This window comes from Parabacteroides hominis, from assembly GCF_014287585.1.
Taxonomy (GTDB): domain Bacteria; phylum Bacteroidota; class Bacteroidia; order Bacteroidales; family Tannerellaceae; genus Parabacteroides; species Parabacteroides hominis.
The window spans coordinates 57672-115342 of sequence record NZ_JACOOJ010000010.1 but is presented as its reverse complement, the minus strand read 5'-3'; the positions used below and the strand labels follow the sequence as shown (position 1 = coordinate 115342).

At 45.7% G+C, this 57671-nt stretch carries 39 protein-coding genes and 1 tRNA gene (2 of these 40 cut by a window edge); 19 read left to right on the top strand and 21 right to left on the bottom strand.

Translation table 11 applies throughout. The features are described from left to right. A protein-coding gene (locus H8S65_RS08170) for a multidrug effflux MFS transporter (RefSeq protein WP_186929494.1) crosses the window boundary here: on the top strand, positions 1-778 show its 3' portion. The gene continues 398 nt to the left of window position 1, outside the view; the window shows 778 of its 1176 coding nt (coding positions 399-1176); the start codon falls outside the window, past its left edge; the stop codon is at positions 776-778. Here H8S65_RS08170 and H8S65_RS08165 read toward each other — a convergent pair. The 5 genes from H8S65_RS08165 to H8S65_RS08145 form a co-directional block, all read right to left on the bottom strand. Beyond that, positions 775-1107, bottom strand: coding sequence for a type II toxin-antitoxin system PemK/MazF family toxin (locus H8S65_RS08165; RefSeq protein ID WP_222616257.1), 333 nt, complete (start codon positions 1105-1107; stop codon positions 775-777). The two genes, H8S65_RS08170 and H8S65_RS08165, sit on opposite strands and share 4 nt — an antisense overlap. Positions 1108-1159: 52 nt before the next feature. Beyond that, positions 1160-1408 carry an AbrB/MazE/SpoVT family DNA-binding domain-containing protein gene (locus H8S65_RS08160; RefSeq protein WP_186929492.1) on the bottom strand — a complete coding sequence of 83 codons (249 nt, stop codon included), beginning with the start codon at positions 1406-1408 and terminating at the stop codon, positions 1160-1162. A gap of 355 nt (positions 1409-1763) precedes the next feature. After that, positions 1764-1837: transfer RNA gene (locus tag H8S65_RS08155), tRNA-Ile, on the bottom strand. Positions 1838-1914: 77 nt separating this feature from the next. After that, positions 1915-3040, bottom strand: a protein-coding gene (prfB, locus tag H8S65_RS08150; protein WP_186929491.1) for a peptide chain release factor 2 whose coding sequence is annotated in 2 segments (ribosomal slippage) — positions 1915-2976 and positions 2978-3040 — 1125 coding nt in all. Because the reading frame shifts where the segments join, the coding sequence is not laid out codon by codon here. 244 nt (positions 3041-3284) lie between these two features. Further along, complete coding sequence (locus tag H8S65_RS08145) at positions 3285-5105, bottom strand: AMP-dependent synthetase/ligase (protein ID WP_186929490.1); 1821 nt, start codon at positions 5103-5105, stop codon at positions 3285-3287. A gap of 186 nt (positions 5106-5291) precedes the next feature. Here H8S65_RS08145 and H8S65_RS08140 point away from each other — a divergent pair, with 186 nt between their 5' ends. Genes H8S65_RS08140 through H8S65_RS08130 form a run of 3 tightly spaced genes read left to right on the top strand, consistent with a single transcriptional unit; the run spans position 5292 to position 7473 of the window. After that, a complete protein-coding gene (locus H8S65_RS08140; protein WP_005635619.1) occupies positions 5292-5618 on the top strand; it encodes a PadR family transcriptional regulator in 327 nt (108 codons plus the stop codon). Between the two features lie 12 nt (positions 5619-5630). Continuing rightward, positions 5631-6722, top strand: coding sequence for a PspC domain-containing protein (locus tag H8S65_RS08135; protein ID WP_186929489.1), 1092 nt, complete (start codon positions 5631-5633; stop codon positions 6720-6722). A 19-nt stretch (positions 6723-6741) separates the two neighbouring features. Beyond that, the gene (locus H8S65_RS08130; protein ID WP_186929488.1) at positions 6742-7473 is read left to right on the top strand and encodes a head GIN domain-containing protein; all 732 of its coding nucleotides are present in this window, start codon (positions 6742-6744) and stop codon (positions 7471-7473) included. Positions 7474-7684: 211 nt separating this feature from the next. Here the strand turns inward: H8S65_RS08130 and H8S65_RS08125 are convergent, their stop codons facing one another. The 3 genes from H8S65_RS08125 to H8S65_RS08115 all read right to left on the bottom strand — a co-directional run bounded on the left by H8S65_RS08125 (position 7685) and on the right by H8S65_RS08115 (position 9914). Continuing rightward, positions 7685-8080 (bottom strand): HIT family protein, encoded by a 396-nt coding sequence (locus H8S65_RS08125; RefSeq protein ID WP_186929487.1) that lies wholly within the window; start codon positions 8078-8080, stop codon positions 7685-7687. Positions 8081-8092: 12 nt separating this feature from the next. Next, the gene (gene greA, locus H8S65_RS08120; protein WP_005645641.1) at positions 8093-8563 is read right to left on the bottom strand and encodes a transcription elongation factor GreA; all 471 of its coding nucleotides are present in this window, start codon (positions 8561-8563) and stop codon (positions 8093-8095) included. 193 nt (positions 8564-8756) lie between these two features. Beyond that, positions 8757-9914: a TlpA disulfide reductase family protein gene (locus H8S65_RS08115; RefSeq protein ID WP_186929512.1), complete on the bottom strand. Its 1158-nt coding sequence runs from the start codon at positions 9912-9914 to the stop codon at positions 8757-8759. A gap of 199 nt (positions 9915-10113) precedes the next feature. Here H8S65_RS08115 and pnp point away from each other — a divergent pair, with 199 nt between their 5' ends. Further along, on the top strand, positions 10114-12345 hold the full coding sequence (gene pnp / locus H8S65_RS08110) for a polyribonucleotide nucleotidyltransferase (protein ID WP_186929486.1): 2232 nt from the start codon (positions 10114-10116) through the stop codon (positions 12343-12345). Positions 12346-13109: 764 nt separating this feature from the next. Here the strand turns inward: pnp and H8S65_RS21240 are convergent. Beyond that, entirely contained in the window at positions 13110-16169 is a 3060-nt protein-coding gene (locus H8S65_RS21240) for a DUF6383 domain-containing protein (protein ID WP_186929485.1), read from the bottom strand. 632 nt (positions 16170-16801) lie between these two features. Next, positions 16802-18442, bottom strand: coding sequence for a fumarate hydratase (locus tag H8S65_RS08100; RefSeq protein ID WP_186929484.1), 1641 nt, complete (start codon positions 18440-18442; stop codon positions 16802-16804). 170 nt (positions 18443-18612) lie between these two features. On the opposite strand from H8S65_RS08100, the gene H8S65_RS08095 reads away from it, so the two are divergent. Next, the gene (locus H8S65_RS08095; RefSeq protein ID WP_186929483.1) at positions 18613-19299 is read left to right on the top strand and encodes a response regulator transcription factor; all 687 of its coding nucleotides are present in this window, start codon (positions 18613-18615) and stop codon (positions 19297-19299) included. Positions 19300-19311: 12 nt separating this feature from the next. Continuing rightward, positions 19312-20580, top strand: coding sequence for a sensor histidine kinase (locus tag H8S65_RS08090; RefSeq protein ID WP_186929482.1), 1269 nt, complete (start codon positions 19312-19314; stop codon positions 20578-20580). Between the two features lie 291 nt (positions 20581-20871). On the opposite strand, the gene H8S65_RS08085 is transcribed toward H8S65_RS08090, so the two are convergent. Together H8S65_RS08085 and H8S65_RS08080 are read right to left on the bottom strand one after the other, a co-directional pair. After that, on the bottom strand, positions 20872-21714 hold the full coding sequence (locus H8S65_RS08085; protein ID WP_186929481.1) for a PepSY-like domain-containing protein: 843 nt from the start codon (positions 21712-21714) through the stop codon (positions 20872-20874). A gap of 27 nt (positions 21715-21741) precedes the next feature. Then, a complete protein-coding gene (locus H8S65_RS08080; RefSeq protein ID WP_186929480.1) occupies positions 21742-22179 on the bottom strand; it encodes a PepSY-like domain-containing protein in 438 nt (145 codons plus the stop codon). 127 nt (positions 22180-22306) lie between these two features. Here H8S65_RS08080 and H8S65_RS08075 point away from each other — a divergent pair, with 127 nt between their 5' ends. The 5 genes from H8S65_RS08075 to H8S65_RS08055 all read left to right on the top strand — a co-directional run bounded on the left by H8S65_RS08075 (position 22307) and on the right by H8S65_RS08055 (position 30821). Beyond that, positions 22307-23959: a trypsin-like peptidase domain-containing protein gene (locus H8S65_RS08075; RefSeq protein WP_186929479.1), complete on the top strand. Its 1653-nt coding sequence runs from the start codon at positions 22307-22309 to the stop codon at positions 23957-23959. Between the two features lie 304 nt (positions 23960-24263). Beyond that, a complete protein-coding gene (locus H8S65_RS08070; RefSeq protein WP_186929478.1) occupies positions 24264-25955 on the top strand; it encodes a tetratricopeptide repeat protein in 1692 nt (563 codons plus the stop codon). Positions 25956-26067: 112 nt separating this feature from the next. Further along, on the top strand, positions 26068-26724 hold the full coding sequence (locus H8S65_RS08065) for a hypothetical protein (protein WP_186929477.1): 657 nt from the start codon (positions 26068-26070) through the stop codon (positions 26722-26724). 108 nt (positions 26725-26832) lie between these two features. Beyond that, positions 26833-29154, top strand: a complete 2322-nt coding sequence (locus H8S65_RS08060; RefSeq protein ID WP_186929476.1) for a GH92 family glycosyl hydrolase — start codon at positions 26833-26835, stop codon at positions 29152-29154. Positions 29155-29168: 14 nt separating this feature from the next. Next, entirely contained in the window at positions 29169-30821 is a 1653-nt protein-coding gene (locus H8S65_RS08055) for a glycoside hydrolase family protein (protein ID WP_186929475.1), read from the top strand. Between the two features lie 690 nt (positions 30822-31511). Here H8S65_RS08055 and H8S65_RS08050 read toward each other — a convergent pair. Genes H8S65_RS08050 through H8S65_RS08035 form a run of 4 tightly spaced genes read right to left on the bottom strand, consistent with a single transcriptional unit; the run spans position 31512 to position 38157 of the window. After that, positions 31512-32981 (bottom strand): glycoside hydrolase family 28 protein, encoded by a 1470-nt coding sequence (locus H8S65_RS08050; RefSeq protein WP_186929474.1) that lies wholly within the window; start codon positions 32979-32981, stop codon positions 31512-31514. Positions 32982-33009: 28 nt separating this feature from the next. Beyond that, a complete protein-coding gene (locus H8S65_RS08045) occupies positions 33010-35892 on the bottom strand; it encodes a glycosyl hydrolase (protein ID WP_186929473.1) in 2883 nt (960 codons plus the stop codon). Positions 35893-35907: 15 nt separating this feature from the next. Next, positions 35908-36660 carry a glycosyl hydrolase family 28 protein gene (locus H8S65_RS08040; RefSeq protein WP_186929472.1) on the bottom strand — a complete coding sequence of 251 codons (753 nt, stop codon included), beginning with the start codon at positions 36658-36660 and terminating at the stop codon, positions 35908-35910. An 18-nt stretch (positions 36661-36678) separates the two neighbouring features. Beyond that, on the bottom strand, positions 36679-38157 hold the full coding sequence (locus H8S65_RS08035) for a glycoside hydrolase family 28 protein (protein WP_186929511.1): 1479 nt from the start codon (positions 38155-38157) through the stop codon (positions 36679-36681). A 178-nt stretch (positions 38158-38335) separates the two neighbouring features. Here H8S65_RS08035 and H8S65_RS08030 point away from each other — a divergent pair, with 178 nt between their 5' ends. Then, positions 38336-40096: a DUF6057 family protein gene (locus H8S65_RS08030; protein WP_186929471.1), complete on the top strand. Its 1761-nt coding sequence runs from the start codon at positions 38336-38338 to the stop codon at positions 40094-40096. Positions 40097-40098: 2 nt separating this feature from the next. After that, entirely contained in the window at positions 40099-41532 is a 1434-nt protein-coding gene (locus H8S65_RS08025) for a TolB family protein (RefSeq protein WP_186929470.1), read from the top strand. Positions 41533-41657: 125 nt separating this feature from the next. Here H8S65_RS08025 and H8S65_RS08020 read toward each other — a convergent pair whose 3' ends face one another. The 3 genes from H8S65_RS08020 to H8S65_RS08010 all read right to left on the bottom strand — a co-directional run bounded on the left by H8S65_RS08020 (position 41658) and on the right by H8S65_RS08010 (position 48202). Continuing rightward, positions 41658-43337, bottom strand: a complete 1680-nt coding sequence (locus H8S65_RS08020) for a RagB/SusD family nutrient uptake outer membrane protein (protein WP_186929469.1) — start codon at positions 43335-43337, stop codon at positions 41658-41660. Between the two features lie 19 nt (positions 43338-43356). Further along, positions 43357-46905, bottom strand: coding sequence for a SusC/RagA family TonB-linked outer membrane protein (locus H8S65_RS08015; protein ID WP_186929468.1), 3549 nt, complete (start codon positions 46903-46905; stop codon positions 43357-43359). A gap of 268 nt (positions 46906-47173) precedes the next feature. Then, on the bottom strand, positions 47174-48202 hold the full coding sequence (locus H8S65_RS08010; RefSeq protein ID WP_255489075.1) for a metallophosphoesterase family protein: 1029 nt from the start codon (positions 48200-48202) through the stop codon (positions 47174-47176). 374 nt (positions 48203-48576) lie between these two features. Between H8S65_RS08010 and H8S65_RS08005 the strand changes: the two genes are divergently transcribed. Both H8S65_RS08005 and H8S65_RS08000 read left to right on the top strand, forming a co-directional pair. Continuing rightward, positions 48577-50121, top strand: a complete 1545-nt coding sequence (locus H8S65_RS08005; protein WP_186929466.1) for an ADP-ribosylglycohydrolase family protein — start codon at positions 48577-48579, stop codon at positions 50119-50121. 277 nt (positions 50122-50398) lie between these two features. Then, positions 50399-51319 (top strand): helix-turn-helix transcriptional regulator, encoded by a 921-nt coding sequence (locus H8S65_RS08000; protein ID WP_186929465.1) that lies wholly within the window; start codon positions 50399-50401, stop codon positions 51317-51319. A gap of 13 nt (positions 51320-51332) precedes the next feature. On the opposite strand, the gene H8S65_RS07995 is transcribed toward H8S65_RS08000, so the two are convergent. Then, on the bottom strand, positions 51333-52943 hold the full coding sequence (locus H8S65_RS07995; RefSeq protein WP_186929510.1) for a dipeptidase: 1611 nt from the start codon (positions 52941-52943) through the stop codon (positions 51333-51335). 455 nt (positions 52944-53398) lie between these two features. Beyond that, a complete protein-coding gene (typA, locus tag H8S65_RS07990) occupies positions 53399-55195 on the bottom strand; it encodes a translational GTPase TypA (protein ID WP_186929464.1) in 1797 nt (598 codons plus the stop codon). A 171-nt stretch (positions 55196-55366) separates the two neighbouring features. Between typA and rpsO the strand changes: the two genes are divergently transcribed. The 3 genes from rpsO to H8S65_RS07975 form a co-directional block, all read left to right on the top strand. Further along, the gene (gene rpsO / locus H8S65_RS07985; RefSeq protein WP_186929463.1) at positions 55367-55636 is read left to right on the top strand and encodes a 30S ribosomal protein S15; all 270 of its coding nucleotides are present in this window, start codon (positions 55367-55369) and stop codon (positions 55634-55636) included. Between the two features lie 158 nt (positions 55637-55794). Then, positions 55795-56379: a helix-turn-helix domain-containing protein gene (locus H8S65_RS07980; protein ID WP_186929462.1), complete on the top strand. Its 585-nt coding sequence runs from the start codon at positions 55795-55797 to the stop codon at positions 56377-56379. Between the two features lie 12 nt (positions 56380-56391). Then, positions 56392-57671: the 5' portion of an AMP-binding protein gene (locus tag H8S65_RS07975; protein ID WP_186929461.1), read on the top strand. It continues 376 nt past the right edge of the window; the window shows 1280 of its 1656 coding nt (coding positions 1-1280); its start codon is at positions 56392-56394; the stop codon falls past the right edge of the window.

Genomic DNA, 57671 nt, shown 5'->3' with positions numbered 1-57671 from the left:
AAAGGAATTAGCAAAGACGCTTGCGATAATCGGGGCTATCAACGGAGTCGCTCCCGTAGCCGCCCCGATCATCGGAGGGGGCTTGACGGAAGGGATCGGCTGGAAAGGTATCTTCTGGGTGCTGCTGGCATTAGGAATCATCCTGTTACTGGGAAGCCGGCTATTCCGGGAATCGCTACCAAAAGAACAACGCAGGGCAACCAAGTGGCGCAACGTGTTTGCCAGTTTCGGTCGGGTATTACGAAACCGGCGTTATATGGCATACGTCCTTCAATTCGGATTTGCACAGGGCGTGTTGTTCACCTATATTGCCTCTTCTCCTTTCATTGTGCAGGAGCATTACGGGTTTTCCGCTTTCGGATTCAGTATCTGTTTCGCGGCCAATGCGGTTGCGATCGGGTTAGCCGCCGGCTTATCCGTTAAATTCCGCCAGCCGGAAAACAGTACGCTCGTCAGCAGTATAGGCATGCTTGTCCTTTCCGTTATCGTATGTATAACCATGAATCAGAATTGCAATTTCTGGATATACGAGGGATTGCTGATCGCCTTGCTTTTCATGATGGGCTTTTCTTTCACCTCGACTACCGCCCTGGCAATGGAATGCGAACGCGAGCATGCCGGCACGGCTTCGGCTTTATTAGGTACGATCGGCTTCGGGTTCGGTGGATTGGTGTCTCCTTTAGTCGGGCTGGGCAATACGATGGTTACGACGGGGATTGTCTTTATGGCATGCGCAGCTTGCTCTTTGGGTTGTACACTTTGGGTGAGAAGAATCTAATACTGATACATTTTACATAAAACATCAGCTATCTCCATAGCTTCAGCTTCGGATATTTTACCAATGAAAGACACACATCTTTGTTTATCAATCGTTTTAAGTTGATCTAAAGCAGCAAAGCTATCAGCTTTTAATCCTGATGCCAAAGCAGATGCTATCTTCACCCTTGAAGGTATATTCCTTTCCTTCGAGGTCAAGGGGACTACTTGAACGGTCAAAAGGTGCGCATTCATCTCATCAGGAGAAACAATTACGCACGGTCTTGTTTTCTTTATTTCGGTCCCAATCGTCGGATCAAGATTCACAGTATAAATTTCAGACCTGTTCATAGACATTTTTTTAATTAGATATAATTTATTGTAGTAACATACCCGCAAAAGATTACAAAAGCATATCAGCTTCAGAGTCGAGAACATCAGGCAGAAATTGTTTGTCTTCGCCTTCCTTTGCATATTGCGCAAACGCTTCATCCCAACCTTCTCGAACTGAGTCCTTCTTCTTAATTATCAGTTCACCTTTTTTTAGTTCAATTTCTATTTTGGAGCCATATTTCAAATCACACTCCTTTACCATAAGTCCAGGAATGATTAGTCCTAATGATGTACCCACTTTAATGATTTTACTTTCCATCTTTCAAACCTCCGTGTGTTAGTTTATTATTACATTTATCATATCACTTTTTACAGGGATATGGTATTACACCGCAAATATACGACTAACTCCGGGAAGAACATAATAATAACATTATAATATTATTATTTTATTATAATGTTCCTACATAAGAGCCTTGGCGTTTTCCCCCTTTTGATAAATCCGATAAGTCGCCATCTTCTTACCTACATTTATGCTAATTACCTACATCCACAACCAATAATTCGTTAAAACACTTATTCCGGAGAACAACATAAACAACTGAACATCTGCAAAATAAAAAAAGGAGACCGCCTGCTATAGGCAATCTCCTTTTGTAAACCATTATTAAAAGTGGTCCCACTTGGGCTTGAACCAAGGACTCCCTGATTATGAGTCAGGTGCTCTAACCAACTGAGCTATAGGACCTGTTCAGAGCGTGGCTCTGAAATCGGGTGCAATATTACGATTTATAATCGAGATATGCAAATGTTAATGTAGAAAACTTACTTTTCAGCAGATTCCTCTGCACCGAACTCCATCAGGTAAGCCTTGATGAAATCATCGATTTTACCATCCATCACACCGTTGACGTCGGATGTCTGATAGTTCGTCCGATGATCTTTCACACGGCGGTCGTCGAACACGTAGCTACGGATCTGGGAACCCCATTCGATCTTCTTCTTCCCGGCTTCCACCTTCGCCTGTTCTTCCATACGATGTTGCAATTCCTTATCGTACAAGATCGAGCGCAACTGTCGCATCGCGTTCTCGCGGTTCTTGGGTTGGTCGCGGGTTTCCGTATTCTCGATCAGGATTTCTTCTTCCTCGCCCGTGTAAGGATCTTTAAACTGATAGCGCAGACGTACGCCGGATTCCACCTTGTTCACATTCTGCCCACCGGCCCCTCCCGAACGGAACGTATCCCAGGAGATGGCAGCCTGATCGATCTTCACCTCGATCGTATCGTCGACCAGCGGGGTTACAAAGACAGAAGCAAATGAAGTCATTCGCTTGCCTTGTGCATTATAAGGAGAGACACGAACCAGACGATGCACGCCGTTTTCGCCCTTCAAATACCCGTAAGCATAGTCGCCCTCGATGTTGAGAGTCGCCGTCTTAATACCGGCCTCATCTCCTTCCTGGTAGTTGGCGACGGAAATCTTATATCCGTTCGACTCCGCCCAACGCGTATACATACGGAGCAACATGGAAGCCCAGTCCTGGCTTTCCGTACCGCCGGCACCGGAGTTGATCTTCAGCACACAACTCATCTGGTCGGCTTCCTGGCGCAACATATTGCGGAATTCCAGGCTTTCCACCAACTGGATGGCTTTGCCATAAGCCTCATCAACTTCTTCTTCGCTGACGATCCCTTCTTTTACATAATCATAAGCCAACTGCAATTCTTCCGCTGCAGCATGAACCTCGTTGTAAAGTTCGATCCACTTTTTCAGTTCTTTTACTTTCTTCATCTGGACTTCTGCCCGTTTGGCATCTTCCCAGAAACCGGGATCATGAGTGCGCAACTCTTCTTCTTCTAACTGGATGGTCTTACCATCTATGTCAAAGATACCCCCTCAGCGCTTGCTCGCGCTCCAACACATTGTGTAGTTGGTCTGATGTGATCATAAAAATTCTTGTTTTTAAATTTGTCCGGCAAAGATACTCAATTTTCCTGACTATCAAAATGTCACTACTACCCCATCTAAATCGGATTTCTACCGCATGTATTCGGAATCAGCCGCAATAGTAATATTTTTTAACGTTTCTATTTGCTCACAAGACTCCTCTTTTTTCTACCGAAATGACAAAAGCCCGACGGGGAGTTTATTTCCCGTCGGGCTTTTGTTATCGCCACGCTTCCCAAGGATGATCAGGAAGGAGTCGAAACTTCTTCATACATCTTTTCGATTGAATCCGCGTATTTCTTCAAAATAACAGAACGGCGGAGCTTGAGCGTATCCGTCAGTTCGCACCCCATCGCAAAAGGTTCAGGCAACAAGGTGAAACGCTTGATCTTCTCATAAGAAGCCAGGTTCTTCTGGTTTTCCTCTATATGTGTCTCGATCAGGCGAAGGATTTCCTTATTCCGGACAAGCTCTTCCCGGCTACCGGCAGATAGTCCCTTTTCTTCGGCATATTTTTCCAGTAACGGATAAGCGGGAACGATCAACGCACTGACAAACTTACGCTGGTCACCGATAACAGCAATCTGTTCGATATATTGGTCACCGCTCATAACCATTTCAATCGCTTGCGGAGCGATGTATTTGCCATTCGACGTTTTATACAAGTCTTTGATACGTTCGGTAAAGAACAACGTGTTCCCTTCCATACGCCCGGCATCTCCCGTGCGGAAGTAGCCGTCTTCTGTAAACGCCTTCTCATTCTCAGCCGGTTTATTATAGTAACCGGACATCACAGTCTTGCCTTTTACCAGGATCTCGCTATTCTCCGGATCGATCCGTACCTGTACATCCGGCATGACTTCCCCGATCGAACCGAACTGAAATCCGATTTCAGGATAGAAACAGACGGTCGCCGTCGTCTCGCTCAAACCGTAACCATACACAATAGGGATATTGACAGACTGCAAAAACTCATTGACCGTATCCGAAAGCGGCGCACCGGCCACCGGGAAAAAACGGCCGCGTTCGATCCCTAACACCCGTTTCAGCAAATTGAAAACGGTCTTATTATACATTCCGAACTTCAGCTTCAACCCGCAAGGAGCCGGGATGCCTTTATTCTTATATTCCAGGTTATACTTGCGTCCGGTTTCGATAGCATCCAAAAATATTTTCTTCATGGCGGGAGACGACGAGTTGATCTTTTCGTGCACACCGGAATATACCTTCTCCCAGAAACGAGGGACGTTGCACATCAATGTAGGATGTACCTCCGGCAATGTCTTCTGGATCATTTTAGGATCTTGATTGATCGCAATCACCACTCCCTTATGCAGGCAATAGTAAGACCACGCCTTTTCAAAAATATGAGTCAGCGGCAGGAAGCACATGGAAAGGTCCTTATCCGTTACCATCGGGAGACGGATGTCATGGATACGCATGGCTTCCAGATAACTGGAATGAGGGAGCATCACCCCTTTCGACTCGCCGGTCGTCCCGGAAGTATATATAATGGTAGCCAGGTCTTCCGGGACCGCTTCGTTCATGCGGATCTTTACCGTTGTCTCGGCATGCGCATTATCGCCCAGCCGCAGGAAATCGTCAAAATAAATCGAAGCCTTGTCTTCCGGGTTCAACTTGACAGCCGGATCAAACACAACCAGGCGCTTCAGGTATTGAGAATCTTTCTGCACCTTGAATGCATTATTATACTGCAACTGTTCGCCGACAAACAAAGTATGTATATGGGCATCATTGATTATATACTCGATCTGTCCCGGAGAATTTGTCGCGTACATCGGAATAGAAACCACACGGTTCGCGTATGCTCCGAAATCCGTATAAAAGCATTGTGGCATATTCTGCGAATAAACCCCGATATTCTCCTGTACTCCTATCCCGAATTCGGCCATTGCCTTAGCCGTAAGCATCACTTTTTCAGAGAATTCCTTCCAAGATATTTTTAACCATTTCCCGGTTGCATTATCACGATGTTTCAATGCAGTACGGGAACCATATTTTTCTGCCTGTCGATGAACCAATTCGGCATAATGGTAGTAAATCATAATTCTTTGTTTTGAATTGATGGTGCAAAAGTACAGTTTTCTATTCTATTTGTCATGAGATTAGCCTATTTTTTACACAAAAACGTCCGATTTGTGCAATATTAATGTTAATTTAGGATAAACATAGTAGTATGTATTGCATAGTACATAGGCAATACATATATTTGTAGCGTAAAACAAAATAAAATGAATGCAGAGAACGTAAAATCACAAATGAGAAAGGGGACATTGGAATATTGTATCCTATTGCTCCTCAAAAAAGAGCCGGCGTATACCTCTGACATTATCCAGAAGTTACAGGAAGCTAAATTGATCGTAGTGGAAGGGACCCTATATCCTCTGTTGACAAGATTAAAGAACAGCGAACTGTTAAGTTACCAGTGGATAGAATCTACTCAAGGACCGCCTCGCAAGTATTACCAGCTCACCCCGAAGGGAGAAGAATTCCTTGGGGAACTGGAAACATCCTGGCAGGAACTGAACGATACAATAAACCACATCAGAAACAATTAAAATCAGAAAACAATGAAGAAGACACTGACAGTTAATTTGGGAGGAACGGTTTTCCACATTGACGAAGATGCATATCAACTGCTCGATAAATATCTGGCAAACCTCCGCATCCACTTCCGCAAAGAAGAGGGTTCGGAAGAAATTATGAACGATTTTGAAATGCGTATCTCCGAACTGTTCAACGAACGGGTTCGGCTGGGCCATGAAGTGATCACGATCGAGCATGTCGAAGAAGTGATCAAGCGCATGGGCAAGCCGGAAGAATTGTTCGAAGGTGAAGAAGAAAAAGAATATAAGGAAGAAGCCAAAACGCACGCCTTCCAGGAAGAAGAAATCCCCAGAGGTCCGAAAAAGCTGATGCGCGATCCGGATAACCGGGTATTGGGAGGTGTAGCCGGCGGTATCGCCGCTTATATGGGATGGGATGTGACGGCCGTACGCCTTGCCATGATTATCCTGCTTTTCATTCCTTATGCACCGATCATCATCCTGTACCTTATATTATGGCTGGTAATGCCATTGGCACGGACCGCAGCCGACAAGCTGATGATGCGCGGACAAAGTGTCACCCTCGAAAACATAGGCAAAACGGTTACGGACGGTTTCGAGAAGGTTAGCAATAATGTAAATGATTATATGAGTTCCGACAAGCCGAGAAGCTTTCTGCAAAAATTAGCAGACTTGTTTGTCGGCGTGGTAGGTTTCATCCTCAAATTCCTGGCCATACTGATCGGGATCATTCTGCTGCCGCCATTATTGCTTGTTGCCTTTATATTGGTTGTCGTCACCTTTGCCCTTATTGCCGGAGGTACAGGCTTCCTATATCAATTGTCGCCATTCGGAGCCGATCTGATAGCGGGAGCGCCTATTCCATTGGCCATCATGGGATGTATCGGTTTCATCCTGCTGATCGGCATCCCTATCTTTGCCCTGGTATATGCAATCTGCATGCAGTTGTTCAAAGCAAAGCCATTGCCCAACACGGCAAAATGGACGCTGCTGATCTTATGGTTAGTATCCGTGGTACTATGCATCATCTACTTCTATCAGACCGGAATAAACGGATGGAGCACATTGCCCTGGTATAATTTTTTCAATATATAATCCATTAAACAGTACGATTATGAAACAGTCATATTCATTTATACTGGCATTCACGCTCATGGCAGGGCTTTTATGCTCCTGCCATATAAACAAAGTTTCCGGAGACGGCAATGTCGTAAGCAAGGAAATCCCGATAGGGGATTACGATGAGATACAAATCGAGGGAGAAAACATCGACCTCAAGTATATGCAATCGGACGACGCCCCCTATTTGAAAGTTGAAACAGACCAGAATATCATGGATATCCTGGAAATCAATTCCAATAGCAAAGAATTGGTCGTTCGCCCCAAAAACAGGCATACCGGCATCAACCCTACCCGCCTTATTGTGACAACCAACTCGACCGCCCTGAAAAAGTTTAAAATGGCAGGCGGAGGCAATTGCGACTTAGGCAAAGGTATCACCGGCGACAAACTGGAAATTAAATTTGCAGGAGGAGGAACCATAAGAGCCGATTCTATCACTATCACTCGCTTAGATTGCGAAATTGCTGGTAGCGGAACGGTCTATCTAAGCGGTAAAACAGAAAATATGAACATGAAAAATGCCGGTAGCTGCAAAATCAAAGCGTTCGACCTGGAAACCGAAAAACTTAATTGCAAGGCCGCCGGCAGTACCCATATCGAGATTACCGTAAATAAAGCAATATCCACCAAAATGGCCGGAAGCGGAACTATCCGGTACAAAGGGAATCCGGAGATAAAGGAAAAGAGCATTGTCGGGAGCGGTTCCATAACCAAAGTAGATTAAGAAATTGCGTATAACGATGATTGTGTGTTTAAAAAAGAAGGCCGTCCTTTCACAAGGAGGGCCTTTCTTCTAAGGTTAACAAATTTATGAGTAAAAACCACTAATGAATCTTTACCAAAAAACCGCTTCTTCCCTCTCAATATTGTCATACAGAGGAAGAAGCGGTTACAAATATACATAAAGTTTTTATATCAAAAAGACTTTACATCATTTATTTAAAGGCATTTCTTATCCGTGCAGCGGTGTCTGCGAGCACGTCCTGGGTAACCTCCATTTTTTTTCCGCCAAAATACATATCCGACTCCTTCCGGATCGGAATTAAATGAATATGCGCATGAGGGACTTCCAGACCCATTACAGCCAAACCGACCCGTTTGCAGGGAATAGCAGCTTCCTGTGCACGAGCCACCCGTTTGGCAAATGCCATCATACGTCCGAGCATAGGATCATCTATGTCGAAAATATAGTCGACCTCTTTTTTCGGTATCACCAGCGTATGGCCGGCAGCTACCGGGTTGATGTCCAGAAAAGCGAAGAACTCTTCGTCTTCCGCAACTTTATGGCAAGGGATCTCACCCGCCACAATCCTACTGAATATAGATGCCATAACGTTATATTATTAAATCGATATATCCATAATTTCAAAGCTCATCATACCGGATGGGACTTTGATTTCCACAATATCGCCTACCTTTTTCCCCATCAGCCCCTGCGCAATCGGAGTGCTGACCGCAATCTTGCCTTCTTTCAGGTTTGCTTCCGAATCTGAGACCAAAGTGTACGTCATGACTGCATTATTCTTGGTGTTCTTGATCTTCACCTTGTTAAGGATCTGAACTTCGTCTGTTTGAACACGAGTTTCGTCTATCAGGCGGGCATTAGAGATCAAGCCCTTCAACTGGGCAAGCTTTGCTTCCATAATACCTTGTGCTTCCTTTGCTGCGTCATACTCAGCATTTTCAGACAAATCTCCTTTGTCACGGGCCTCTGCAATCTGGGCAGATATTTCCGGACGTTTCACGGTTTCCAGATAATTGATTTCAGCTAAAATCTTATCATAACCATCTTTCGTCATATAGCTCACTGCCATACTAAATCCTCCTATTTATTTAAAATGTTATTATTGATTATTGCATAATAAAAAAAGAATCCCGACCAACTGCTTGGCCGGAACTCCTTTTTTCTGTATTTTCAGACTTTGCAAAGATAAACGATCTTTTTAAAACCAGCAACCTTTTCAAAGTGCTTTACAACATATAAATCTGAATGTTAGCAACAGGACATTAAAGTACCTTTTTCACATCCGATTCCAGTTTCTTCACGTCTTCGACACGCTTAACCAGGTTTCCCTTACGGTCAAGGATGAAAATAGCAGGCAGTTGTTTCACATTATACAAACCTGCCACCTGCGAATAAACAGACTGCGGGTCGCGGACAGTAATCCACGGCAAATGGGACGCCCCGTTTCTCCAGAAATGAAAATCACTATCCAGCGATACCTGATAAATCTCAAGTCCCTGGTCATGGTACTTCGTGTACAATTCACCCAATGCCATATTCAAAGCCGGCGACCATTCTGTCTGATAAGCCGTAAAGTTTATCAAAACAGCCTTGCCGGGAGCAACCGTAGACAGTTTTACCACTTCGCCCCGAACATCCGGCAATTCGATATCAAGGAATGAAATCTCCTTTGTCTCCACATTGCTGTAATCGACAGGACGTTGAGCGCGCAAGACCTTCATGGATTGCAGTGTCAGGTTGTACAAATGTTTCGAACGCGGGCTTTCCGGATAAGTATGATCGTAGCTGGTTGCAACCGCCCCGTATGCTTTGACATCATTCCTATCGTACAAATCAAAGAACAACAAACCGTCGATCTGCTGGAACAAAGCAAAATAGGCTGCCGTGGACATCGGCGCCGAATAAATATATTTCCGCGCGACTTCTTTATAAGCGTCGGCAGCAGCCAAAACCTTCGTACGATAGGTCGTATCTGAAATCATCTTATCTTCATACTCCTTTCGCAGGCGGCTGATAGCCTGATTCGCATCCAATTGCGCCAAGGTGATCGTCTTTATCGCTTTTGAGTTTTCAGACCCTTCCACAGAATAGGAAGTTGCGAAAGTACCGGCGTCAGCGACGAAGGAAATAGTTTCGGTCGAATCGACAGCGAAGTTTATCAACTGGTTATTCAGACGCAACCGGTAAAAGTCCGGATACTCAGGACGTTTTTCCGTAAACTTGAACTTCCCGCCGGGAGCCAACTTGATGGAATCGAGTGTCACCACATTCGAGATTCCGACATTTTCTAAATACATAAGCTGACCGTCAGCCCCTGTCACGACTCCCTTCACTGTAAATTCGGAGGAGTTGTTACAAGCTGAGAATAAGAACATACACAGTCCTAAAGCAGTCAACAGTCGTGTGGATATTTGTTTCATCATATCTTTACTTCTTGTTTTAATCCGCTGCAAATATACATTAATTTACAATTGTGGCACTATTATTCGCTAAATCTTCCCGCTATTTTTATAAAAAAGAGCATTTCTCATGTTTTTTATTTTCATTTTCACACGTTTACAGATAAACTTTCATTACATTTGCACCAATTTTTACAGATAGAAAAATAAGAAAAAGATTATGCTTAATCCAATTAACAAGACGATCGAATTGGCTGATGGAAGAACCATCACCATCGAAACCGGGAAATTGGCAAAACAGGCGGACGGTTCAGTTACCGTGCGTATGGGCAACACCGTGTTGCTGGCAACTGTTTGCGCCGCTAAAGATGCAAACCCGGGTGTTGACTTCATGCCGTTACAAGTAGAGTACAAAGAAAAATTCTCGGCATTTGGCCGTTTTCCGGGTGGTTTTACAAAAAGAGAAGGTAAAGCTTCAGACTACGAAATCCTGACTTCCCGTTTGGTTGACCGCGCCCTCCGTCCTCTTTTCCCGGATAATTATCACGCCGAAGTATATGTGAATGTTATATTATTCTCCGCTGACGGTGAAGATATGCCGGATGCGCTGGCCGGATTAGCGGCTTCCGCTGCATTGGCCGTATCGGATATTCCTTTCAACGGACCGATCTCCGAATGCCGTGTCGCACGTATCGATGGCAAGTATGTAGTTAACCCCACGTTCTCTGAATTGGAAAAAGCAGATATTGATATTATGGTGGGTGCTACGCTTGACAACATCATGATGGTGGAAGGCGAAATGGACGAAGTCCAGGAATCGGAAATGCTGGAAGCTATCAAAGTTGCACACGAAGCAATCAAAGTACAGTGCAAGGCCCAGCTCGAACTGTCTGAAGCTTGCGGCAAACTGGTTAAACGCGAATACTGCCACGAAGTAAACGACGACGAATTGCGCAAGGACGTACACGAAAAATGTTATGCCAAGGCCTATGCCGTTGCAACATCCGGCACAGACAAACATCAGCGTGCCGAAGCATTCGAAGCAATCGTTGAAGAATATAAAGCCCAGTTCTCCGAAGAAGAGCTGACGGACGAAAAAGCCGAAATGATCGGCCGCTATTACCACGATGTAGAAAAAGAAGCGATGCGCCGTGCTATCCTGGATGAAGGAAAGCGTCTGGATGGCCGTAAGACTACTGAAATCCGTCCGATCTGGATCGAAACAGACTGTCTGCCCGGTCCTCACGGTTCTGCAATCTTTACACGTGGAGAAACACAGTCACTCTCGACTGTCACTTTAGGTACAAAATCCGATGAAAAGATGATCGACGATGTACTGAACCACGGAAAAGAACGTTTCCTGTTACATTACAACTTCCCTCCGTTCTCTACAGGCGAAGCAAAAGCTTCCCGCGGTGTAGGACGTCGCGAAGTCGGTCACGGAAACCTGGCTCACCGTGCATTGAAACGGATGATCCCGACAGACTATCCTTACGTGGTACGCGTGATCTCCGATATCTTAGAGTCTAACGGTTCCTCTTCAATGGCAACCGTATGTGCCGGCACGCTGGCGTTGAGAGATGCAGGCGTCCCGATGAAGAAGCCGGTATCCGGTATCGCAATGGGTCTGATCTCTGAAAACAAAGGCCAGAACTACGCTATCCTGTCCGATATCTTAGGCGATGAAGACCACTTGGGCGATATGGACTTCAAGGTAACAGGCACAAAAGACGGTATCACTGCCACCCAGATGGACATCAAGGTAGACGGTCTGTCATACGAAATTCTTGAAAACGCATTGGCACAGGCAAAAGAAGGCCGCATGCACATCTTGGGCAAGATCACAGAAGCCCAGCCGGAAGTTCGTTCGGATCTGAAACCTCACGCTCCGAGAATCGAAACAATGACGATCGGTAAAGAATTTATCGGCGCCGTAATCGGTCCGGGCGGTAAGATCATCCAGGGCATCCAGGAAAAAACAGGCGCCGTTATTGCTATCGAGGAAGAAGACGGAGTTGGTAAAATCGAAATCTCCGGAACAAATAAAGCAACAATCGATGCTGCTATCCGCGCCATCAAAGGCATTGTTGCGGTTCCTGAAATCGGCGAAGTTTACGAAGGAAAGATTTCATCTGTCATGCCTTACGGTGCGTTCGTTGAATTTATGCCGGGCAAAGACGGTCTGCTGCATATTTCCGAAATCGACTGGAAACGTCTGGAAACAGTTGAACAGGCCGGTTTGAAAGAAGGTGATACTATCAGCGTCAAGTTGGTAGACATCGACGCCAAGACAGGCAAATTCAAATTATCCCACAAAGTCCTGCTGCCGAAACCGGAAGGTTACGAAGAACGTCCGCCGAGACCCGAACGCGGTCCGAGACCGGAACGTGGAGATCGTGGCCCCCGTCAGGATCGCGGAGACCGTGGTCCTCGCCGCGAACGCCAGGATTAAGAATCAGTAAAAACACATACGTGTATAATTTCCAAACGGCTCCCGCCCCCTATTTTTTGGGACGGGAGCCGTTTTTTTCGGACGGGAGGCAAAAAGGGGTGGACGTGGTGGACGTTATTTTGCGTTTTCAATACTTTATACACAATGGTAATGGTTTTATTCTACCTAATACCAATGACCATTACATATAAAGTTACAAAAGTGCATTTTAACGTCCACCACGTCCACCCCCATAACTCGTAGCACAATGATAACAAAGTCATTAACCTCCGCCGATATTTCTATCCATGCTCCCTCCTGCTGTCCAAAAGTTTGCTCAACTACGCAAAAAAGAGGCTTTTTCCATCGTTTCTTCAGTTCAAATCCCTCCTTTTTTCTGCTATTTCCGACATCATTCACGTCCATTTCGACCACCAATGACCATCGTTGAGACAAATTTCGGCCATTATTTCGCTACTTGACAGAATTTCTATGCGCTTATATGAATGAATGAGATGGAAAAACGAAGCCCCGAAGATGTCGATCACCTCCGGGGCTTGTTTTCTGTATGCTTTCGTCCTTCACAGGGCTACAGGCTACATTGAACTTTTAATTTCAATATACTTTAGTATTATTAATATTAAATCTGACCGCTTGTTCGCCTGTCGCAGGGTAATTGCCGTTTTCACGGTACGCGGCCAAACACTTTAGAATTATTTGATTATAAAATATCTTCCTTTTGCCAGGGGATCAATCCCCCGGCAAGGGAAATTTGTGTGTTTCTTTTATTTTACAATTGCTTTGACAGCTTCTTCGCCTTCGACAGCTACTACGACTACACCCTGGGGAGCAGCGATTACAGCGTTGTCGGAAGTAAGAACCGTGTTAGCTACTACCTGGCCTAAGATGTTGCTTACAACAACCTTCTTGCCGGCAGCGTTAGCGATGGTTACCTGGCCTTCGCCTGCGATAACCGCTACTTCAGATACTTCTACGCCTTCGTTTGCGGTAGGAGCTTCTGTTGCAGCCATATTGAACTGAGCAGCTTCATTGATGCTCGGAACCATTACCAATACATCATTACGAACGGCAACGAATTTGTTTGATTTCTGGTTTTCCAGAGAGATGGAACCGTTTTCGTTAGCAGTGAATGCCCAGTTGGCAATGTTTACATGATTCTTCTTGATAACTACAGTGTCTTTATCAGCAATAGCATGTCCGTTGAACAATGTGATTGTATCGGCTTCAACAACACCTTCCAGGAATCCGACGCGAGGAAGAGTCTCACTTGTGTAACCGTCAATCTTTACAGAATCTTCGAAAGATACCAGATAGTTCATTTCACCCTTAGCCTTGCAGTCGTCAGAGATATTCTGGCCTGTAGCAATGTAGTACAACGGTTTGTTTACATCAGCCATCGTTGCTGTGTCGATATACATCTTCAGGTTATCGATCGTGTAATCAGCTTTCAGTTCCTGGCCTACGCGTTTCAGGGCGGCAAAGTTGTCTGATGTGATTGTCAGAGCCATTGCATTGTCTGTTGACAGCGTGATAGTCTGGTGAGCCGGTTTCTGGATTGTCTTGTCGTAATCAGGAGTACCGTCTTCGATCATAAATACAGTGTTGGATGCTACGTTGTCGTATTCAGTCTGACTAACAGCGCCGTCGGTGATGTTTACAGATACTTTCTGGTCATACAAACCGCTCTGCGTACGAACACCGGCTTCTGTATTTTGAGCAATAGTAAACTTTGTGCCATAAGCACCATCGATAGTAATACCAGAACCTGCAGTCACTTTTGCAGTCGGCGTATAGATCTTTTCCATAACCAAAGAATATTTGTCTTTGCCTACAGCCTGGAAGTAAACAAAAGCAGTATCCGTTTTAGAAGTAGCCAGCACTGCTGTTGCATCTGTTGCATTCGCATTTTCCCATGCTACAGAAGTCATCTTATAAGATTTCAATGCCTTGTCATAAGCCAGATAAGATTTCTTGTCGGCACTCAACAACATATAAGAAGTACGTTTCAAAGAATCATTTTCAGCATCACCAAACTTCATTTCTTTATTCGGTTTCAGGCGGAACATTACTTTCTTGTCTGCATCAACAGTTGCAACGATAGCAGAGTCTTTTGTCGTCAGATAGACAGGATCATTGCTCAAAGCCTGAACCTGAATAGCAAATGTCAGATTGTCAACCTGGGAAGCAGAGAATTTCTTATAACCGACATAGTTGCCTGTAGCTTCCGGGCATTTAACCAAAGTAACAGTCTTAGAACCGATCATATACACTCCATTGGCAGCATCAACATCATAAGCTGTCCCATTAGCACCAGACAGTTCTTTTCCACTTTCGCGGTTAACCAACTTGTAAGAAGTGCCACCATTAGAAACCAAATTCCACTGTGTTGAAGGAACATAAGCAGAAGCAGCAGCAGATTTAGCGTCACCGGCAACCCAATAGTTACCTGTAGCCTTGTTATCTTCATCCATTTCTTTTACGAAATAAGCAACCTTCGTATCAAGGTTCTTAACTGCGGTAGAAGAACCGAAAGTGATGGACATGTTCTTGTAGGCTTCCAATGCTTCAACTGTAGCTTTTGCATCCAAAGTCAGTGCTTTAGCATCTTTCAATACGTTGATGAATGCCAGGTAACCATCTGTGGCAGCCGTTACATCCAAAGCAGTGTTTTCTGCACTAATAGTAGCGGCATAAGTACCTTTCTTTTCAACATCGCCCCAATATTCATTATCTCCAGGAGCTGTAGGTACAACAAGAGGATAGATATCTACATTGCCTTTAGAATAGTTGTAAGAAACCGAGAACATATAAGAAGCCAAGTCACGTCCTTCAGCCGGAACCAAACTCTTTCCATCTGTAGAAATACCGATTGTATCTTCTGTAAATGCGAATTGAGTTGTACCTGCGATATAAGCAGTATCGACAACTGCAAAATACTTAACAGTTTGTTTAGCCCCGTTTGTTACAGTCTTGCCTGTAGCTAAAAAGACAATCTTGTTTGTTGCATCTGTTCCATCAAAAGCGATATCAGCGGATGTGGCTGCAATAGTCAAATTGGCTGTTTTTTCATTATTATCATTGTCTCTTGCATAAGACACACTTGTTCCCGTAACAGACAACGCCTGCAAAGTCTTTCCAGAGAAAATATTATCGTCTGAATTCGGAGTGAATGTCAAATCGAAACCTTTTGCGTTTTTCTTTGCATTCAGGTCTTTTGCAGTCAGATCAACAGGATCGTTGTCGTCAACAAGTTTCAATTGTAATACTGTAGCACCTGTTTCAGCAGCGACAGTTGCACCACTTCCGTTTAATTGTGCAACAGCAACGACTGCACTTGTTACCGCACCACCCCAAAGGTTTTTAACCGTAACCAAACCGTACTCTTTACCATCTTTATAAGCCGTAAATTTTCCCGCGCTTCCCCAAGCAGCAGCAGAACTGTTTACCCATTGATTCAAAACACCATTCGCTTTGATAAGGGCTGCAGCAACATTTCCGGTTTTGCCTGTTTCAGTTGTTCTACCTGGGATAGCCAAAGATAAGACAGCTTTTGTTTCCTTATTTACCAATTTGTAAACATCAGTCGCTGTAGCTGTATTTTCTTTTGTAATTGTCCAAAAGAAACGATCGTCTAATGAAGTTCCTTTTGCAGCTAAAACTAAACTATCGGTTTTCAGAGCATCAACACCTAAAACGTTAGACGACCCATCTTCCAAACGATAATATTTGTCCTTGTCCGGTGTTGTATCAGCTGCCATCACCGTCGAAGACAAACCACCGGCTACCAGAGCGGCAGCCAAAAGAGTAGAAAATCTCTTGTTCATAATCATTAAAAATTAATTGTTAATAAAATAGTGTATAAAAATCCAACAACTAATTTTACGAAGGAGAAAAACAACTCCCCGCGAGGATTATGAACGGGCATAAAAAAAACGCGGGTCAATTGTCTATTATTTATTCGAAGGCATCTGGAAAAGCCCGCTTAGTAATAATAGAACAATAGCCCGCGCCTTATACGACATAATACAATCCCTCCATCTAAGATGGGGAGACACGTTATATACGTAACCAGCGCAAGCATTTACTGTCCATTATTCCACTAAGCTAAAAAATTTTCCAGATTTTTTCGAACAGGAATAATCTTCGTAAAATGCTTACAATATGTAATTGATCCCGCGCTCCGTGGGCCGCTGCCCACTACGGAATCGTTGCAAAGGTAAATAGGTTTTCCGAATCAACAAGAAAAAACACGCATAATTTTCCAAAACATGTGGGTTACAGGACAAAACAAGGTCGTTTATACAACATTCCCCTTAGGTTTTGGGGATAAAAAGGATTTACTACAAAGATCCGTGTTCAATTGGAAAAATCAAATAAGAGACATCGTCCTTCAACAAAAAAGAGGGAATGAATTTTTCCACTCCCTCTCTTTAATTATATGAACGTAAAGTAGGTCTTACTTGCTGCAAGTGCAACGCGGTTTGATCTGTTTGAAGAAATCGTTACCCTTGTTGTCTACCAGGATGAATGCGGGGAAGTCTTCCACTTCGATCTTCCAGATAGCTTCCATGCCCAATTCGGGATATTCGACACATTCGATGCTCTTGATGTTGTTCTGCGCTAAGATAGCAGCCGGGCCACCGATACTTCCTAAATAGAAACCGCCATATTTCTGGCAAGCATCCGTCACCTGCTGGCTACGGTTACCTTTCGCCAACATAACCATGCTGCCGCCGTGGCTCTGGAACAGGCCGACATACGAGTCCATACGACCGGCAGTCGTCGGGCCCATAGAACCGCAAGCCATACCAGCCGGAGTCTTGGCCGGGCCGGCATAATAGATAGGATGATCCTTGATATACTGAGGCAGGTCTTCACCGCGGTCCAGGCGTTCTTTCAGCTTGGCGTGAGCGATGTCGCGGCCTACGATGATCGTACCGTTCAGAGACAGGCGTGTTGCCACCGGATATTTATCCAATTCTTTCAGGATATCGGCCATCGGCTGGTTCAGGTTGATCTTGACAGCATCGCCTTCGCCAGCTTGGCGCAGTTCAGCCGGGATCAGTTCGCCCGGATGGCTGTCCAATTTCTCGATCCAGATACCGTCTTTGTTGATCTTGCATTTCACGTTACGGTCAGCCGAGCAGCTAACGCCCAAACCGACCGGACAGGAAGCGCCGTGGCGCGGCAGGCGGATGATCCGGATATCATGTGCCAGATACTTGCCGCCGAACTGTGCGCCCAAACCGATATTGTGAACTTCAGCCAGCACTTCTTTTTCCAGTTCGATATCCCGGAAAGCACGGCCATACTCGTTACCGGTCGTAGGCAATTCGTCATAATAATGAGTAGAAGCCAGCTTCACCGTCAGCAGGTTCTTCTCGGCAGAAGTACCGCCGATAACCACTGCGATATGATAAGGAGGGCAAGCAGCCGTACCCAATGTCTTGATCTTTTCGATGATGAAGGGGACCAAAGTGCCCGGATTCAGGATCGCCTTTGTTTCCTGGTACAGGTAAGTCTTGTTAGCGGAACCGCCGCCCTTTGTCACGCACAGGAATTTATATTCCATGCCTTCCGTAGCTTCGATGTCGATCTGGGCCGGCAGGTTGCACTTGGTGTTCACTTCGTCGTACATGTTCAGGGGAGCGTTCTGCGAATAGCGCAGGTTTTCTTCCGTATAGGTTTTATAAACACCCAACGAAAGCGCTTCTTCGTCGCAGTAGCCTGTCCACACCTGCTGTCCCTTTTCGCCGTGGATGATAGCCGTACCGGTATCCTGGCAGAAAGGAAGTACACCCTTAGCAGCAACTTCTGCGTTACGCAGGAAAGTCAAGGCTACATATTTATCGTTATCACTTGCTTCCGGATCGCTCAGGATCTTAGCCACCTGTTCGTTGTGCGAACGGCGAAGCATAAAGGAAACATCACGGAAAGCGGCATTAGCCATTGCCGTAAGACCTTCTTTCGCTACTTTCAGAACCGGGGTTCCTTCGAACTCGGAAACCGAAACATAATCTTTTGTAAGCAGATAATACTCTGTCGTATCCGGGCCCAATGGGAACGGAGCCTGATACTTGAAAGGAGTTGTTGCCATAGCGTTTGTATTTTAATTTATAATATTGGTTTTAGAATCGTATCCTTGAACGGACTGGCAAACTTAATTAAAAATCATGAGATTCGACAGTTGTTTGCCTTTTTAAAATGATCATTTCAAGTTTATTTTAAATTCGCTTCGTATCTTTGGATACAGATAAGGCGATATTTATGAAGATTTTAATAGTAGAAGACGAACCTTCGCTCAGGGAACTGATGCAGAAAACACTGGTTAAAGAGCGATATGTAGTGGAGACGGCGGCCACCTTCCGCGAAGCGAGCCTGAAAATAGCAGACTACAGCTACGACTGCATCCTGCTCGACATCATGCTGCCGGACGGGAACGGCTTGAAGCTGTTGGAGATGCTCAAGGAGCAGCAGAAGCGGGAGAGCGTCATCATCATCTCCGCCCGCGACTCCATCGAGGACAAGGTCTTAGGGCTGGAACAGGGAGCGGACGACTACCTCCCGAAGCCCTTCCACCTGGCCGAACTGAACGCCCGGATCAAAAGCGTACTGAGACGACAGCGTGGCGACGGCTCGCGCTCCCTCCGGCTGGGAAACCTGCGGATCGAGCCGGACAGTTTCCGGGTATTCGTCGACGACAAGGAGATGGAACTTCTCAAGAAAGAATACGACATCCTGTTCTATTTCGCCAACCGCCCGAACCATATCATCGACAAAGCCGTACTGGCCGAGGCGGTCTGGGGCGACCATATCGACCAGGCTGACAGTTTCCATTTCGTCTATGCACAGGTCAAGAACCTGCGCCAGCAGCTAAAGAAGGCGGGCGCGACAGTCGAAATCCGCTCCATCTACGGCTTCGGATATAAATTAGTCATCAACGAAGAAGAATAAGGCACGGCAGAGATGAAACTGATTTACCGCATATTGATCCGCCTGTCCCTGGCGTTGCTGGCTGTCCTGACGGTATGGACGGTTTTCTTCTACTTCACCATGATCGACGAGATCAACGACGAGGTAGACGACGCCTTAGAAGATTACTCCGAGACGATCATCATCCGCTCGCTTGCCGGCAAAGAGCTCCCTTCGAAAAACGACGGGACCAACAACAGCTATTCCATCCGTCCCATCAGCCAGGAAGAAGCCGGACAATACCCGGCGATCGAATACTACGACGCCGACATATATATAAAGGAAAAGGAAGAGACCGAACCGGCACGCGTGCTGCGGACCATCTTCACCGACAAGGACGACAATTATTTCCTGTTGGAAGTCTCGACTCCCTCTTTTGAAAAAGAAGATCTACGGGAGGCCGTCGCCAACTGGATCCTCTTTCTCTACATCGTCTTGCTGGTCACCCTGCTTACGGTCTGCATCTGGGTGTTCTACCGGAGCCTGCGCCCGTTGTACGCGCTATTGCACTGGCTGGACAGTTATTTGCCGGGCAAGCAGCACGAACCGGTTCCCAATGACACCACTATCCCGGAATTCCGCAGGCTGAACGAGGCTGCCGCCCAAGCCGTCGAACGTTCGGAACAGCTATTCAAACAGCAGAAACAATTCATCGGCAACGCTTCGCACGAACTCCAGACGCCGCTCGCCGTTTGCAGCAACCGTATCGAATGGCTGCTCGACAACACGGAACTGACGGAGGAACAAATGGAAGAACTGTTCAAGACCAAGCACACGCTGAACTACATCGTCCGGCTGAACAAATCCCTGCTGTTCCTCTCCCGGATCGACAACGGGCAATTCACCGACAGCCGTCCGGTCGAAATCAACAGCATCGCCAAACGGCTGCTGGATGACTACAAAGAGATATTCAGCCACTACGACACGGTAGTTTCGCTTGAAGAGCAAGGCAACCTGACAATCACGATGAACGAGACACTGGCGGAGGCGCTCGTCTCCAACCTGCTGAAAAACGCTTTTATCCATAACAGGGAGAAAGGACACGTCCGCGTCACGATCCAGGCAAACTCGCTGACTATCGCCAACACGGGACAGGCCGGGCCTCTCGACGGCGAGCATATCTTCGAACGTTTCTACCAGGGAAGCAAGAAAAAGGAATCGACCGGACTCGGCCTCGCCATAGCCGAAGCGATCTGCCGCCAGTACGGGTTGCACATCTCCTACCAATACCAAGAGGGTGAACATATCTTCCAGGTCCAATAAAAAGAGGCGTCACAGTGTCACCCTAAACCCAGGTGCTCCAATAGGGTTTCCTACCGAGGAAACTTTCGTTTCTTGCCTTGGAAACTACAGTTTCCTGCCGAGGGAACTTTCGTTTCCTGCCGAGGGAACTACAGTTTCCAAGGCGAGGAAATTTTAAACGGCTATATATAAACACTTTATATACTTGATAAAAAGAAAGAAAAAAGGCTGTCCTAATCGAGAATACATCCCGAAAGGATAGCCTTTCAATCGCGCTTAAACGCTGTTTAATCGATCTTTAAACGGTTTTCTCTACAATATATTCCCCAGAGCATCGATACGGAGGTTGACCTCCCTGTCGCCCGATTCCAATTCGACAAGATACCATTCGCCATCGGGCGTCTCGATGAAATCGGCATCGTCGATCTTATAGGTTGCGTATTGCGAAGCCTTGATAGCAGCCATTACCGCATCCGGCAGTGCGGAAATACGAAGTTCCGTTTTGGTCTGCATCCAAGCGCCTCCATCATTGAACAAGAGTTCGCGGCAAACCGTTCCGTCCAGTATTTCGACCTCCGTCATGCCTTTCTCCCGATCGATATCCAGGATGCGGGCAGAGGGATAATCTTCTTTGATATAAGCCTCTACGGAAGAGGAAGGTTGGGACGGGATGAAATCTTCATAGCCATCGTTGCCATCCGCATCGAGAACGGTTCTCACCAGGATGCCATCCGGGGAATAGTAAAGATCCACCTCGCTATTGCCTTGCTCCACTTCGATCACATAGACAGTCTCGACACCCCGGCGTTCGATCATATCCACATCGTCCACTTTCCAGGTCGAATAATCGCTTTGCCGGAAAGCCGTCTTCACCGCATCGGGAAGCTGTGCAAAAGGGATATCCGTTTCCGTCATATACCAAACTCCGCTGTTGTCGAACCAGGCTTCCTTCTCTACTTTATCCTGTTTGAAATCCACTATCAAATAATCGTTACGAGTCTCCCACTCCACATCCTTCGCCGAAGGATATTTTTCGTCAAAGGCCGCTTTGGTCTCGGCGCTCACATAGCCGGGAACCGGTTCGTTGTCATCATTGTCACAACTCTGGAACAGGCACAGAGACAGTGCCGCAAGCAAAAATACATTCTTCATCATACTGTTTCTATTTAAATCGGTTCTTAATTAATTGTCTATATCTACCAAGTTAAACTTCTTGTCGAACTCCAATTTCATGCCGTTGGCAAGTTTCGCTTCATATCCCCGGTCTTCCTTTTCGATCTTAACGACCTTGTGGCCGGGATAATTTGTCTTTACATAGCGCAGGATGGCTTCGGGGATGACGGCTTCGGGGACGGCTGAATATTTGCAATCCACCTCTTTCCAGGTCCCGTCCTTAAAGAACTCCACCTTGCTGCTGCTGGCAAAAATCACTTCATATTTCTTGTCGAAGAAATCCTTTTCCATCTTTGCCAACGCCACCTTTTCCTGCGGGAAATATTTCTTTACATACGCCTGTGCCTTAGCGGGCAACTGGTCGAAACGAACTGGACGGTCATCGTCCGCACGGACTGCCATACTTACGGTAAGCAGGCAAACTAACAGGGCTAAAATCTTCTTCATTTTATTCTTCTTTTATAGTTCTACTTCTTATCTGTCTAATCTTTCGACAGGACAAATATCAGGAATGATTTTAAAATGAATCTGAAATAGCAGATTATTTCCTTAAAATCGTATATTTGCCGCCACTATGGCAAAACATCTTATCATATACTTCGGATTATGCCTGTTTCTTAGTGTTTCCGTCAAGGCACAAATCAGTCACGGAGGACGACCGTTGCCTCTCACGGCTACCAAAAGCCTGACAGAGGACCTGTTTATCACTATGCCCCCGTTCGACCTGGCGGAGCAGCTCCGGCTCGACTCGCTCGAAGCGACCGGCCTGCGGAGCGGGTTCCGCTTTGCCTACAAGTTCATGACGGACTATACGCCGGAGAACTCCGGTAGCCGTTTCACCCTGCCCGACGGGACAAAGGTCTGGCGGCTCGGAATACGTTCCGAAGGTGCGCTCTCCCTCAATATAATGTTCAGCGAATACCATCTGCCCGAAGGCGCACGCGTGTTCCTTTATAATAGCGACCAATCGGAAGTATTGGGCTCATTCAACCACCTGAACAATTCGGAACGCGGCATTCTGCCCGTCGCCCCGATCCAGGGAGACGAGCTGATCGTCGAATACCAGGAACCAGCGGCAGCCGCTTTTCCCGGCAAACTCGCGGTCGGCGAAGTGAACCACGGCTACAGGGACCTCAGAGTCTCGGAACCGCAGCCCGACTTTACGGCTTTCGAGTGTATGCCGACCGTAGCCTGTTTCCAAGATACGACAACACGTTACGACGAGATCGAACGAAGCGTTGTCCTTTTGATTATCGACGGACAAATCGGCTGTACAGGTACGCTTGTCAACAACACGGCAAACGACGGGAAACCTTATCTCCTTACAGCCTCGCACTGCCTGAACAACCAGTTCCGGATCCAAAACCCGGATTATGAAGAGGTGGCGGGCAAGATCGTCTGTTACTTCAATTACAACAGCCCCCAATGCAGTCCGGTAGAACCCGGACGCACGGACCAGACGGTAGCATCCGCCCATTTCCGGGCCGTGAACGAAAAGACAGACATGGCCTTGCTGGAACTGCTCGATACTCCGCCCACCGACTACCGGGCCTATTATGCCGGCTGGAACGCGCAGGACGCGGGGACAGCTCCTTATACCTGCATCCACCATCCAAGCGGATCGCTGAAACGGATCAGTGTCGCCGAAGGAAATGTAGAGCTTCAGACATACAAAATCACAGCTACAGAGTTTGACGAAAACGCCCACTGGAAGGTAGCCCGCTGGACGACAGGCTGCACAGCCGGAGGTTCGTCCGGTTCTCCCCTTTTAGATGGCGACAACCGGATCATCGGAGGTCTGACAGGCGGTGCTTCCAACTGTGCCAATCCGGTCGAAGACTTCTTTTTCTCCATACAAAAAAGCTGGTCCGAACCGACCGATAGTAGCAGGCAGCTTAAATACTGGCTCGATCCTGTCGGAGTGACTGCTCCCGTCTGCGCCGGAATGGACCCGAACGAAGAAGGAGGAACGGCCAACGAACGCATAGAAGCGGCAACAGACGTCAGCCTGTCCGTCGACAGATACCGGAATACGATCCGCATCGACTTTGCAGTCCCCGTCAGCCGGGCTTCGCTCACCCTGGTATCGCTCACCGGAAAGCCTGTGCGCAGTTATTCCATCGCCGGGCAACAGGCAACCTTGCCGATTGGTTCGCTTCCGGCTGGCGTGTACATCGTGAAGATTGTTTATAATAACAAACTTTATACTCAAAAAGCCCTGTTTTGATTAAAATTTGACAATAAGGGTCAGACGAAATCCGGAAGGATTCACCGGACAAAGGGAGAAATGAAAGGGATATTTGCATAAGACACGCAGAGCAAAAAGTCTAAATCCACTTCATTTCCTATCTGTTTTGAAATCAGACAGGAAAAAATGGAGACAAGATTCATTAATAAGTATTAATTAGAAAGATTTTATCTCTTGTTTGCTCTTCATAACAAAAAAATGCTTTAGTTTTGCACTTTGATGGCTAAGGGATATTTGAAAGTGAATATATAAACATAGTAACATTTTAAACTTACATCAAATTATGAACAAAAAGTATTTAATGCCTTTCCTCGTATTGGCAGCAATTCTGACTTTTTCTTCTTGTTCAAACAAGTTGAAACCGTTAGCTGAAGAGTACATCAAAGCTGAACCGCAGCCGCTTGAGGCCATCGGAGGCAAAGTTCCTGTGACTATTAATGCCACATTCCCTGCAAAATGGTTCAACAAGAAAGCTGTTGTAACCGTAACTCCGGTTCTTCGTTATGCCGGTGGTGAAGCATGGGGAACATCTTACACTTACCAAGGTGAAAAAGTAAAGGGTAACAACCAGGTTATCCCGCAGAAAGATGGTGCTAACGTAACCATGAAATCTGCTTTCACTTACAAACCGGAAATGAAAAAATCTGAATTGTATCTGACTTTCGACGCAAAGATCAAGAACAAGACAGTTAAATTGCCGGACGTAAAAATCGGCGAAGGTGTGATCGCTACATCTGAACTGGCTGACGCAGCTACTGCCAACGCAGCTATCGCAGCAGACAAATTCCAGCGTATCATCAAAGAAGCTCACGATGCTAACATCATGTTCCTTATCCAGCAGGCTAACCTGCGTGCAAAAGAGTTGAACTCCGACGCAATCAAAGAATGGAAAGAACTTGTTAAGAATGCAGACGAAGCTCCTAACCAGAACGTAGCAATCGAAATCTCTGCTTACGCTTCTCCTGACGGTGGTGTTAAGTTGAACACCGGCCTGGCTGAAAATCGTGAAGGCAACACAAGCAAATATCTGGCTAAAGAGTTGAAGAAAATGAAAGTTGACGCTCCGGTTGACGCTCGTTACACAGCTCAGGACTGGGAAGGCTTCAAAGAATTGGTAGCCGCTTCCAACCTGCAGGATAAAGACCTCGTGCTGAGAGTTATCTCTATGTACCAGGATCCTGAAACAAGAGAAAAAGAAATCAAGAACATCTCTGCTGTTTACTCTGACTTGGCTGAAACAATCCTGCCGCAACTTCGTCGTTCCCGTTTGACTGCCAATATCGAAATCATCGGTAAGTCTGACGACGAAATCAGCGCACTGGCTAAGAGCAATCCTTCTGAACTGAACATCGAAGAAATTCTGTACGCTGCAACTCTGACTAACAACGACGCAGAAAAGATGGCTATCTATACAAAGGCTTCTGAACTGTATCCTAACTGCTACCGCACTTGGAACAACATCGGTATGATGGCATTCCGCGCCGGCGACCTGGCTAAGGCAGAACAGATGTTCAACAAATCAAACTCTGTAAAAGCAAATCCGGAAGCTAACATGAACTTAGGTTTGATCGCTTTGACAAAGGGCGACCAGGCTAAGGCTCAGCAGTTGTTCGGTAGCGCAGCAGGCGTTGCTGAATTAGGCGAAGCTCTGGGTGTTCTGTACCTGGAACAGGGCGAATGGGCTAAGGCTGCCAACTCTTTCGGTTCAGTTAAGTCTAACAACGCTGCTCTGGCTCAGATCCTGACTAAGGATTACAGCAAGGCTTCTCAGACTTTGAACGCAGTTGCTAAACCCGACGCTACAACTTCTTACCTGAAAGCTGTCGTAGCTGCTCGCACAAACGACGCTAACGCAGTTATCAGCAACCTGAAAGCTGCTATCGCTGCTGACAAGGCTATGGCTAAAGAAGCTGCTATCGACCTGGAATTTGCTAAATATGCAACTAACAGCGAATTTGCTGCTTTGGTTAAGTAATAACAAACTTATTCCATATATCCGAAAGGCCGTCTCTGTAAAAAGAGACGGCTTTTTTTGTTCTTATCCGAAACAATACGTATCTTTCGTAAGAATTTAAACAGTGATTGCCATGAGAAAACTTATCTATTCCCTAATCATCTGCCTGATGGCCGTAACAGGCAAATCGTCAGCCCAGGAAGGCAAGTCCGAATACCTCTTCAACGACTTCCAGAAAAGCCTTATCTATTACAAGGACGGGAGGGTGTTCAGCGTAAAGGTAAACTACAATCTGGCAAGAAACGCTTTTATGTTCATAGACGAAAACGACAACAACAATATCAAGCTGTTTGCCGAGCCGGACATGGTGCGGACATTGAAGATAGACAATCGTATCTTCCAGTTGAATTCCAAAGGACTGGCGCAAGAGCATCTGAACCAGGAGCCGTATCTGGCTGTCACCTACAGAGGCAAATCGCGTCCGGAAGGGAAACAGGTGGGTTATGGAGGGCGTTCAGAAACAGCCTCTGTCGATTCTTATTCGAGCATCCAGTCGGGAGGGCATTCCTACAATCTGGAAACAGAGAAAATCATTCTTGCCGACGTGGAAAAAAGATATACGATCAAGAAGAACAAGAAACAAAAGCAGTTCCAGTCTTCCAAACAGTTTCTGAAACTATATCCGAAAGAACAGGAAGAAACGATAAAGGCGTATATAAAAAGTAATAAGATCAACTTTGACGAGCCCCAGCAGGTTCTCCAACTGGTCAAATACGCAGAAGCGTTGTAGCTTTCCGCCATTTAGCCAAATATCTAAATAAATCCGACAAAAAATACATTTGCATATTTGCGGCTTTGCTTACCTTTGGACATCCCAGAAAATAAGAAAAACACGCATATGCAAAAACAAATGAAATCACTGATTGTCGCTCTTGCCTGCATAACCATGCCGGTTATGGCGCAAAAGACCGATCTGGTAAACCCGATCATCGGAACAAACGGGATGGGACATACATTTCCCGGCGCCTGCGCCCCGTTCGGCATCGTACAGGTAAGTCCTGACACCGATACCATTCCCCATAACATCGACGGAGTCTATCAACCCCGCGCGTATGAATACTGTGCCGGCTACCAGCATAAGGACAGTTCCATCGTCGGTTTCAGCCATACGCACTTCAGCGGAACGGGGCATTCCGACCTCGGCGATATCCTGCTGATGCCTTTCACCGGGAAATTACAGGTCAACCCCGGTACGGCTGATAATCCGGACAGCGGCTATCGTTCCCGGTTCAGCCATGACACCGAAATATCCCGTCCGGGCTACTACGAAGTGTTGCTGGCCGACGACCAGATCAAAGTGCAACTGACGGCAACCGAACGGACCGGTATTCATAAATACACCTATCCGGCCGATCAGAAGAAACAACTGATACTCGACCTCAACCACGGCATCTACAATTACGACGGCAAGGTGTTGTGGGCAAACCTCCGGGTCGAAAACGACACCCTGGTTACCGGCTACCGCATTACCAACGGATGGAGCCGTGTAAACTACACCTATTTTGCCATCTCGTTCTCCCAGCCGGTCACCCGTTACGGATATACGGACCGGGAGAAAGTCAACTATCCGGGTGGTTTCCGGCGTTTCAATACAGCAGAGAACTTCCCGGAGATCGGCGGACGTAAAGTCGTTTCTTACTTCGAGTTCAAGGAAGGAAGCGCCCCGCTCGAAATCAAAGTGGCTCTTTCGGCTGTCGGAACAGACGGGGCCGTAAAGAACCTGCAAGCGGAGGCTACCGGCAAGTCGTTTGACACGATCCGCCAGGAAACGAACGGGAAATGGGAGAACGCGCTGTCCGTCATCGATGCGGAGGGCAGCAACGACCAGCTATCCATGCTTTATACTTCTTTGTACCATACGATGATCAATCCGTCCGTTTATATGGATGTAGACGGGAAATACCGGGGGATCGACCACAATATCCACCAGGCCGAGGGCTTTACGAACTATACCGTATTTTCTGTCTGGGACACATACCGGGCTTTGCATCCGTTGTTCAACATCATCAAACGGGATGTCAGCACGGACCTTGTGAAATCGATGCTCGCCCATTACAGCCAAAGTGTGCATCACCTGCTGCCGGTCTGGTCGCATATGGGTAACGAGAACTGGTGCATGATCGGCTATCACTCGGTTTCTGTCCTGGCCGATGCCATCACCAAAGGCTTGCCGATCGACAAACAGGAAGCGATCAAAGCGATGGTCAGCAGTTCGAACGTGCCTTATTATGATCATACGGACGAGTATAAACGATTAGGATATGTTCCTTTCGACGATTCACAAACATCGGCATCCATCACATTGGAAAATGCCTATGAGGATTGGACAGTCTATCACACTGCTCTTTTGATGGGAGACAAACAGATTGCCGATACTTACAAGAAGCGCGCACTCTCTTACAAGAACGTGTTCAAACCCGGCCTGGGCTTCGCCTGTCCGCGTTACAAAGACGGTAGCTGGAAAGAGGATATCGACCTGCTCAGCACACACGGACAAGGTTTTATCGAAGGAAACGCCTGGAACTATTCTTTCTATGTTCCGCAGGCTCCGTCCGACCTGATCCGCCTGATGGGTGGCAACCGCAGCTTTATCAACAAGCTGGACTCCTTGTTTACCATGCATCTGCCGGACGAGTTCTTCGCCCAGACCGAAGATGTGACACGGGAAGGCTTGCTCGGCACTTATGTCCACGGTAACGAACCGAGCCACCACATTCCTTATTTATACAGTTGGACTACCGAACCGTGGAAGACGCAATACTGGATTCGCGAGATCATGAACCGCATGTACCGCAACAATATCGACGGCCTGTGCGGCAACGACGATTGCGGCCAGATGTCCGCCTGGTACATCTTCTCGGCCTTGGGCTTCTATCCGGTATGCCCCGGAACCGACCAGTATGTCATCGGAACTCCTTACCTTCCTTACATGCGGGTAAACCTGGAAAACGGAAAAACATTTACGGTCAGAGCGGATAAGGTCAGCGACAAGAACCGTTACATCAAATCCGTCACCCTGAACGGCAAACCTTACGAAAAGGCGTACATCACCCATCAGGATATCATGGACGGAGGCGAACTCGTCTTCCAAATGACTTCGAGTCCCAATAAGAAAAGGCAGTTCACAGCAGAGGAAAAGCCTTATTCATTAGCCGAATAAACACACAACACACCATGAAATCACTTATAATTAACTATTTCTCGATTCTTTTATGTGCACAGGCTTTCTTTGCCTGTGCACCCGATGTAAAAAAGGCTCCCGAACGGACATTCCGGATCATTCATAATAACGACGGTTCCGACCTGTTAGGAAACCGCTGGTTCAAGTATCGTCCGCTTACGCTTGCCGACCTGGATTCCAGTGTCGATATGGTGGCGAACTCACAGGTCACGACCTATATGATGTGCTCCGGCAGCGATTTCTTCTATGTCCGCTCCAAATATGGCCATGTGATGGGAGACGACCTGAACGGAACGTTGGATTGCGGCTGCGACACGGCTCAATATAACTCTTTCCGAAAATACTACCGGAACCATCTGAACCTGGAAAAAGAAGGGACGGACTTGGTCGCCTATACCCTAAAAAGGGCAAAGGAGAAGGGGATGGAAGCCTTCATCACCTACCGGATGAACGACTTGCATTTCAATGATACGACTACCCATTGTCCGATCTGGTACACCGATTTCTGGATTCAGCATCCGGAATACTGGCTGAACGACACGACACAAGGTTATAACAGCGGCGGAGCTTTTGACTTCGCCATAAAGGAAGTCCGCGATCGCAAGCTGGCGATTATTTCCGAGCAATTGGAGAATTATGCCGACATAATCGACGGATACGATCTCGACTTTATGCGCTTTATCGTTTACTTCAAGTCTGGCACAGGGCCGCAGAACGCACCGCTTATGACACAATTAATGAAAGATATCCGTCAGAAGGTGGATGAAATTTCAGCTAAACAAGGCAGAAAGATCCTGCTCTCCGCACGTGTAGCGCCGACGGCCGAGCAAAACATGATGAAAGGGCTGGATATACGCGAATGGCTGCGCCTCGGACTGCTGGACTTTATCAGTACAGGTGTCCATTGGAGAGGCGATCCCGCCATGCCGGTGGCCAAGTTCAGGGAAGAAATGGGGAAAGACCTCAACATCCCGTTCTACAGCTCGATCGACGACGGAGGCTACCGCCCGCGGGAATTCTGGTCACACGGCATGCACAGGGGCATGTGTTCCCATATCCTCTCGCAGGGGGCAGACGGGATCTACCTGTTCAACTACTATTTCGGCGCGTTCAATTCCGAACATGACGGGAAACTATATCTGGAAGACGGCGGCCAGGTTTGCCGGATCATGATGCCGGAGCTGCTCCGGGAATTGGGTTCGTTGGAAACTTTAAAAGGCCGGAATAAGATCTATGCACTGTCTGACGGAGTTGTCCAGTACAATATAAAGCCAGATTCCCCACTCCCGTTAAAAATAGGCAAAGGCGAACGGAAAGAGGCGGATCTCTATATCGGGGATTCGGTAGAAGAAGGATATCCGGAAGAAGCAATCCTATTCATCCGCACCAGTCGGCCGATAGCCTGCCGGTTGACGGTAAACGGGGAAACGGTTGAAAAAGAAATGCCTGCCTACACCCGCCTGTACGACAGGGAACGCGGACTGGAAGGAGAAGAAAAGGAATATGCCTTTATCCTGCCCGGCAAAGTCCTCAAGCAAGGATATAACCGCATCGCTTTCCAGTCCGAAGATGATAATACATTTATCGTCAAACGGGTGGAGATAGCCCTCAAATATGGAGATGTGAAAACGCACGGGTATTTCTAAAGCCGTCTTTATCACGAAAATAATTCATAAAAGGTAGGAAAGGTTTGAAATCTTTTCTACCTTTACTTTCGTATAACTAAACATATTAGCTATGAAAAGAAAACAGAATGTGAATTTTCATTTGCTTCCGATTGTGAAGGAAGAAAGGTGCATTTATTACATTAATAACTAATAAAAAAGACAGACAATGAGTGCAGCAGTTACTTTATATAGTATTATCGGTGGATTAGCTTTAGTCTACTTGATCTTTATTCTGACTCCCGCCGGAAAGCGCTGGTTAAGATCTTTGGATAAATAAACGTAAGTTTTTCATTTGGAAAACGTACATCTTCTTCTGAAAAGATGTACGTTTTTTATGAGTTTCCGCACGTTCCGCATGTTCCGCCTTATACACTTTTCTCATGGAGGAAAGCATTATATAACAGACCATTAAGGCTAATTTATCTATTTTCAGCCTGCGGAAAACAGAAAATATGAAAATAGATATCCATGATCCCTATGGGGAGGGATCAAGAATGACTTTTGCGATGTTTCCCTGATAGACCGGAATAGTTACGGAAACCGCATGTAAAAAAAGTTCCGCACTACATATCTTTAGCTGTAAAACATTATTATACAATTATATAATTATAAATTTCACCAGCAAAAAAGTGTATAAGACGGAACATGCGGAACGTGCGGAAACGCTTTCTATTTTTTAATCTTCGTAGACTTGTAAGCGTGTATCTTTTCCTTCTTTCCGGCAGACGGTTCAACCACTTTGATCTTCGTAAATGCACCGTTGTGCACATCGTCCAAAACAATAGCCGGACGATAGTCTTTCTTCAAAGCAGTCAACTTCACATTCTTGAAAGTGACCCCATCGGCATGACGGACATAAAACCCCCAGGCCGGCAACTCCTTATGCTGAGAGAACTCAGGGTAAGCCTTCGGCATTTCCGGTACTTTGTCCAGTTCGTCCAGGCCCACTTTAGCATACAACGGATTACCACCGCCCGGATAGACGATCTCGACATTCTCGATAGAGACATTCGTAATCTTGTTATCCTGCAAGCCGACAATGCCGGAAGGCGAGACATTGCGCGGATTATCTTCCGTCGGCCCTTCGTAGTCATAACCTGCATCCGGTTTCGTTGCCGGGACCTCGGCATAAACATTCGAGATATGCACGTTGTCCATCCGGCTGCGACGCCCTTCACGGCGTTCTCCCACGACCAAATAGATGGGATTTCCGGTATTGATGGAACGAAGGCTATCCACTACCACATTTTCAACCTGCCCGCCATCAACCGCCTGGATCGTTATGGCCGAACGGAACGTGTCGAATACAGTGTTATTGATAATCTTTATATTCTTGAAGCCACCCGTCGAAGCCGTTCCGAACTTGATACCGCTTGCACTTGAACAGGCCGTGTTGTTGCGTACCTCGATATTCTGGCAAACGGCATCGGCGCTATGGGATTTCAGGCAGATCGCATCGTCTGTCGCATCCACATAACAGTTTTGGATCAACGCGCCGTTACAGTCGACAATATCCATCCCGTCGTTATTCCAGTAAGCACGGCTATGCACCGTGATACCGTCGATCAACAGGTTCTCGCACTGGTCGTAGGTCTGCGTCCAGAAAGCCGGATTCATCATCGTCACATCTTTTATCTCCACATTCTTGCATTCGCGAAGATAGACCAGCTTCGGACGGTTGGCAACACGCCCCAACTGCAACTTATCCTTGATCACCCCTGAATAAACCTGGTTGATGAAGTTATTGGCAAGTTCACGCCCGCGACCGTCGATCACCCCTTTACCGGTAATGCCGATATTATCCTGCTTGTTCGCCAGGATCAAGCCGTACCAGGCATTCAGTTCCATATCATAATCATAAGGATTGGTGGAACCGACCAACACAGCCCCCTCTCCTAAATGGATCGTCACATTCGACTTCAAATGAATACTGCCGGTCAGATAACGTCCGACGGTAAACACCAGACGTCCGCCCCCATTCTCGGAAATAAAGTCGATCGCCTTTTGTATGGAACGGGTATTCATGGTCGTCCCATCCGACCTGATCCCGAACATAGTCATCTGGTAATCTTTCGCCCACACCGGAATCACCATTCCCGCCAGCAAGCACAGGATCATTATTTTTCTAATCACATTCATAGCTCTTCTAAGTCTTAATTTTTAATTCTTAATTTTTAATTCTAAAAACGGTTACCGGTCCGACCAATCCCGCCGGCTGTACAACATCCTGTCTCCTGGTCCATGCCTGGGCAATCTTATTATCCTTCAGCGTCTTCATATAGTTTCCCATAACGGTTACGACATGTACCTCAACCGTATTCTCACCCTGTTTCAATTGGGCTGCAACCGGATGAATACGACGGCCATACCATTTGACACCGCAGCTCTGCCCGTTCACGAATACTTCGGACACACCGTGCACCAATCCGAGGTTAAGCACCGTTCCGGCAGGCGAAGAGACATTGATTTTCTTCCTATAGACAACCGTTCCGCAGAAGTTCACATAGTCCGTATCTTTCAAATCCTGCAATTTGTCGAAATGTGTCTTTTGCACCGTATTCTCACGGCTGTGACGAAATTCGACATCCCAGTCGGCGGACAGGTCTTTCAAGTCCGTACCGGAAGTAGGCAGCGGCTTATAATCATTCCCTCTCTTTTGCTTATCGAACACAATCAGGAGAGAATCAGCCGGGCCGAAGTCGAACAGGAAACTGTTGGCGGCATCCAGCGGCAGCCGGTAACGTTCGCCCGTTTCCAGATCCCACACCCAACCCTGACGGCCTTTTACAATCTCGTTGCTGAAGGAGATACGGGTCTGATGCGAATTATAGCGGTGCGCATAACTGAAGAAGAACATTTCTTCCCTGTTATCGCCCTGATAACGGTTCTGCATCAGGTAAGGATCAGGTTTTTCGATAGTCATATACGGTGTCAATCCATAGTCTTTCTGAACCCCCTGATACCAACCGACAAAGTCTTTTTCCGGTTTATGGAGCAGTATGAAACGCCCGTCCATCTGCTTCATCTTTTCCACCCATTCCTGCACTTCCTTATCGTGCTTGTCATGATCTTTCAGGCCGACCGATTTATGCGGATAAGCCTCGATGCAGAAGATACGCCCGCCTGAGGCCACAAAATCATACAATTTACGCGCGGTAGCCGGTTCCATACTCTCCACCTCGATCAGGAAAAGCGTTTTATATTTGCGGGGACCGTAACACAAGTAACCGTCTTTCATCTCGGCATCCCGGATGATCGATTCGGAAACATAGTCGCAACCGCTACCGTTCTTATTGATTGCTTCCCATACCAATGTCTTATATTTCACATTGGTAGTGGCGGGGAACGGCTCGTTCTGCATCCCCAACGTGCTCCACATATCGGCTATCGGATGCAAGATCGCGATATCCGCATACATGGTTCCATGTTGCAGGGCGGAAGCCATGCGGCCTTTATAAGCGGTATAATATTTGAAATACGGCCACCAGTTGTTATTCTCGTTATAATAAGCCCCGTAACGAATCCATCCGGGGAACGGAGCTTCTTTCGGAGAATAGTTGAAACCGTGGAAGATGGAATGCGTCACACCGGAGATAGCCGTCTGGTCGCCTCCGATCTTCAACAACTCCAATGTCATATTGAACACGGTATAGGTATTTGTCATCTCCTCGCAACTCACCAGGCGCTTTCCCCGCAAGTGGGCGGCAGAAGATACATATTTATTGACCATCGTATAGGCACGGCCCCGGCGATAATCCTCTTCCGACATCTCCTCGCCCAAACGGTGCCGCAACCAGGTCATCGTCCAGGATTCACATTCGGGAATATCATAATCCAAGCTGCTTTCGAGCGGGAAGAAACCACGTCCGTAGGCTTGTGCACGCGATTTGACGTTCAGCCCCTTGCACCAGTCCAGATAAGTCCGTGTAAAACGCTCGCGCAACAGTTCGGCTTTCGTATATTCGAAGTCATAGCGTACACGCTGGATCGTATCGTCCAGTTCGGGTGTGAACTGCACCTTCGGCTCATAGGTCAACACATTCCCCATACTCCCCATCTTAAACAGGATGAAAGGCAGGTACGGCTGCACATCATATCCCCGACGTCTCTTGAACTCTTCCGCCATATCATACGACCAGTTCGAACCTTCCAGTTCCATGCTGTCGGTAAACAGGGAACGGATATTGCCGGACAACGGGCCTAAACGGTTCTGGATCTTGTCCGACATATTATTCAGATATTTCTGTACGGCCGGCTTGTTGAAGTGGTTCAACACCGGTCCCGTAGCACCGGGGGCGCCATTGATCACTTCGAGGAAACCGCGTATCTTGACCAAGGCAAACAAGACATATTTCCCATCGGGCACTTTGAACTTGAACGTCCCGTCCACCTCCTTCCCCATCAGGTCGATAGCCTGATCAAGACTGCCAAACGGTTCGGGGACCAGTTGCAAGGATACTAACTCCATCTTCTTTCCGAGGAAGGGAGAACTGATAGCAGGATCGGCCGCACAGTACAGGCCGTCGCGAGAGACCTCATAATCGATCGGCCCGCTCAGTTTCTCGGAGTAATTCACTACGACATCCGCCCGTTCGTCTCCCGTCAGGAACTCCGCCCCGAACGGCCAGCCGGAACCGACGATCAGGTCGCAGGTCATATCGAGCGACTTCGCCTCGTCAAAAGTCACCCGTAACATGTCGATCCATTCGTCACTCAGCCAGGACAGCGACTTCTTTCCCAGATCGTCCGTGTCATTACCGGGGAATTTGACCGGATTGATCTCTACTCCTCCGATACCTGCATCCTTCAATATGTGCAGTTCGCGTTTCAACTCGTCGGCTTCCACTTTATCCCCGTTCCACCACCAACGGACAAACGGACGGTAAATGGATTGCGGATCGCGAAATAATTTATATAGTTCACCGGAACGCAAGGCTGCTCCCGTCACCTCACCGGTCGCATCGACCGCACCCCACAACGGCATACGGCTACCGACAGCACAACCGGCCGTCCATAAAACACTCTGTTTGATAAAAGATCTCCTCTGCATAGTTTTTTCCTCCTTTTATTGATCGCTTGAGACAGCTTTGCCATCTGGTGTTATACAATTTGTAAATATCAGGTTGCGGGATGTCCCGGCACTCTCCAACGGATTCCCTGTCATATTGAAGTAGCAATCCGTCATCTTCACTCCGTCACAGCCGGAAATCGAGATTGCTTTCCGGTCCGATGCACCTGCATTCACAACGACTTTGTCGACTGTCACATTGCGGCAATCCTTATATATTTCGGCGATGTTTGCTGCATCCTGCAGGGTAACCTGTTCGATTTTCACATCCTCGCAGCCCGCCATACAGATCAAAGCCGGTGCATAACCGGATATATTCCCTTCAATATGGCCTTTCTGCAATTGCTCTTCCACACTTGCCCGCACGGCGATGCTACGGCCATCGATGATGCCTTTTCCACCGATACCGATATTCTTTTGCTTGTCTGCGTAAATAATCGCATTACATTTCTCCACCCCTTTAAAATCATACACAGATGGGACAGCAACCAAGACGGCTCCCTCTTCGATACGGATCGTCACATTCGACTTCAGTTCGATCGAACCGGTCAAATAACGGCCCACATAAAAAATAAGCCGGCCACCTCCCTGTTCACTGATATAATCGACAGCCCGCTGGATGGAACGGGTATTGAGTGTCACCCCGTCCGATTTGATCCCAAACATCGCGACTTGGTAATCCTTAGCCGAAAGCCCCGTCACAAAAACCAGCAGCCCTATCACACTTGCAAATAATTTATTTCTATACATATTCTTATTCTTTATATTTTAATCTTCCGACTTTTTATAGAGGAATATTTGTTCTTTACCCTCGCTTTCCGGCTCTATGAACCGGACATTCTTGAATGTAACCCCCTCCGCATCATCTGTTACGATTGCCGGACGGTAATCTTTTTTCAAAGCCTTAAAAGTCACATTATCAAAAGTGATCCCCTCGGCATGACGGATGTAGAAGCCCCAGGCCGGCAATTCCTTAAACTGCGAAAACTCCGGATAGGAAGTTGCCATTTCAGGGATGCTGTCCAATTCTGCCGGTGTCAGTCCCCGGTAAGCATAGTAGGGATTACCGCCTCCGGGAGAAACGATCTCGATATTCTGAAGCGTCACGTTCTGAATCTTATATTCAGGCAATCCGACAATGCTGGCGGGTGAAATATTACGGGGAAGGTCTTCGATAGGCCCCTCATAATTATATCCGGCATCCGGTTTATCCATCGGGATCTCGGCATAGACATTCTTGATCGTAATATTCTTCATGACCGGTTTCTTCCCTGCACTCCAACGGTCACCGATACGGAGGTAGATCACATTTCCGGTATGGATGGAGCGCACGCCGTCCACCTCAATATTTTCAATCAGAGCACCGTCGACCGCGGCAAACGTTATGGCCGAACGATACGTATCGTATATCTTGATATTTTTCACCTTGAAATTACGAAAACCGCCACGGGAGACTGTTCCGAATTTCAATCCGCTGGCGCTCGAACGGCCTACACAGTTCTCGACCACCACGTTCTGGCACATGCTGTTCGCATCGTGCGATTTGAAGCAAAGAGCATCATCCGCCGCATCGATAAAAGAGTTTTTCAGCACGACGCCGTCGCAGTCCACAATATCTATACCGTCATTATTCCAGTAAGATTTACTATCGACCTGTATGCCGTCGACATACAGATTCTTGCATTGATCGTAGGTCTGGTTCCAGCTTGCCGGGTCCCGCAGGGTGATATCCTTGATCGTCACATTCTCGCATTCACGGAAATAGATATTCTGCGGGCGGTTCGTCTCGTTCGGACGGCCCAGTTTCAGAGGATCTTCGTAGATACCCCGTTGGATATAGTCCACCATATTGTTGGCGGTTTGGAAACCACGCCCATCGATCGTCCCCTTTCCCGTTATACCGATATTCTGCTGTTTGACAGCAAAGATCATAGACATCCAGCGAATATACGGATCTTTTTCGTAATCCCAGGGATTGGTCGAACCGAGCAGGGCCGCCCCTTCCTCAAGATGAAGCGTCACATTCGATTTCAGGTAAATCGTCCCAGTCTGGTAATTGCCCGCAGTAAAGACCAAACGCCCCCCACCCTGCCCGTTCACAAAGTCGATTCCTTTCTGGATGGAGTTCGTATTCAACGTCTTGCCATCCGCTTTCACACCGAAATCCGTGGCATAATAATCCTTGGCCGACAAGTGCAGTCCACACATCATACCAAGGCAAAGAGAGAATAATTTGTATCTGTTCATCATAATACAGTATTTACATTTAATTGATAATGGCATTAGAATCATTCAAGTTACAAATTTATTTATGATTCACAGGGTTAACCCTATGCTTTTGATATTAATAATTAAAATTTTGGCAAAAGAGGATTTATAGAACTAATCAATAAGCTATATTTGTAGAGTAAATATTCTTTAAGAAATGGAGAAAGAGAAATATAACTATATCATCAGATGCTTTTTTTGGGGATCGACAGGCCTTATCTTGTTCTTATTCCTACAATATAAATATGCATTCTATTTTCTTTACATAGAACAATTACAGTTATTCCCGCTAACAAATGATTACTTTATACAAAAACTCTCCACTCCTGGGGGACTTGTCTCCTATTTAGCTGAATTTATAACGCAATTTTACAGCTTGCCTTATGTCGGAGCATCTATGACAACCATACTTTTCCTTTTCGGATGCTTTTGCATGCAAAAAATAACAAACAAATTAGCGCCTGCTTTCGATAGTTTGATAGTAGCTACTGTTCCAATGGTCTGTTTCTGTCTTTTACAGTTAGATATGAACTACCGCCAAGAAGGAACCGTAGCATTCATTCTTGTCCTCGTTTTCTTTTATTTATTTATCTGCTTGCCTCATTTCTATTTACGATTGACAGCATCCGTCATTATACCTGTTATCCTTTTTTGGTTGGCGGGGCCAACTACCACATTATTTATAACGGGTGTCGTGATTTGGACTCTACAAAAGCGACCACTCCGTGAATACTGGAGTTTGCTTTCTATTCCAACATGGCTCATGCTTAGCTGGTTATCATGCTATCAGGCGTGGCAAAGTAATATATGGGAAAGTTTCATTCCCAATATCTATTATACAGATCTTTCACAAGTTTCTAATTTATCTTTTTTATACTGCGCTTGGATATCTTTTCCTGTGTCATTGTTCATAACCGTATCTATCGGAAGAAAGATCCATATAGCACACAAACGGATCATTTTCTTCCGCCTTTTTGAACTCGGAATCATTTTTGCCGGTTTTTGGTTCATATCTGAAAAAAACCAAGACACAACCCTACTTGCCAATATGGAACAAGATTACTATTTAAGAAACAAACGTTGGAAAGATATCATCTCTACTTTCCCTGCGCAGAAAAGCAACTTGCAAACCATTAATATTTTGAATCTTGCATTGTCCAATGAAGGCAAACTGGATCAAGACCTTTTCAAATATCCCCAACGAGGCGGTGAAACATTGTTGTCGAATTGGGATGAACGACTTTCAGGGGCAATCGCACAAGCTGACTTACATTATATGATAGGAAATATTGGAGCAGCTCAAAAATATGCCTATGAAGGATATATACTTTCCCCAAACGGTAATCCCCGGCTTCTAAAACGATTGATCGACACGAATCTGATCTTCGGTTTCTATCCGGTAGCAGAGAAATACATTACGATTCTGGAACAGACATGTTTTTACAAGAAATGGGCTCAGGAACATCGAAAATATCTGAACAACGACAAAATGGTCGAATCAGATAGTGAATACGGCCACAAACGAAAAGCCCTTAAAGAAAATCCAGACGAAACGGTCTGTTTGGATTTCACCCGTGTACTCGAACGCTTGGCAGCAAACAACCCCGACAATCCAATTCCTCTGCTCTACTTGACTACTTTCCATCTGTTGAATAAAGATTTGACCTCTTTCGATCATCTTTATAAAAAATACTATCAAACAAAGATATGGCCGACACTGACTATCCGTCAACAGGAAGCCGTCATAGCCTGGTATGAGGACCAACGCCCAAACTGGCCAGAAAAAGGGATCAGCCCTGAAACAGGACAACGCTATTTAGCACTAAAGGACGCATTACAAAATCACAATTTAGGGAACAAGGCTATAGCCTCATTTGAAGACACTTACTGGTATTATTTACTGTTTAAAAAAGAATGAAGATGAAATCCAAAAACTATATATGGAGTATTTTGCTTATATGGGCATCCTGTTCGCAACCAGATAAAGAGACAAGTATCTTAGTTGGCTCCTGTCCGAATATTTTTCCTGATTATGTCGGAGTAACAATTCCGTACAATATAGCTCCGCTAAACTTTTCAACAGTTGCGCCTGAAGAAGACATAAAGGTCGCATCGTTTGAAACCGAAGGTTTAAGATTTGAAGTAAAAGCGAACAAAGGTTTTATTGATATTCCGATAAAGAAATGGAAAACTCTTCTGGAAAAATCAAAAGGGGATTCAATAGCTGTACAAATCACGAGCAGCAAACAAGGGCAAAGCTATTCCTATCATCCTTTTTATATCTACGTTTCCCAACATCCAGTAGACCGATACATTGCCTATCGGCTCATCGAGCCTTTATATGCATTATGGAATGAGATGGGGCTTTATCAGCGTGACTTGGAATCATTTAAAGAGACTCCTATTTACGAAAACAAATTGACTGCACATAATTGTGTAAATTGTCACTCTTTCTGTTCCCATTCAGCAGGAAAGATGTTATTTCACATGAGAGGAGAATACAACGGGACGGTTTTAATCGATGGTAACAATATCGAATTTATAGATTTTAAAGCGCAAAGCGGCCAAAATATGGTTTATCCATCCTGGCATCCTTCCGGAAGATTTATTGCATTCTCAACCAACGACACCTATCAAGGGCTGCATCCAAGCCAGCGTATAGAAGTATATGACCGTAGTTCAGACATCGTCATTTGCGATCTCAAAACCCGGAAAATATTATCACCCTCCATACTTTCATCTCCCAACTATTTGGAAACTTTCCCTTCATTTTCACCTGACGGGACAACCCTTTATTACTGTTCAGCTTCAACTCAAACAGTACCTGATTCCATATCCAAACTCCGGTATAGCCTATGCAGTATATCGTTCGACCTTGACAACGGTTCTTTGGGGCAAACCGACACGTTATACAATGCCGATATACAAGGTGGCAGTATTTCTTTTCCCCGCATATCGCCTGATGGAAACTTTTTAATGTATACACAATCTCAATACGCAACTTTCCCTATTTGGCACAACGATGCAGATTTACACCAAATAGACCTTCGGAATAACCAACAGATATCATTATCTGAAATTAATAGTGAGAAATCCGAAAGTTACCATTCGTGGTCTTCGAATAGCCATTGGGTTGTTTTCTCCAGTAGACGCATCGATGGGCTTCATACCCGCCTTTATATTACCCATATCGATAAAAAAGGGAAAGCATCGAAACCATTCTTATTGCCTCAAAAGAAAAAAGATTTTTACAAACTAAGTATGAAGTCTTACAATATTCCCGAATTCGTAAAAGATCGGATTCCTGTTCATCAAGCGGCCAAAATAGCCCAAAAAGCGAAAGAGCATAAATAGACATCCGCAACAATGTTAATGCCATTGCCATAGGGTATCCACTGGGAAAAAGGGCTTCTTCGGATGCTTACAAAAAAAGGCTGCCCATCACGGACAGCCCTTTCACAACTGAGATTAAATATCTGTTATTTTCTATTCACATTTGCCCAATACTGATTCGTCTGAGTTTCCTGTTCCGGGATCTCCCATGTCATGTGGTCAATAGTGACTGCGGTTGTGCTCCAATGATTAGATCCCTCATAAACGGGGGCTTGATTCCAACGTTTACTATTCCAGAAATTCCAACCATTTTCTCCCCAACATTCAATTCGCCATTGCAACTTGCACATGTCAAGTGCAGACATTCCCTGCATAGCCGGATAGTTATCACAAGTCAACGTAGGAGTTCCTGCTTTTGTACGAGCAGCCAGCAACTTATTCAAAGTCGCTTTCGCACCAGATTCATCACCGCTCTGTGCTTGGGCTTCTGCCATCATCAACAATACTTCTGATGTACGATAGATAATCACATCAGAGTTAGAACGATCGTGACGACGGGATGACTCATCAGAAGCAATGGATGCTGCCCATTTCAAACAGGTATAAGCAGGAATGGCAGTAGGATACCAGGCAGTATCTCCATTTTCTATGGCAAAATAGGGGAAAGTTGCAGTTTCTGTTGTAAAACGTTCTTTGCGATAGTCATTATCAGCCATTTTCGACCATAACGCATTATCAATCTGGAAATAGGCCGTATTCACCATATCAGAGCCAGTTTTAAGCACATTATAATAGGTCCAAGTGTAAATGTTAGCATCATTGGCCCAACCAAAAAGGCATTCCGGGTTCTTAGCTACAGACATAAACGCATTGTCATCAGCTTTGATATCATCCGTTTTATTACAAAAACCGGCCATACGGTCATTGGATGCTCCATAAGCAGATTCCGGAATAAATTCCCAACCGTAATTATCCAATACATCTTTACATGCCGCAATGACTGTTTGATAATCTCCCGTCCATAAAGCGGATTTTGCTAAAAAATACTGCGCCAAACCAAGGTCAATATCGACGGCCGTATCATGATCTTTAGCTTTTGTATAACCATAACCGGACTCCTGAAACAGGCGAACAGCATCTTTGAGGTCTGTCAAAATAAAATTCCATGATTCTTCCGCTGAAGAAGGAGCTACAACATCCTGATAACCATAGTTTGTATAAAGAGGCATGCCATAACCTTCTTTTCCACCATGCAAATATGCTTTCGTAAAACGTTCCATCAACTGCAAATATCCCATGCCACGCAGTGTCAATGCCATAGCTTTATATTCTTTCAACAAGGAACTTTCTCCAACCACCTCGTCACTCAGAAACATCAACACCTTATTGGCATTACTAATCGACAAAGAAGGAGAACACCAATAACCATAGCATTCAGAAGTCTGATTGGCAGCCCAATATTTCAGATCCGGACTGTTTCTATAGTATTGGCCCCAACCGGAAGAATGGCGGGCACCATCACCATACACGATATCACCACATTGCAAATTACGGTAAATATTATTATGCACCCATTCGTTATCAATAGACATATTCGTAAAGCCACCACCCATGATAGCGTTGCGTACGACAACATATCCTTTCAAATTGGCTGTCAAACCGCCTAATATCAATTCACGTTCTTCATCCGTACCGTTTTTCAATAAATCTTCAATCTGCTCATCCGAAAAGTTATTTGGATTGTGGACATCCAACTTGGAATCACAAGCAGTCAGCACAGAAACGATAGCCAAAGTGCCACAGAAATATTTAATATATTTTTTCATTTTTCGCTTCATTTTATAATTAAAATTCAAGATTCAAACCCAAAGAGATCGTGCGCATAGTCGGATAGATATACTGGCCAACCTCCAAACCACCAGTCATTGACATAGCAGGATCCACACCTTTCTTTGCTGAAATATAGAACAAGTTATCCGCAGATGCATAAACACGCAATCTACTGATGCCAGCCTTATTCAAGAGAACTTTCGGGATTGTATAGCCCAATGTAATATTCTTCATACGCAAATAAGAAGCAGAAAACAATGACATATCGGTATATTTCCAAGAACCGGTCGTCGAACCATCATAATATATAGTAGAATTATTCGATGCCCAGATCATTGGGAAATAAGCCCCCGTATTATTTTCCGGATCATACGTGCTACCAATCAAATCAGTAGATTGGGGTTGTGCAGAACGAGACAAGAAAGAGGAACGATAAAGGCCATTAGCATATTCGACAGACATAAATTTACCGCCGAACTGATAAGCAAAAATAGCTTGAAGGTCAAAATCTTTATATCGCAAGGAAGTAGTCAAACCTCCAATCCATTTGGGCGTTGCACTCCCCATTTCATACATGGATGCATCCGAAGAAACCGTAGTCTTCACACTTTCACCTTGTTTATAGTTCGCATAACGGCCACCTGAAGCCCCATTATGGACATCATCATATGTCACACGATGCCAATACATTGGCAAACCTGATTCCCGATCGACACCTGCATATTTATACAAATACAAGTTATACCAGTCGCGTCCTTCACCACGCAGGTAAAATACTCCGGATGCATTTCCTGTCCCTGCGCCAGACCAACCGTCGCCGTTTGCAGTCCATGTCCCTTTTGGAAGATCCATTGTTTCATTCCATGCCGGAATTGTCGATGCCGGGACTTCCTTCAAAATCGTTTTATAGTGAGTACCATTAATACCTACGTTCCAAGTCCAATCCTTTGTACGAATAATATCAGCCGACAGATCAATTTCAAAACCACGGTTACGTAGTTTGGCTGAATTCCGTTGCCGCGTCGTATTACCACCATTTGCCAGATAAGAGATCGGCTCGTTATAAAAAGAATTGGTGGTCAAACTGTTATAAAAGTCCAACGAACCCGATACACGGCCTCCCAATACAGAGAAATCCAAACCGACATCAGTTGTATGGACATTTTCCCATGTCAAGTCTTCATTGACCAAACCGCCATAACCTATAGAATAGGTTTTTGCCGTACCTGTACCATTTGAGCTTGTATTCCATGATCCGACGCCATAAGACCAAGTATGGTATCCATAATCGGCAGCACCATTCTGGTTACCGATCACACCATAACTTAAGCGCAACTTGGCATTATCCAACCAGCTTTTCGTCCCTTCCATAAAACTCTCAGAGGTGAAGCGCCAACCAGCACCGACTGAATAGAATACGCCCCATTTGTCTTTAGCAAACTTAGAAGAACCATCAGCACGGACAGATCCCGACAAATAATACTTCTCATCATAATTATAATTAGCACGTGCAAAATAAGATTCCATACGGACAGTACCCAAGCTCCATCCCGGAGTAGCCAAAGTAGATACATTTGTATAACGGCTGACAAAGTTACCCGGAGAGATAAAGCCTGCAATCAATTCATCTGAAGATCCCCAGTTCAATTGGTCATAACTATTATCATTATATTCGTGGCCAACCATAGCATCAACATGATGTTTCGCGATATCTTTGTTATAACTTAACATCTGTTGGGTATTCAGAATCGTTCTTACATATTTTTGAATACCGATACCTCCATTATTAGGAGAACCCAAAGAACTTAAACCACTACGATATTTCATCATACGGTTAGCATGCTGGTCATAAGAGAAATTGACGGTAGCCTTGAAATCTCCAAATACAAAATCAGCATACACACGCGAAGTCCATAAATCAACTTTATTCTGATTGATATTCTGATCAATATCATAAAGAATGTCTCCAGCAACACGGTTGCCTTCTGTTGTCCCAACAGGAGAATAAGTAGCACCGGGATAACCGGCTTCCACTTTATTGCCATGCTCATCCAACACATAATTGCCAAGTGCATCACGTGCCCAAATCGAGACAATTGGGTGAGTAGCATTAGCATACATCATCACATTACCTGAAGCAGCACCGGGGTTACGTCCCCATTTTGTAGACATAGAATTGGTGACCGTATGAGTATATCCTACGTTTGCACCGACTTTCAACCATTTAAATAATTCAGCATCTACGTTAGCACGGCCTGAATAACGTTCAAAATCGGAAGCACGTACAAAAGAAGGTTCATCCAAATAGCCCAATGAAGCATAATATCTTATCTTGTCCGTACCTCCGCTGGCTGAAACATCATATTGCTGACGGAAATTTGTTTGCAACAATTGATCTGCATAAGTATCACCATCCCGATATAAATACGAAGCATTCGGATTTAACCGCCCATCAGTATTAACCAAATAAGCGCCAGTCATGGTTGCAGCAGCCGAAGCTCCCGTTCCTTCCATCGTATAAATAGCCCCCGGAACATTGTATGCCATCCAGTTACCCAAACCATTACGGGTAAAGTTCTGTTCACTATTGGCCGCACCAGCCACATAATTAAACAGGTGTTGGCTTGCAAATTCAGCTGCAGCCTCATGCGTATAGTTCGGATTTTTAACATTCGTGTACGGGACTCCGTTCGAATCTACGCCAGGAAGACCTGTTCCGTTTACACCATAACGATACGAATTGTAAATAGCTTTCCAGTAGTATTCATAATAATCAGAAGCTTTTGTCATGCCTGAAGTATTAAACCGTCCTACTGAGTTCCAACCCCAACGAGCATCAAAGCTGATACGGGTCTGGCCGCTTTTACCTTTTTTGGTTGTCACCAATACCACCCCGTTCGCTCCACGAGATCCATAAAGAGCTGTGGATGCAGCGTCCTTCAAAACCGTAATACTCTCGATATCTGAAGAATTCAAGTTAGACAACGGATTTTCATTCTGGGCTGGAACACCATCAATTACAATCAATGCACTCGCACTACCCCCATTTGCAGAACTGACACCACGTACACGGATCCCCATATCGACCCCCGGCTGACCATCTGTTGCAGCCACCTGCAAACCAGGGACAGATCCCTCCAGCATTTTGGATGCAGAGCCCGAACTCTGAACCACCAACACTTTTGAATCTATGGCGCTCATCGATCCCGTCAAATCTTTTTTCTTCGCTGTACCATAAGCAACGACAACAACCTCTTCCAACTGTTCCGAATCTTCCGACATACGAATATTCAAGAACTTTTGATTACCCACTTTCACTTCTTGAGTCTTATACCCGATAAATGAAAATACCAAAACAGCATTACTTCCTCCAGGAATATTAGGAAGTGTAAAAGTTCCATCAGCCCCTGTCATGGTTCCAATAGCCTGACCTTTTACAGCAATATTGACACCTGGCATTTCTATTCCCAAGTCATCTACCACCTTTCCTGAAATTGAAATCTGAGCAAATGCTTGCAACCCCATACAGAGGGAACATAGCAATAATAGAATTCGATTTCTCATAATTTTACAAACTTTATTAGGTTAAACATGTTTATTTTTGGCAAAAATCTACTTTTATGCTCTTTAATATCATAAAAAAATGATATTTTTATCCTATTTTTTGGCGAATTAGAATATTGTTCAAAATTTCGTATAATCCGGAAAAGTCACAAAATACTGATTTACAATTCAAAAACTAAAAAAGCGAACCGTGCAAGAAGAGTAGTATATCCCTTATCTACAATATGGCAAAAGGCAATCGATCAATGTGAAAAAATCATTTTCTTTTCTATTTTTTCCCAAACCGATTCATAAAATCTTCCGGATAACGCAAATCTTGAACAACTTCTCCACCATAGACACGTATCCATGAACGAAAGCTTTTCGTTCCATCCGTCAATTCAATCACGCGAGCACCATTCGGCTTCAGGTCGTTATAGACCGTATCGCACCCACTAAACCGTCCAAAAATAAAAAACATCCTGTTCCATAAAGTTGCACAATCATTATCATGGTCATGCCCGACAAAAATAGCATCGATATCTTTCATTTCTTTCATTGAGACAAACAGGCCGGAACTAACATTGGCTGAAGCGACAAGTTCACCTTTAATCCCCCGTGTCTCACTATAAACATCATCTTGCATTGCCCTTTTATGTTCCAACAAAGGAATATGAAAAAAAGCAAATGACGGTATCGGTTCACCTCCGTTCATTTTAGCAAAAACCTCACTTTGTTTCCGATACCAAGCTATCTGATCAAATCGAATATGGTCATACCCCTTTATTCCTTCTATTTTAGAATAAGCATTCGAATCAAAGAGATAAAAAACCCGGCTGATTTTACCATTAGCTGATGAAGCAAGCGTTATTACCGCGTTCGTCTCTCCGTGTATGCCTTCTACCTTCGTATTTATGTTATAAGGTATAGACTTGACAATATCCAACATCTGCGCCCGCGTCCGGTCAAATTCCTCGTCATGATTGCCAAATGTGACGGCAAAAGGAATTTTACGTATAGAAATAGGAGCCAAGATTTCACGTATGGACTTCTCTGCTGGTTTCCCAAAAACCACATCTCCGGTATGAATAACCAAATCAGGCTTCTCCAAGTCTAACATTTGGTTGACATTATCCAATGCACGAACAGATTTCGGATCTCCTGCGACATAGTGCGTATCCGTCAACTGTAAGATTTTAAACTTGCCCTCTTTATTAAAAAAGAACTTCCGCGCAGAATCATCCTCTTGTTCAGGAAAATTCTCCCTTGCCAGGACAGCAGTACTTGCAACAGCATCAGCAAAAATCAATCCGCCCATAGCCGAACCTTTTATAAAATTTCTCCGATTCATTCCACCTTTCATTATAGATGATCTATCATCCCTCGTTACAAATATTTTTAATTGAGCGCAATATTAAAAAGCATGAACCTGCTATTCATTATATTTTTGACATAATTTATTAGCTTTTTGACACCGCAATCTATTCTTTATCCATTTTCAGCACCGGAAACAAAATCATCAAATCACTAATTAATAGCACATTAAATCTTTTTTTCAATCAACCATCCTAAATTGGGTTTATCTTTTCCATTTTAAATTGAATAAAAAGAAAAAGAACCTATTATTACTTTTGTCAAGTCATCCAATAACAATAATTCCATATAAAATAAAACATAAAAAAACAATTTATCATGAAACACGAAATCCTACCACTCTTGGTAATCAGTCTGGCAACAGGGATACTCTCTTGCTCGCAACAACCGCCCAAAGAAGCTGACAGCATTCCCCAAACCATAACTATCAGTAAAGAAAAACTATTAGACAAAATCAAAGGCGGTTGGGCAGGGCAAACCATTGGCGTGGCATATGGCGGTCCGACTGAATTCCGTTACCGAAGCGCCATGATTCAAGACTACGTTCCTATCACCTATAATGACGGATGTATCAAAGGCTATTTCGATCATTTTCCAGCATTGTTCGACGACATCTATATGGATCTGACTTTCGTAGAAGTATTCGAACGTTTAGGGATGGATGCGCCGACCGATTCTTTTGCATACGCATTCGCTCACGCCGATTATGGACTTTGGCACGCCAATCAGGCAGCTCGCTACAACATCATAAATGGAATTATGCCTCCCGAATCCGGACACTGGTTAAACAATCCGCATGCAGACGACATCGATTACCAAATTGAAGCTGATTTTGCCGGCTTGATGACACCGGGTATGCCGAATGCTTCATGCGAGATATCCGACAGGATAGGACATATCATGAATTATGGTGACGGATGGTACGGAGGTGTCTATATCGGAGCCATGTATTCACTTGCTTTCATTTCCGACGACATCAACTTTGTTGTCAAAGAAGCCTTGAAGACGATTCCGGAAGATAGCCGCTTCCATAAGTGCATGAGCGACGTGATCCGTTGGCACGAACAATATCCGGATGACTGGAAGCAGACGTGGGCAGAATGTGAAAAAAAATGGAACCAGGATATCGGTTGTCCGGAAGGCACATTACGTCCTTATAATATTGATGCTGTCATCAACTGCGCCTACGTTATAATGGGATTATTGTACGGGCAAGGTGATTTTTATAAAACAATGGATGTTTCGACACGTTGCGGACAAGATTCCGACTGTAACCCCGCATCGGCTGCCGGTATCTTGGCAACAATGCAAGGGTATAGCCGGATATCCGAATACTGGATGAAAAATTTGCGTGAAGTGGAAGACATCAACTTCGCCTATACAAACATGTCTTTAAACCAAGTCTACCAAACCTCTTTCAAACATGCCTTGCAAATGATCGAACGCAATGGAGGCAGCATTAAGGACGACGAAATCACAATTGCCTGCCAAGCGCCCGTCCCGGTTCGTTTTGAACAAGGATTCGAAGGCTTGTTCCCAATCGGACGTCAAGACATAAAAAAAGATTTGAAGGACATAGAAAAATTTGAATTTGAAGGGACAGGAATCGTATTTACCGGTTATCTCCGAGGCGAGAAAAACTATATAGCCCAAGTCGAAATGCATATCGATGGGGAAATGGCCGAAAGAGCCAATCTTCCTATCGGCAAGAATCATCGCGTCGATCTTTTCTGGAAATACCAACTTCCAAAAGGCAAACATATCGTCACCTTCAAATGGATGAATCCGAATTCAAAAACGAAAATTCATTTCAGCGATGCTCTTATCTACTCTGATGGTCCGCTTCCTGTAGCTCATCAATAAAAACACTCAAATTCCAGCCAACAACCGGATAGGCTCTTCGTAACAGGGAGTTGGCTGGTTACAATAAAGGACAGACAAATCAACACGTCAAAAACATGAAATGCAAAAAACAGCAAGTAAATTTGTATTTCAAGAATGACGTTGAATATGAAATCATGAATCTAATGCATAAGTATAGTCACAATATATTGGATATCGATACAAACAAATAGTTAATATATTGAGAAATAAATGATACATTTGTACAAGCAATTATAACACCATAAAGAAACATCAGATGGATTTCGAATACAATAAACACAATGTCATAAAATACTTACCCACAAATAAAGACAAAGACATCTGGGAAATGTCAATCAGTGGTGTAGGATTCCAATCTGTCAAGCCCAAAGACAGCTATCCTCCGAAAGGCCATCCGATCGGATATACCTTTAATCCTGAACGCGGACGGATAATAGACGAATTCACATTAGTATATATTACAAGAGGAGAGGGGAAATTCCAATCCGTCAACTGCCCCGAAGAGAAAATAACAAAGGGGGACGCTTTCCTCCTATTCCCTGGAGAATGGCATACTTACCAACCGACTAAAAACATAGGATGGGATGAATATTTCGTAGCCTTCCGGGGAGAATATTTCGACAAACTACTCAATAAGATCATCCACCATGAGACTCCCATTTTCCATATCGGTATAAATGACCAAATAGTCAAGCATTTCGGCGAAATGCTTGACTGTGCCTGGGCACAGAAGGCCGGATTCCAAGCAGTCCTGTCTGGAATCATGATGCACATGATCGGCTTGATCTACTCGATTAGCAAAAACCAGGATTACGGGTCGGCCTCCATGCAAAAGATCCAGGAAGCATGCGTACTGATGCGGGAAAACATTTACAACAAGTTTACGCCGGAAGACATTGCCGGCTCCATCAACATGAGCTATTCCAACTTCAGAAAGTCGTTCAAGCAATACACCGGGATCGCCCCTCACCAATATATGCTACAACTAAAGCTTAGTAAAGTCAAAGATCTGCTGAGCAGTACGGAAATGTCGATCCAGGACATCGCAATGAAGCTCAATTTCGAATCGGCCGACTATTTCTCTTACTTTTTCAGGAGCAAAACAGGCATAAACCCACTCTCTTACCGCAAAGAAATCGAAAAGCAGCGGGAAAAAGCCAAGAAAAATTCACTGTAAAGGGTTTCTTTCTTTAGAAACCCCGACCGAACTTATGCCAAAGCTGTCCTTCCATTTCCTCCCAACAACGCAAGGTCGAATAGATAAAATCGAACGAATAACGGGTAAGATAGGCTTGAGCTTCGTCTTTCTTGCCTTCCTGGATAAGGGCCGATACCTTGTTTTCTATCAGGGGCATTTCGTCTACTGCCTTCTGCTCGAAAGAGAGAACGGCAGGCTCGATCAGTTTGCGGCCATGCCCCCAACTCACTTGCGCCAGGCGGTTCGTACGCCGGTAAATCCAAAGGGCGGCATCAGGCCGGTAACGCTTATGCCCGCATACCTTAAAACTTTCGGGAACATCCGTCATCCCGGCAAACAACGGAACACGGGGGCTTTCGCCCGGATTATCTTCCGACCACCAGCAAACGCCTCCCACCTCGTCCGGCAACCAGTCACGGCACTGGATCACAAACGAATAAGCACACCAGACAACCGATATCGTCCGCTGTTTCCCTATCTTCTTTTCACCCCGCTGCGCATTCAAGAATTCAAACATGTCGTTCGTCATCCAGTTTTGAGCCAGCGGGCTTTTATAGGTCGTGTCGCGCTCGGTTCCGTCTTTATCCTTGATCTTCTTCGTTACCATCATGTCCTTCGTCATATCCCATTCCGTACCTTCATACGTTTCACGCAGCAAGCGGTTCATATCCGCCAGGGAGACTTTCCGTTCAGGCTTGACCGACAAAGGAAGCTCCTCCATGTCCATCGTCAAGTTCAAAGAAGGAGCCAGCGTTTTCAAAACAAAAAAGTCCCGGACGGTAAAAGGTTTCTTCCCTGTTTCATGGATAACTTTCCAGAACTTGAAAGGCTCTTTCCCATCCCAATACCCTAACTTGCGAGCTTTCTCTTTCAGCCCTTCGCTATACATATAATTATCCTCATCCTTGAAATCGACATCGGAAATACGAGGCGTATTGGCCGAAACCGTCACATGGTCGTCCGGTATGCGCCGGGCGACCCACAAAGCCCCCATATCTTCCGGCCCCGCACCCGTAATCTCGAAAAACCAAAGTTCCTTTTTATCGGCGACCGTCAGGCATTCGCCACCGTCACGATAACCGTATTGTTCCGCCAGGCGTCCCATGAGCAAGACCGCCTCACGTGCCGTGCTGCAACGTTGCAAAACAATTCCCTGCAAATCCTCGATATGGAACAAGCCTTTCGGATTGCGTAGTTCCTTACGCCCGACGATGGTTGTCTCGCCCATCGCCAATTGCTTCTCGTTCATGCAAGGATAACCGGTATTCAGGTAAGCGAATGTATAAGAGACCTGCGGGATAGAACCTTTCAGCTTAACTCCCAACCGGTCGTTTTTGCTTTCCGTGTGACGCAGATCCCAATAGATATCGAGTTTTGCCGTGTCAGGCCAGTTTTGTGCCGGCACTATTTCCATCCAGGTACGCGAGGTCCCGTCACAAGTCTGCGAGGTCATGACCGAACCATCGTCCGTCGCCAGTTTACCGGCTGCGATACTTGTACAACTTTCATCCGGATTTGTCAATTCCACTACACGATCCTGAGCCGAGAGGGATGTCACGGCACAACAAAGGCACGCGATTGCCTTATATATCTTTTCCTTCATCATCTATTTGTAAAGCTTATCATTTCGGGTGGCAAATATAAGACATTCCATATTTCCCGAATCCTTCTTGCCTTTTTATTAATAATAAGAATTATATACGAATCATAAATCTCCGCTTCATCTCAAAAAGCCCTGATAATAGATCAGATATATAAGATTACAAACAGGCTGAACCCATATCTTTGTAAATTTATCTACTTCACTGCGTCCACCCAGTTTCTCATCGGTATGAGAATCTTTTCCCATACCGATGAGAAACTTTTCCCCCGCTGATGAGAAACTTTTCTCATGCTGGTGAGAATAAATTCTCACGCTTTTAAAAAATGCCGAGAAAACCGTACGAAAAAATCGTTCCATAACGGAAGCGAGCGAATCTTTACAATATATTAAAGAAAAAGCCGGGAGTAAATGCTACTCCCGGCTTTTCGATATATTCTTTGTTTCAAAACAACTTCTTATCTTCCCTGACGCTTACGTTCGAGTTCATCAAGAATGATCTTGCGCATACGCATGCTGTTCGGGGTGATTTCCACATATTCATCACCTTTAATATATTCAAGGGCATCTTCCAGGCTGAACACCGTAGGAGGAGCCAGCGAAACTTTATCATCCGAACCGGAAGCACGCATATTCGTCAGCTTCTTCGATTTCGTTACGTTCACAACCAAATCATTATCTTTCGTATGCTCGCCAACTACCTGGCCGGCATATACCTCCTCCTGGGGAGCGATAAAGAAACGTCCGCGGGATTGCAGGTTGTTCAAGGCATAAGCATAGGCAGTGCCTGTTTCCATCGCGATGATAGAACCGTTCGTACGGCGTTCGATCTCACCCTTCCACGGTTGATACTCGAGGAAACGGTGCGCCATGATCGCTTCACCGGCGGATGCAGTCAGGACAGCATTGTTCAAACCGATAATGCCACGGGAAGGAATCGTGAACTCCAGATGCATACGGTCGTTCTTGCTTTCCATCATCGTCATTTCACCCTTGCGTTTGGTTACCATGTCGATGATACGGCTGGAACATTCTTCCGGCAGGTTGACTGTCAACTGTTCGACCGGCTCGCATTTCTCGCCGTTGATTTCCTTGATAATAACCTGCGGCTGACCTACCTGCAACTCGTAACCTTCGCGGCGCATGGTCTCGATCAGGACAGACAAGTGAAGGACGCCGCGTCCATATACCAGCCAGGAGTCGGCAGAGTCTGTCGGAATGACGCGCAAGGCGAGGTTCTTGTCCAGTTCTTTCATCAGACGGTCGTAGATATGGCGGGATGTCACGAACTTGCCATCTTTCCCGAAGAACGGGGAGTTGTTGATCGTGAACAGCATGGACATCGTCGGTTCGTCGATGGCGATCGTCGGCAGCGGTTCCGGATCATTGGCATCGGCAATCGTCTCACCGATTTCAAAACCTTCCACACCGATAATCGCACAAATGTCGCCGGACTGGACAGCCTCTACTTTCGTACGTCCCAGCCCTTCGAACACGTCGATTTCCTTGATCTTCGATTTCACCATCGAGCCGTCACGTTTGCAAAGCATGATGTCCTGCCCTTCACGCAGTTCGCCGCGATGCACACGGCCCACGGCGATACGGCCCACATATTTGGAATAGTCCAGAGAAGTGATCAACATCTGTGAAGAACCTTCCAGCACCTTCGGTTCCGGGATATACTGGATGATGGCATCCAGCAAAGCGGTAATATCTTCCTTCGGCTCTTTCCAGTCTTCCGACATCCAGCCCTGCTTGGCAGAACCATAGATCGTCGGGAAGTCGAGCTGTTCTTCCGTCGCATCGAGACTGAACATCAGGTCGAACACCATTTCCTGCACCTCTTCCGGGCGGCAATTCGGTTTGTCTACCTTATTAATAACCACAATCGGTTTCAGTCCCAACTGGATAGCCTTCTGAAGCACGAAGCGGGTCTGCGGCATCGGACCTTCGAAAGCATCGACCAGCAACAGGCAACCGTCGGCCATGTTCAATACGCGTTCCACTTCACCTCCGAAATCGGCGTGGCCCGGAGTATCGATAATGTTGATTTTATAACCTTTATAATTAATAGAGACATTTTTGGCAAGGATCGTAATCCCTCGTTCGCGTTCCAGGTCGTTATTGTCCAGGAACTGATCCGGCTCTGCCTGTCCTTCACGGAAAAGCTTACCGGCTAATAACATCTTATCCACGAGCGTTGTCTTACCGTGGTCTACGTGCGCGATAATCGCGATGTTTCTAATCTTTTGCATTGAAAACTAATTTATTGGCCGCAAAATTACAATAAATTTGCGAGAAGTATATGACATTGATGCTTCAAAATAAAAAAAGATGCATAAAAAGATTTGTCAATCGAAAAGGAATGTCTACCTTTGTCCCCGCTTAGATAACATAGTATTAATTTATTAAAGTACACAAGAATCATGTTTTTAGATTCAGCAAAGAAAAAAGAGATTTTCGAAAAGTATGGCAAGTCTGCGACCAACACAGGTTCTGCAGAAAGCCAGATCGCATTGTTCACAATCCGTATCGCACATTTGACAGAACACCTGAAGGTTAATCACAAAGACCATAGCTCCGAAAGAGCTCTGAAGATGCTGGTAGGTAAACGTCGTCGTTTACTGGATTATCTGATCAAGGTGGATATCGAAAGATACCGTGCCATCATCAAAGAGCTTGGCATCAGAAAGTAAGAAACAATTTCTTCGCAGGAAGTTACAAAAGGATGGTCTCTACGGGGATCATCCTTTTTTCTTTCACCAAATGCCTTTGTTTAATGAAAATTTAATGTAATTTTGCGCCGTTCTGTTACAAATTAAAAGATTCAATAAACAATAAACATATAATACTCATGGGAAACAACAAAATCATAGGAGCGAAAATCAAAAGCATCCGTGAATCCAAGCAACTTTCTACCCAGGAAGTATCTGAACGCTCAGGTCTGGGTATCGAACAAATAGAACGTATCGAGGGTAATATAGACTTCCCGTCTCTCGCCCCGCTAATCAAGATAGCACGCGTATTAGGCGTACGCTTAGGGACATTCCTGGACGACCAGGCCGAACTGGGTCCTGTCATCTGCCGCAAGAAAGACAGCAATGATATGAACGGCATCGGTTTCAGCAACAACGACAGCAAGGCGCGCAAGCACATGGAATACCATTCGCTGTCACAAGACAAGTCCGGCCGCCATATGGAGCCTTTCCTGATCGACGTCGCCCCGACTGAAGAAGGAGTGGATTTCGTTCTCTCCACACATGAAGGGGAAGAATTCATCTATGTGCTGGAAGGCATCCTCGAAATCAACTACGGCAAGAATACTTATATCCTGGAAGAAGGCGACAGCATCTACTACGATTCCATCGTCGCCCACCATGTACATGCCGCAGCCGACAACACGGCGAAAATACTCGGAGTCATCTACACCCCTTATTAATCGACAGTCCCTATGGAAATACAATTACAAGACAGGACGCTCGGCCAGTGGATGGAACATTGGGCCGAAACAACCCCCGACAAGGAATATCTGGTATATTCCGACCGCGACCTGCGTTTCACCTGGAAAGAATTCAACGAACGTGTGGACCGGATGGCGAAAGGCATGCTTTCGATCGGGATCAAACATGGCACGCATGTCGGTATCTGGGCGACCAACGTCCCGGACTGGCTCACCTTCCTGTATGCCGCCGCCAAGATCGGGGCTGTGGCCGTCACCGTCAATACGAACTACAAGCAGAGCGAACTGGAATTCCTGGTAGAAAATGCCGATATCCATACGATGTGCATCACCGACGGCGTGTTTGACGGCAGTTATGTCGACATGATGTACACCATGCTGCCCGAACTGAAAGAATCGCAACGCGGCTACCTGAAGAGCAAACGTTTCCCGAAACTGAAGAACGTAGTTTACATCGGGCAGGAGAAATACAGAGGGATGTACAACACTCCCGAACTGTTGCTTTTAGGTGAAAACGTAAGCGACGAGACGCTGGTGGAAGCCAAAAAGCTGGTGACCCCGCACGATGTCGTGAACATGCAATATACTTCCGGCACGACCGGTTTCCCCAAAGGGGTCATGCTGACGCACTATAACATTGCCAACAACGGGCTGCTGACGGGCGAACACATGAAGTTCACGGCAGACGACAAACTATGCTGTTGTGTGCCTCTGTTCCACTGCTTCGGCGTCGTGCTCGCTTCCATGAACGTCCTGACACATGGATGCACTCAGGTTATGGTCGAGAAATTCGATCCGCTGGTCGTACTCGCCTCCATCCACAAGGAACGGTGTACGGCTCTCTACGGCGTGCCGACCATGTTCATCGCCGAGCTCAACCACCCGATGTTCAGTATGTTCGACCTGACTTCCCTCCGCACCGGCATCATGGCAGGCTCCCTTTGCCCCGTGGAACTGATGAAACAAGTGGAAGAAAAAATGTTCATGCGTGTGACCAGCGTATACGGATTGACGGAAGCATCGCCCGGCATGACGCATTCGCGCATCGACGATCCGGCGGAAGTCCGTTACAATACGGTGGGGCGTGACTACGAATTTACCGAGGTCCGCGTGATCGATCCGGAAACGGGCGAAGAATGTCCGGCAGGCGTACAAGGTGAAATGTGCAACCGGGGCTACAACACCATGAAGGGCTATTACAACAACCCGGCTGCGACAGCCGAAGTCATCGACAAAGACGGCTTCCTGCACAGCGGCGACCTGGGCGTGAA

Coding starts and splice junctions, on each gene's coding strand:
- H8S65_RS08045 (WP_186929473.1), bottom strand. CDS start 35,892: ATGCAGAGGAGATCTTTTATCAAACAGAGTGTTTTATGGACGGCCGGT.
- H8S65_RS08000 (WP_186929465.1), top strand. CDS start 50,399: ATGGATTTCGAATACAATAAACACAATGTCATAAAATACTTACCCACA.
- H8S65_RS08070 (WP_186929478.1), top strand. CDS start 24,264: ATGAACAAAAAGTATTTAATGCCTTTCCTCGTATTGGCAGCAATTCTG.
- H8S65_RS08160 (WP_186929492.1), bottom strand. CDS start 1,408: ATGGAAAGTAAAATCATTAAAGTGGGTACATCATTAGGACTAATCATT.
- typA (WP_186929464.1), bottom strand. CDS start 55,195: ATGCAAAAGATTAGAAACATCGCGATTATCGCGCACGTAGACCACGGT.
- H8S65_RS08020 (WP_186929469.1), bottom strand. CDS start 43,337: ATGAAAAAATATATTAAATATTTCTGTGGCACTTTGGCTATCGTTTCT.
- rpsO (WP_186929463.1), top strand. CDS start 55,367: ATGTTTTTAGATTCAGCAAAGAAAAAAGAGATTTTCGAAAAGTATGGC.
- H8S65_RS08135 (WP_186929489.1), top strand. CDS start 5,631: ATGAAGAAGACACTGACAGTTAATTTGGGAGGAACGGTTTTCCACATT.
- H8S65_RS08130 (WP_186929488.1), top strand. CDS start 6,742: ATGAAACAGTCATATTCATTTATACTGGCATTCACGCTCATGGCAGGG.
- pnp (WP_186929486.1), top strand. CDS start 10,114: ATGCTTAATCCAATTAACAAGACGATCGAATTGGCTGATGGAAGAACC.
- H8S65_RS08140 (WP_005635619.1), top strand. CDS start 5,292: ATGAATGCAGAGAACGTAAAATCACAAATGAGAAAGGGGACATTGGAA.
- H8S65_RS08145 (WP_186929490.1), bottom strand. CDS start 5,105: ATGATTTACTACCATTATGCCGAATTGGTTCATCGACAGGCAGAAAAA.
- H8S65_RS08090 (WP_186929482.1), top strand. CDS start 19,312: ATGAAACTGATTTACCGCATATTGATCCGCCTGTCCCTGGCGTTGCTG.
- H8S65_RS08100 (WP_186929484.1), bottom strand. CDS start 18,442: ATGGCAACAACTCCTTTCAAGTATCAGGCTCCGTTCCCATTGGGCCCG.
- greA (WP_005645641.1), bottom strand. CDS start 8,563: ATGGCAGTGAGCTATATGACGAAAGATGGTTATGATAAGATTTTAGCT.
- H8S65_RS08025 (WP_186929470.1), top strand. CDS start 40,099: ATGAAATCCAAAAACTATATATGGAGTATTTTGCTTATATGGGCATCC.
- H8S65_RS08125 (WP_186929487.1), bottom strand. CDS start 8,080: ATGGCATCTATATTCAGTAGGATTGTGGCGGGTGAGATCCCTTGCCAT.
- H8S65_RS08005 (WP_186929466.1), top strand. CDS start 48,577: ATGAAACACGAAATCCTACCACTCTTGGTAATCAGTCTGGCAACAGGG.
- H8S65_RS08115 (WP_186929512.1), bottom strand. CDS start 9,914: ATGAAACAAATATCCACACGACTGTTGACTGCTTTAGGACTGTGTATG.
- H8S65_RS08080 (WP_186929480.1), bottom strand. CDS start 22,179: ATGAAGAAGATTTTAGCCCTGTTAGTTTGCCTGCTTACCGTAAGTATG.
- H8S65_RS08065 (WP_186929477.1), top strand. CDS start 26,068: ATGAGAAAACTTATCTATTCCCTAATCATCTGCCTGATGGCCGTAACA.
- H8S65_RS08030 (WP_186929471.1), top strand. CDS start 38,336: ATGGAGAAAGAGAAATATAACTATATCATCAGATGCTTTTTTTGGGGA.
- H8S65_RS21240 (WP_186929485.1), bottom strand. CDS start 16,169: ATGAACAAGAGATTTTCTACTCTTTTGGCTGCCGCTCTGGTAGCCGGT.
- H8S65_RS08035 (WP_186929511.1), bottom strand. CDS start 38,157: ATGAACAGATACAAATTATTCTCTCTTTGCCTTGGTATGATGTGTGGA.
- H8S65_RS07980 (WP_186929462.1), top strand. CDS start 55,795: ATGGGAAACAACAAAATCATAGGAGCGAAAATCAAAAGCATCCGTGAA.
- H8S65_RS08060 (WP_186929476.1), top strand. CDS start 26,833: ATGCAAAAACAAATGAAATCACTGATTGTCGCTCTTGCCTGCATAACC.
- H8S65_RS08015 (WP_186929468.1), bottom strand. CDS start 46,905: ATGAGAAATCGAATTCTATTATTGCTATGTTCCCTCTGTATGGGGTTG.
- H8S65_RS07995 (WP_186929510.1), bottom strand. CDS start 52,943: ATGAAGGAAAAGATATATAAGGCAATCGCGTGCCTTTGTTGTGCCGTG.
- H8S65_RS08075 (WP_186929479.1), top strand. CDS start 22,307: ATGGCAAAACATCTTATCATATACTTCGGATTATGCCTGTTTCTTAGT.
- H8S65_RS08040 (WP_186929472.1), bottom strand. CDS start 36,660: ATGTATAGAAATAAATTATTTGCAAGTGTGATAGGGCTGCTGGTTTTT.
- H8S65_RS08010 (WP_255489075.1), bottom strand. CDS start 48,202: ATGGGCGGATTGATTTTTGCTGATGCTGTTGCAAGTACTGCTGTCCTG.
- H8S65_RS08050 (WP_186929474.1), bottom strand. CDS start 32,981: ATGAATGTGATTAGAAAAATAATGATCCTGTGCTTGCTGGCGGGAATG.
- H8S65_RS08055 (WP_186929475.1), top strand. CDS start 29,169: ATGAAATCACTTATAATTAACTATTTCTCGATTCTTTTATGTGCACAG.
- H8S65_RS08165 (WP_222616257.1), bottom strand. CDS start 1,107: ATGAACAGGTCTGAAATTTATACTGTGAATCTTGATCCGACGATTGGG.
- H8S65_RS08095 (WP_186929483.1), top strand. CDS start 18,613: ATGAAGATTTTAATAGTAGAAGACGAACCTTCGCTCAGGGAACTGATG.
- H8S65_RS08085 (WP_186929481.1), bottom strand. CDS start 21,714: ATGATGAAGAATGTATTTTTGCTTGCGGCACTGTCTCTGTGCCTGTTC.